This is a genomic window from Dokdonia pacifica, assembly GCF_900188275.1.
GTDB lineage: Bacteria > Bacteroidota > Bacteroidia > Flavobacteriales > Flavobacteriaceae > Dokdonia > Dokdonia pacifica.
On the sequence record NZ_FZNY01000004.1, the window covers coordinates 327,598 to 384,709 of the forward strand.

The following is a 57,112-nucleotide window of genomic DNA, read 5'->3' on the forward strand; positions in this document are numbered from 1 at the left end:
GGTCTACTAGCAGGAGGCTTGCCATTTGCATAGTTATTGGTACTCCATAATCGAACTTCGTAGTCACCACTTTTCTTATAATTATGTTGCGGACTTTTTTCATTGCTGTAATTCCCATCACCAAATTCCCAGTAATACGTATAGTATGCTTTTGGCGCACCTGCGATTTGATTAAGTTCGGGCATTGTTGCTCCATAGGTGACTTTATTACCAAGCACATCATAAAATATAGGAGCACTTCGAGTAAGTGTATCTTGTGTAGTTGTTTGCGAATGACTAACCCATGCGAACGCACTTATAAGGAATATCGTTATAAAATATCTTTTTGACATGACTTATAGTGAGTTAATTAATGTTATGAGTTGATCTTCGGTAGTTTCACTTGTGTTGGTGGTTGCTCCAATAACACTTTGTGTTACACTTATTTCAGAGGTGTCTATTATGTAGATTCCGTCTTGTCTTGAAACAAAAATAAGCTCTCCTTGGGTGTCTACTGGAATCTCATTATAAACTTCACTAAATACACCCAGATTTGTATCGTATTGTTCAAATAGACTCACCGTAATTTTATTATTAGTATAGCTAAGAAATACATTGCTATTAGTGTTATTAAATCCTGCGGGAGGGACATTGTATACTGTAGTCCTTTGATTATTGTCTGGGTTAAATTGTGCAATATTATACCAACCCGTTTGTGAGGTAATACCGCTATATCCTGAGGTAGTATTGCCAATAGGATCTATTATTTCACTAGGGAAAGCAATACCTGTGTTTTCCCAAGTAACCATACATTCTATAGTTGCGCAAGAAGGAGAACTAAAAAATAATTGCTCTTGTGCATTGTTTTCTTCAGGAATAAAAACTTGTATTTCTCCTTGTATAACTACAGGATCATTATTAAAACGGATGTCAAAAAACAGTAGCCCTTCACTTAATGTAGGTTCTATGCTTCCTGAAGAATTACGTGTATTGGTAGATAGTTGACAGGCAACTACATCGCCTGAAGTAAACATTTCTAATAAACTTACTTCTACTTGACCGTCTATAGGTGTTCCGTCTTGATTAAATAATGATTGAGCAGGAATAGAAATAGTTCCTCCTTGATCTCCTGTGATTTGCCCTCCTTCAAACCCTTGTATACTGAATGTTTGAACTTTAGGTAATCTACAATCTAAAAGGCTTGTGTTATAATCTGTTCCGTCTATTGGAGTGATGGCATTTGGAGTTTCAATGATGCCTTCTTCACAATCATGGTCTTCAGAACAACTTATAGCTAGGTACCCCACCAAAACTAGCGTGAGTAAGAATTGGGCATATTTCATAATATGGATCGTTAGTTAGATGCAAAAGGGGGGATAATGCATCTTAAATATAGGTAAAAACTATGAATGTTAATAAAAGAGACAGACCTCAAAGTCAATAAGGCTTTGAGGCTAGTCTTCGTTTTATATATTATTTTTAAGGTAATGCATTGATTAATGCTGTTAAACCAGCTTCTGTTGTTGTTTGTGTAGTAGTGATAATTTCAATATGATCTGTTCCAATTGTTGCACTTTGAATAGCATATACATAATCACCATCTTGTACAGATACAAATATAAAATGTACTTCTAGTCCTATAGGCATTTGTCCATAATGTTCTGTAAACATATCTAAATCGGTATCGTACGTATCAAAAAAGGCTAATGCATTTGGCTCTCCGTCATAAGAAACATATACCGCACTATTGGTTTCATTAAACCCTTCTGGAACATCTACATATACTAATGTTTTAGGATCTTCATAAGCCCACCATCTATCTAAATTTGTCCATCCAAAGTTGGTAAGTGGAGCAAAGTATGCTGAAGTCCATGTTCCATCTGCGTTTTGAATTTCGCCTCCTTGTATGTTAGCATTTTCATCTTCTTCCCATACAACATCACAGTCTAGTCTATCACAATCTTCTGGTAAGAAAACAGTCATCTCAGGATCAAAATCGGCTGTAGGAGCAGTTAAGCCAAATGGAGTTTCAGCAACAAGTTGATTCCCATCTTGCGTTGCATTGATATAAAATTCGCCCCCAGAGATAATAGAAACAATATCGCCGTTATCTCTTTTTCCATTTGTAGGTAAATTTTGAGTAAGCATATCTGCTCTACTGTAAATTTCAATAAATTCAATAGCTACATCTCCAGATACTAATTCTCCTCCTAGGAATGTAAGTGCATTAGGAGGGAAGTGTAGTTGGGTTCCATTGTTTCCTATAATAGTTCCTCCCGTAGTTGCATCTATTGTAAAGTGTTGAATAGCATTTTCACGTGCTTCTATAATACTGTTTGCATATTCTAATCCTCCAAATATTTGTACAGTATCATCTGGTAATTCGGTTATTATATCTGCGTCATCATTCGTTTCACAGCTTATCATTCCTATAAGTGATAATAAACATAAAGCAATTAGTTTAGTTACGGAGTACACATTCATACTATTTTTCTGATTTGTGTCATTAAAGTTTGTTGTTTTCATAATGATATTAATTTGATGTTTTGTTTTTTGTTTTACACCCTTATATCATCAGTGGTTTTATATTGTTACCCTTTTTCTAGAACTTTTTTTTATATTTACTCGCAAATGCAGTAAATATGGGAGATTACGAAGTGCATACTGATCAGAAATATGTGCAGGCATTACTTGAAAATGACAATAGACTCATCGCCGAAATATATACTCGTTTTGCTCCTAAGGTTGTTGGATATATTCAAAAAAATAATGGGAATGAATCTGCTGCAAGAGATATTATTCAAGAAGCTCTTATTACTATTTATGATCAAGCAAAAACAAAAGGATTAACACTTAGTTGTCCTTTTGATGCCTACTTTTTTTTGATATGTAAACGAAAGTGGCTTAATTTTTTGAAAAAAAATAAACCCACAGGGGTAACAATTAATGAAGAGGTTACATCTATAGATACAAATGTACAACAGCAAGCAGATGAAACCGCCTTGTATGAAGGCAGAGCAAGTTTATTTAATCAAATGCTAGAGCAAATGGGTGACGCCTGTAAGAAACTGTTAAAGCTTAGTTTTTCTATTAAATCTATGGAAGAAGTGGCAAAAAAACTAACAGTTTCTTATGCATATGCTCGGAAGAAAAAATCACTTTGTATAGGTAAACTTACTAAAATGGTGCAAGAATCTGCGCAGTACCAAACCCTTAAAAATCTATAGTCATGGACGAGAAAACCATACTACTGTTTGACGATTATCTCCAAGGAGCACTCTCTCCAGAGGAAAAAGATCGATTAGAATTAAGACTAAAAACAGAACCAGAACTCAAAGATGCATTTACAATTTTTAAAGATTTAAATGGTCATTTAAGTCATCAGTTTTCTGATGAAAGAACAAGCTTTAAAGATACGCTGGAGACCCTAGCAGATAAGCATTTAAAAACTACCGAAGCGCCTAAGAAGGACGTAAAGGTTATTTCTTTTAGACCCTTACGCTATCTCGTTGCTGCTTCTGTTATCGTATTGTTTGGTGTGACTTTTTGGTTTCAAATGCAAGATGTGGGCTATGACGATTACTCTTTTAAAGGGAGTATAGACTTGGTAGAAAGGGGAGGTGATGAGTCCGCTTTCGCGAAAGCGGAAAAAGCTTTTAACGAAGGTTTATATACAGATGCTATCTCATACTTTGATGACATTATAGGAAATGATCCCGACAATACTCAAGTGCTATTTTATAAAGGAATTGCGCTGGTAGAAACAGAAGACTATGTAAATGCCACATCGATTTTTACAAAACTAAGTAATGGAAATTCTGTTTTTAAATACAAGGCACAATGGTATAATGCTCTTAATTTTTTAAAGCAAGAAAATATAGAGCAGTGTAAACAAATCCTATTGAAGCTACCTCCAGAAGCAGAAAATTATAATGAAGCACAAGAACTTCTTAAAAAACTATAAGTATTAGGTTAGGTTGTGTGCTGTGCTATTTCTATTTTTGAGCCATGCAATTTACAGATACCCATACCCATTTATATAGCGAGGCTTTTGATGAAGATCAAGATGCAATGATTCAACGTGCTATTGAAACTGGCGTAACCCGTTTTTTTATCCCTGCTATAGATTCTGAATATACAGAACGTATGTATAGGCTGGAAGCTACGTATCCAAATCAAGTGTTTTTAATGATGGGCTTACATCCTACGCATGTCAAAGAAAATTACGAAGAAGAACTAGCACATGTGGAGGCTCAATTTGCAAAACGATCATTTTATGCAGTAGGTGAGATCGGAATAGATTTGTATTGGGATAAGAGTACTTTGGAGATTCAGAAAGATGCATTCAAGAGGCAAATTCAACTTGCTAAGAAATATAGACTTCCTATAGTTATACATTGTCGAGAAGCTTTTGATGAGGTTTTTGAAGTTTTAGAAAGTGAAAAAGGAGACGACTTGTTTGGGATCTTTCATTGTTTTACGGGTACCAAAGAACAAGCATTGCAAGCTATAGGGTATAATATGAAGTTAGGAATAGGAGGAGTGGTAACATTTAAAAATGGAAAGATTGATCAGTTTTTATCTGAAATACCTATATCTCATATTGTTTTAGAAACTGATGCTCCATATTTAAGTCCAGTGCCTTATAGAGGAAAACGTAATGAGAGTAGTTATGTAAAGTTAGTTGCTGAAAAATTAGCGACTATTTATCAAAAACCACTAGATGAAATTGCTAAAATAACTTCGGAAAATGCGGATGCTGTTTTTATGAATGTAAAAACAACTTAAACTTAGTCTATATATAATAGAGTAAACTGAAATAATTTTGTTTCTTTTGTGGCTAGTAACCTAAATGTACTATTATCTCCATATTTGATCACATACGACCCTATCATGATAGTGAAGTAAATGAAGCTTTACAACAAGCTTCTAGGCATCCTATGTTTAAAGTGTTATTACAGTTTACATTTCCAGATGCATCTAAAAAAGAAATTCAGGAGGTATTATTGCAATGCCATTCTATTCATGATTTTCAAACAAAGGTCATTTATAAATCTGTACAGAATTTATTAGCAAAAAGTTCTGAAGGTTTTTCGACAGCAGGTTTTGATAAGTTAACACCCAATAAGCCCTATTTTTATATATCAAATCATCGTGATATTGTATTAGATACTTCATTGATTAATGTAGGCTTAATAGATAATGGATTGATCACAACAGCATCGGCCATAGGAGATAACTTGGTTCAGAAAGATTTCTTAATGGCATTATCTAGGCTAAATAGAAATTTTTTGGTATTGCGTAATCAATCTCCTCGAGAATTACTGAAAAGTTCAAAGCTCTTATCTGATTACATGAAGTTTTTATTATCAGAAGGTAGATCTGTTTGGATGGCGCAAAGGGAAGGGCGAACAAAAGATGGAAATGATTTAACACAGCAAGGTGTTCTTAAGATGATTACAATGGCTAGGGGTAAAACTCCCTTATTACAATATATAAAGGAGTTAGATATTGTTCCTATTGCTATTTCTTATGAATATGATCCTACAGATATTTTAAAAGTTCCTGAAATTGTCGCAAAACAGGAGAATGTCCCTTATATAAAAACAAATAATGAAGATTTTAATAGCATCTTAAAAGGTGCTTTAGGATTTAAAAAACGTATTCATATAGAAGCGGCTCCTTTAGATCCGTCTATTTATGATCAAATAGATAAAGAAGAGCAAAGTGATAATGAAAAATTAAAACGATTAGCTTCAGAAATAGATAAGAGTATACATAGTCATTATAAACTATGGCCTACTAATTATATAGCCTACGATTTATATCATAATACGACACAGTATGCTTCTCATTATGATGAGAAAGAGTTACGTCACTTTGAAAGACGTTTAGAACGTAGAGTTAATAAAGAGAATCAATTAGAAATTGATAGTTTCTTATTAATGTATGCAAACCCTGTAATTAATACATCTAAGTTATGAGTGTAAAGCCTAGTATACTTTTAATATATACGGGAGGTACTATAGGAATGATCAAAGATTATGACACAGGTGCTTTAAAGGCTTTTGACTTTGATCAATTATTACAAAACATTCCTGAACTTCGATTATTAGATTGTGATATTAGTACGTCGTCATTTAAGACTCCTATTGATTCTTCAAATATGAATTCTGAGTATTGGAATGAACTATGTGCTATCATACAATCTAATTATGATGCCTATCAAGGTTTTGTAGTTTTGCATGGAAGCGATACTATGAGTTATACTGCTTCTGCTATAAGCTTTATGTTAGAAAATTTAAAGAAGCCTGTGATTTTTACGGGATCTCAATTGCCTATAGGAGATTTAAGAACAGATGCAAAGGAAAATTTAATTACGGCTATCCAGATAGCTGCATTGCAAAAGAGAAACAGGCCAGTTGTTCAGGAAGTGTGTCTTTATTTTGAGTACAAGTTGTATAGAGCAAATCGTACTTCAAAAGTAAGTGCGGAGCATTTTGAAGCATTCGATTCTCCTAATTACCCTCCATTAATTACTTCAGGGGTTCACCTTTCTATTAATCAAGATTTGCTTTTTAAACCTGCTAAAAAACCTTTTAAAGTACATTTAAACTTAGTTAGAGAGATATTATTGCTAAAGATGTATCCTGGCATTCCTAAGAGTTTAGTTATGGCAATGCTATCAATGACAGAAATAAAAGGAGTTGTGTTAGAAACATATGGATCTGGAAATACTACTACAGAAGTATGGTTTATAGATGCTTTAAAAGCAATAATTAAAAAAGGAATCCCTATAGTAAATGTTACTCAATGTATAGCAGGAAGTGTGCAAATGGGTAATTACGAAACAAGTGTTGCGCTTAAGAAAGCAGGAGTTATAAGTGGAAGTGATATTACTACGGAAGCAGCAATTACAAAAATGATGTATTTATTAGGACAAGAATTAGGGCCAAAAGTCTTTAAATCAGTCTATGAAACCCCTTTAAGAGGAGAGCTTACATAATTTTAAGATATATCTTTTTAGCAGGTCAGTTTTTTTTTGTTATTTGGCACTCCTTTTGATGAAGGTAATTATGTTATGTGATATCTTAAATTAAAGTAAAGATACTGGATGATGTAATTTTTTAGAGAGGTGGCCGAGCGGTCGAAGGCGCACGCCTGGAAAGCGTGTATACGTCAAAAGCGTATCGAGGGTTCGAATCCCTCTTTCTCCGCAAATTAAATCGCTACTAATCAATATGTTAATAGCGATTTTATCTTGTTGGTGAGTGGATATGGTGAGTGAAAGTTGTTTTTTTGATAATAATTTAACCTGCAAAGTAAGCTCATTTCTTTTAGCTATAGCTCTTAGGTTGAATTGATATAATTTTTATAATTGGCTCTTTTTGGTGTAATCTTGAAATTGAAAGCTCCTCATTGTCTATGCTAAAAACTTTTTCTTTCCTACTCAAATACATTAAATAATGATCTAGCAACATTGACTTAGCTTTATGTATATCACTTGATTGTATTTTGACGGTGGTAAAGAAATTATTTTTATTACGATAATATCGGTGTTCAATGAATCCTGGAATATCAACTATATTTAGATTTGTCACTGTTATTTTTTGATATTCTTCAGTTGAACTAGTAATAAATAATTCAATTATAGTATCAAATTCATCATGTTTTAAACTGTTGTTTTGTTTAACCCTTTGCATTTTGTTCTTGACAAGTTTGAAATCTCTAAACTCATATCTAATTGGGCTTGAAAAATTAGTGTAAGATTCTAGTTTAATAAAATCAAGGTATTCAATTAACGCAGAATCTTTAGTATCTCCTATTTTTTGTTCTATAAATGATTTATATCCCTCAAAAGAACCAAATACTTGAGAGGCAAAATTTGACGTTTTAAAGTTTTTGATAGTGAAAGCTTTGTTTTCCGTTAATTGGGCACATAAAATTGTAATATTATTTTTTCTCCAAAAATCTATCATTAAAGGATTTAATGTTTTTAAAACATGAAATTTCCTTGTATTTTGATAGGAGTGATAAAAAGAATAATCATGAATGTCCCACAGAGTACTATCTTTTTCTTTTAATAATTTTTCAAAAAGTTCTAGAGAAATCTCCTTTAAAGATTCTTCTGAAGCACCCCAATCATCAAAACTCATCCTTATTCTATTCTCACTTAAAAACGCAAGAAATTCTAATTTCTCTTCAATTTTATATTGATTCTTTTCTAGATATTTTTTTTTAATAGTTTTCCAAATCTCTTTTGAATTTGGGTTTTCAATATTTTTTTTATTTCTAATAACGAAACTAGAAAGAATTTGTAGAACTGTAGAAGGATAGATATTGTTTTCTTTGGAGCTATTAAAAATGAATAATAACACCAGAATCACTGGATTTAAGCATTCAATGGTATCTACATTATAAAAGCTTATTCGATCTAAAATATTTTGAGTTTGGCTTGATCGAATTGCATTTTTAAGATTTTGAAAATTACCTTCAACACTAAAAATATCTTTGAATTCAGAGTATGATAATTCATTTTCTAATATTTTCTGTTGAAGAAGCTTTCTAAGGTTATTTCCAAATTTTATGGATGTATCTCCTTTTGCCTTATTATCTTCTCCAAATAGGATAATCAATGTCTTTGCTAATAATAAATTTTGTTGCTGACTTAAATGATTTATTTCACTTAGCTCTTTTTGTTCAGAAAGTGATGATGAAATTTTGTATTTACTATAGTCTGGAGTATATTTTCCAATACCAAGGAAAATAGCCGAAGCATTGTTACTACTAAAAATATCTCTTTTATTTTCTTCCTCAGGAACAGTTTCTAATTCGCACAATTTTGTATTTCTATTGTACGGAATAACATTAGTCCAATTACTGTTTAAAAATTTTATAGCCGACGGAAAAGTCATTTTTAAATATGTGAAATTTAGAAGGTCATTTGTGTTGAGCTGATCAGGTAAAGAGTTAAAATCAAAAACTAGTTGATTTACTAATCTCTTTACACCTCTATGATTTGAGATATAATCATCAAATAGATTATCTTTTCTGTTAATAGCTCTTTCAACTTCTATTATAAATGATTCTTCACTTCTAAGACCTGAAGCTTTTAAAAAGTCAATAAAATCATTTTTCAATTGACTTTTTTCTATTTCAGGTAAATAAACCTCTAATTGAAAAAATTTATCTACAAAAGCATGATCAGAAACATCATTTTTTATCATTAAAGTATTTAAAACATAGTCTTTATCTAGGGCTATAACAAAAATGAAGTTTTTGAAATTAGCAGTATTCCTAACTAATTTTAGAACTTGTAATACCTCCTTGTTAGAAAGCCTATCTAGGTCATCAATAAAAATTATGAATTTTTTATTTAATCCTTCAAGTGTTTTATTAATTGCTACATAGGTCTCGTAAGACGATGTTTTAGAGTATGAGACGTTATTAATAGTCAAAAACTCTTTTATACTTTTATTCTTATATAATTTTAAAAGTTTCTCAGAATAGTCTAAAACTTGATTAGATAACCTTCCACTATATTTATTGATTTCTGAACTAAGTTGTTTAAAGAATTCTGATATTATATCATTTTCACTATGATTTAGAAAAGGTAAAAATTTAAGATGAAGAGTCTGTTTTTTTGGGTTTTCATAAAGTTCTTTTTCAATTAATGAGATTAGGCTAGATTTTCCATTTCCCCACGGACCAACGATACCAATAGTAAAGGATCTTTTAAAATTAGATTTATCGAGGTATTGGATTAAACTTTTAGCTCTTTTGTCATATTGTAATTTATCTTCAGATTCTGATTCAATAGGATCGTCTGCTACAAATGGATTTGATGCATTATTATATATTGTCTTATTAATATTACTTTTAAATACTAAATTGATTAGAAAAATGATAGATGCTATTACTGATGGTAACAATAATAAGTCTACATAGAAAAGTTGACTACCATCCAACTCTATAAACTTCCATTTTGAACAGTAATCTGTGAATCGAAGCACTCCCAAAAAGAGGGTTGATAGAAGAATTGTATGAAATAAATTAAAAGATGGCTGATACTTTTTAAGTATAAGCTTGTATATTATATATAACAGGCAAGTTAATACTGGTAATACAATCCAAAAGATATTTATTTCTTTTAAAGATTCTTCTTCAATTGTTAGATATTTTGAAATAATTGAATTTATTCTGTATTTGAATATTAATACTAAAAGAATAAATAATATATAGAAGAAAATTGATCTAGTTATTTTGGAGTCGAAAAATTGATCTAATAATTTGGTCATCTAGTTGTGAAATTAAAGACTGCATAAACTAGAATTAAAATTTTTTAGTTTATGTGAAAATATATATCTTTTTTAGTAGTCTTAAATATAGTTAATTAGATGTTAGTTTTATTGTGAGTTTTCTCAATTATTTAATTTGATTACCCTCCAAACTCATCCCCAAACATTTCTGACACTGCATGAGATTTCTCAAAGTAATGCTTGCGGGTAGTTTCCATATTGGTGTGCTTTTGAATAAGTTGCCACTTGTCTCCTGTAGCGGATAGACTAGCTAATGTGATAAATGTAGATCTGAGGGATTTAAACTTTACATTAGGATTTAAGCCAGCTACATCTTTCCAGTACCAATGAAAAGAAGTACTTAATATCGTTTTTAATCGTTCTCTATTTTCAAAATCAGGTGCTATCACAAAATCATCGCTTCCCCATTTTTCATTTAAGCCTAATTCTAAAAGAATATTATAGGTTTGTTTATACATTGGGACATAATTAAAGCGCTTTACGTCATGTTGTTTATAGTACTTATTATCAAATAGTTCAATCCAATAATCTTCAGAACCATTGTCATTTGTTTTTTTATTCACCTCTGACCATCTAAAATGAGAAATATCGTCGCCTCTTCCTCCTAAGAGTAATGTTAACCAAAAACCATCTTTAAGCCACGTTTTATAATGTCTTCTTGTTTTCTTTTTAAGTTGTCCTGTCTTGTTATCTTTCCAAGTATACTCTTCTATTGACCTTTCGGGACTAATAAGGGTTATCATGTACTTAAAATCATCTAATGATGCTATGGTAGTGTCTCCTGTGGTTTTACCTCTTTTGACGTGTTCTAATGCGTTAGAAATAGTTCCTGCCCCGCGCGAGGAACACCATTTTAAAAAAGTGTTGACATTATTTAGATAATGGTTTTGTGTTTTATTAGCATTATATCTTTTTTTTACCTCTCTTACCCAAAGATGTAAATGTGTTTTATTTATTTCATTTAATGAAATGAGTTCTGGTTGATATCCATTGTTAGTTAAGCACTCATGGAAACGTTCTAACGCTCTTTTATAGCTTGTAATGGTAGATCGAATGCTTGGTCTTTTTTCCCAATCTTCCCCTCGTTTACCATCTAAAAATTCTGAATAGATGACCATTGCTGATTCAAGATAGGTCTCTGGGGTAATGTGTATGGCTCTTGCATCGATTTGCAATTCTTCTTGTATTTTTTGTTTTTTCTGTTTTGTTGAATTTTTAAAGCCATCTACGATTGCTTTGGCTTGTGCTATTTCTCCAGTTCTGTAGAAATATTTTAATTCTTGTTCTACATTTAGTAATTCATTGTGTCTTTTTCTAAACACCCAAAAATCTCTCGTTTGATGTCTTATGATAATATCTGATTTTTGAGTAAATGGATTGTATAGCGTAGACACAAAGCGGTGTGATGCAGGATTAGCACAAGTGCTTAGACGTTTGCCTGTGTTTTTACATATCCATTTAGTTTTACCTTCTTTGGTTTTAGTAGTACAATATCCTTTTGATTTACATCTGTTACAAATAATGGTTTGCCCTTTGAGTCTCGATCGATGTGGAATATGTAATACTTTCATAAAGCTACTATTATCTTAATTTAAAAGGTTCTGTTCTTCTACTACCGATTGGGATAGATTTCTTTTTCACCTTGGTCATTGCTGAAAATAGTTCGTGAGTATTGACCATATCAAAGGCTAGTATTTCAATTCCTTTTGATTTAAGACGCTTTAAGACGGTTTTATAACTTTTAGCACCTACAAGTCTATCCTCCATAATAAGCTTTATGGGGATTAGAGGAGGGTATTCTTTAATTCTTATTGCTTTTTTTGCTTGCTCCATGATAACTCAATTACTATATCAATACTGATGGAGTACCTTAGCTATTAGATTTAAAAACAATACAGAAATAAAATTGTATGCTAGAGTAAAGTAGTCTTATGTTGCTTTTAAAAAGTATGTTGTAAAGTACTCATCAAAGCTAAGAATCATACGCATACACAGCGACTACGATTTGACTACACGTAGACTCTATGAAAACTTTATAAACTGCTTATTAAATGTTGTAAAAAGGATATTTATAGTGCAAGTATTATTTAATTTTTGAAACAGATTGATTTTCAATGGTGAGTTCTAATTTCTCCATAACTTTTGCTAACTTCTCATAAAGACTCATAGCTAATGCTAAGGCATTATGCTCATTTTTATTAATCGTCTTTAGTTGTTCTAGTGAGACTGTTGTGTCTATGGTCTTTTTATTATCAGAGTTCATCACGATCTCAGGGAAATAATTCATATCAAATCCTTCAAAGAAGATATAGTTCATATCTACTTTAAAATAGGTTGCTAAATTGACAAGGGCATCTAGTGGGATTTTTTTACGCACGCCTTTTTTTAATTTTGTAAAAATAGTTCTATCGGATGGATAAATAATTCCAGCAATTGCTGAATATGTTTTAGGATTTGCGTCTAAAAGCCTATTTGTATTCTTTATTTCATCAATTACCTCTAAAAATTTAGAAGTTTCAGGATTAATTTTTTTTTGTTGTGTCTGCATGGGTTGTAGGATTATATGTATTAGGTTGGTAATGTGAATATAAGGCTTTTTAATTAGTTAGTAAGTAGTCATGAAAACGATACTAAAACGATATGAAAACGACACTACTTACACACTACTGATACATTAGAGCGTCATGAAAACTTCACAACTAAGTCAATTTAGCGATACCTTAGTTTTTTTGAAAATAGTTTTGTTACTTTGACCTCATATTTCTGTTAATAGTTACAAAAGTAGTCAAATACGACAATTTTGGCAAACTATTTGAGTTGTATAAATTGAAGCGCCACTATGAATTATTACAAGAAAAAAACCTTTTGCTATGAATCAAGAACGTATTCCTTTTATCATCGAAACGATGTATGAACTTTATGGCGATCCTATTAAAGCTGTCCGTGCTGAAACAGGCTCTGCTCGATCCACTATTTCTAAGTTTTTTAATAAAAATAAAACACTTAGAAGCATAACTAAAGCTTCGATTTATGAAACCTGCGTTTCATTAATTGAGAAAAAACTCAAAGAGCGTGAAGCGTTAGATCAGCGTTTAGATCAGCTTTTTGAACGATTGAAAGGTCGTAAGTAATCTTGGCACTTGCACCACACCGCCGAGATTATAGTTAACGAATTACCTCTACCACAACTTTTTTATTCTATTAAACAAGGTCTATGCGCTTATTTAGCACTTATGCTAAAATGATGTTTAGATCGGGTATTTTAAAGAGAATTATTGAAGTACAATCGAGGAAAAACCATAATTAAAGCTTTTTAGAGAATGTAAAAAAAGTGACTTCTTTCACTCTTAAGTCATTACAGTGATTTTGAGTACTGATTAAATGTATGTGTTAATTTAGATATCAAAAAAAACAGAATAAGATGAGTTTAAAAAATAAAATCATGCAGGTTTTTGATGAGACTTTTGACCAAGAGAAAAAGATTAGGAGCCGGTTTGTATCTCATTCAAGATTATTAGCAAAAGACCATCTAGCGGTTAAAGGTATTTTGTCTCTTCAAATTTTAGAAATGGATGATAAATTTTTAGCTTCATTATTCAAAGGACATACTTTCATAGAAAGTATTAGTTTAGATAGTATCGCTCAATTTTTCACCGATAGGATGAGTGCTCGTTTAATTTCCAGTTCACATATTGAAGAGAAATTGAAAAAATATTTTAAAAATTTTCAGAGGGATTCAGCTGTTAAATCTATTGGAATACGTATTGTAATTCTTAAAGATGAAACGGTAAGAATATATACTCTGGGAACACAAGAGACTGAGGAAGTATTACTTACAGATTTTATTGCCTTTTTTAAATCATAACATATAATAAAGTCAGGATAAAAAATTATAAACATAGGTATCTATTTTGAGTTGGCCTTATGATTTTTGCTTAGCAATATCAAAACTTTCTACTCGTTAGATTGCATAACAATCACTTCCCCACAAAAGATCGTTAGTTCGTCTTATAAATCTTGAATTATAAGATAATTGATTATGCTCAAATATTTACGAAGTCAAGTTATATGATTTTGTTGATAGTTAATTGATGGATCATTTTTAAGAAAATAAATTTAATACAATACTTCCTTTGATTTAATTATATGCCTATGCAGACTATTACTCATTTTTATGAGCATTTAAAAAATGTAAAACCTTTTCTTGAAAAGTATGTGAATTATGACCCCTACGATGGTAAAGTTCATGTTCTTTATATAAGCCCTAGATTATGCTCTAAGGAATACTACAGGGCTATATTGCCTTGTTTAGAATTGAATAATACTTCAACCCATAGTGCTATTATGACAAGTATAGAGATATATGATCAAAATATGGATTACTTTGGAACTATAAAAAGGATAGATGTTCGTTTACTTAAATGGGCTAATTACATTGTATTTCCTACGATATTATCTGATATGAAGTATATGACTTATGTACTTCGACTATTATACCCTCACTTACAGATTGTGATGAATTTAGATGATAATTATCATAAAATTCCTAGTTGGCATAATAGCTACAAGGATATCACTTCTGCTGTTCAAGATCAACTATTGTTAAATTTAAGTACGTTTGACCTTTGTATTTGCCAAAATGAGCGATTAAAAGATCAATACCGATCTGCGCTTAACTTTTTTCATAAGGATTCTAGTTGCTTAGTAGTAAATTTTCCTACATTGATTTCGCGAAAAAGTTTTGAAAATTTAAGTGCTATTATGCCTCAAATCGATTCAATAATTCGGATTGGTGTTTTCTCTCCTTCAGAGAAATTTTTAAACTTTTTACCTAGTCTTTTAGAAAAGTTACGTCAAAAAAAGCTTGAGTTATGCTTTGTCATTTTTGATTACAAAGGAGCTAAAACAAAACATAAAAGAGATCAGTCTGTTGAATTTTTTGATGATAGTAATTATATGAACTATTTTGAAGACCTGCACAAGATGCAATTAAAGGTGGCATTATTTTCTGTTTCTGAATATTTGGAGTATCAATCCATCGATAATTATCTTGAAATGGCAGTCCTAGGAGTGCCTACGATTGTATGTGAAAATCACCCTGCATCATTTATTATAAAAAAAAGAGAAAGTGGATTACTTGTCTCAAAAGAAAATGATTGGGAATTAAATATATGCAAGGTTTTAGAAGAATCAAATTTCAGGAAGATATTAATTAGTCATTCGGCGAAAATGGTATGGAAGCATCATAGTTTTACTCAAAAAACTCTAAAGAAAATAACATCTGTTTTAGTTTAATATCTTAGGTAGTTTTACATCTTATAACCTTCATTACTATAAATTAACTCCCCCTAATTTCTTATAGATTGATATAATTTTTATCTAGTTAAAACAAAGGCAGACCAGTAATAAGGGTCATATTTTTTACTCATAATGTTTTTAGTCTCATTAAATGCTAACTCAATCAGTTCACCTTGAAATAACAGTTTGTAAAAAGTAGTCATAAACTCTTTGGATTCGTTATCAGGGACTTTCCATAAACTGACAATCACGTATTTTACTCCAGCGATTTTGAAAGATCGTTGCAACCCATAAACCCCATCACTACCCTTAATTTCACCTAAAGCAGTTTCACAAGCTGATAAAACAAGTAAGTCTACTTCATCTAGATTCATATTACTTATTTCCATTGCGGTTAAAATATTAGACTTATTAGGAGTTTTTGCAAAAACAAGTCCAGAGCGAAGCGATGGATGATTTGTATTAGAAAATTTTGTTTCACCGCGAGAATTATCAAAATTTTTCTCGCCATACTCTATCTCTAAATCTTCGCTATCTTTTTCAAAAAAGCCATGGGTTGCGATATGTAAGATTTGACTATTAAACCCTTTTAAAACATTACTTTTTTTGCATTTAAACCTGTGAAAGATTCAACAGTTATATTATTTTGATTAAGAATTTTTGAAATCTCCTTTATTTCGGTCTTAGTAGCTTCTAAATAACTCCATTCTGAGTTCTTTCCATAGTCTATTCCGCCGAAAAGAGTAGCCTTTTTGAAGCTTTTACTAATATCTGTTTTTTCAATTATTTTAGCCGTTGAAGTCAGTTGGACGAGGTTCATTGAATTTGATAGAAAATCATTTCCTTTAGATAATGAAGAGAAAGAAACGTAGTTCAATAAACCCGAAGGAGCAAAATATATAATATTAGAATCTTGAGTGAATGTTTCAATGGGTTTCCAAATTAAATTATAGAGTTCATTGTTTTTTTTATCTAATGTCCCGTAAATAGATTCTATACCATCTCTAAGATTAGTCTTATTTCTATTAAGAATGTTTAACAATTCGCTTTCTTCAAATAAATAGACCATTTTAGGATTTTCACTTTCATGGTCAATTATTAATGCACAATAAAACTTTTTATCAATCCACTTTTGAAAATAATGTTCAAAATCTATAAACTCAATAGCAAGCTCTCCTGGTTTTAATTTCTCTTGAATACTCTTCCATGAAGGGTTAGAGATATCATTGAACTTTTTAAATTTTTCAGATTGATTAACTAAATTTTTCTCAAGAAAATTAGCTTTTGATTCTAATGCAAAGATGTTAGTATTATCATTAGAGTTTTCGCTAAGATATGCTTTGGATAATTTCTTTTTAACCTCTAGCCATTCATTAAATTCTGTTTTTAATTGTAGATTATTTGAACTGAGAATCGCATCTTTTAATCTTATAGAAGAATTTAATAACTGATTTTTTTGAAAAAGTGTTGCGTTGTAAAGTTCGTTAACAATTGTTATGTCATTAGAGTTTGATCTCAATGCAAAAGAACTTAATGAAGTGAAGTAAGTTCCGATTCTAATATTAAGAAATAAAAATTTTTCTTCTTCACTAAGGCCATAATAGATGTTTCTGTAATTTACACTAGCTTTTTTTAAAGAAGATAAATAATATGGTTTTGCAGAATTTTGCTTTCCTTGATTATCTAAGGTATTAGCTAGATTTAGCTCTAAATTTGCAATAGCCAGACTATTAGAGTCAAAGACATCTTTATAATTTTCTAGCGAAAGGTTATAGTAATTAGCTGATTTATCATAGTTCTTGATCTTATAGTAAGTATATCCAAGATTTTGATAAGCACTCCCTAGAAATCTTTTTTTATATGAAGGATGGATATCTTTATTTTTATTTAAAGAGCGTATTACAAGTAATAAATCTTTTTCTGATTTATTAAAATTTTCAAGACTAATGTTAATGCTTGCTCTAACAGTGAGTAAATGGGAAGCTAACGGTCCTAAAACATCTAGGTCTAGATCAAGAAAAATTGAAAACGCTTTTTCGATGTAAACTAATGCTTCATCATATTTAAATAATCCATCTAATGCCACTGCGGTATTCGATAGTTCTTTAATATGTCCAACGGTATTTTCTCCATTTATAACCTTAGATAGTTCTAGAGTTTTCAAGGTATAGTCAAGATGATGGTTAACATTTCCTGTCTTTCCATACAGTTGAGAAAATGCCTTGTAAAGAGGGTATTTATCTGAATCTCCCAAATTATATTCTCTAACTAGTGAGTTACATTCTAGTAATTTTTTTTCTGTTTCTTTGTAATTATCTGCTAAGAACATCTCAAAAGATGACATTAATAATGCGTTATAATACCCTCTTACTAATCGTTTGAGTTTAAAATCCTTTTTTAGCGAAGGGTATTTCTTATAAATCTTAAGAGCTTCAGAATAGTACTGAAGTGATTCATTAGTTCGTTGCGCTTTACTGAATGATTCTGCCGTTAGAAATACAGTTGCCAGATACCCTTTATTCTTTTCCCCAACGTCTCTTTTTAAGAGAGGTATCTCTGCCTTAAAACTGTATGCTGCTTTTAAATATTCACCTTTTTTATAATATTGAGCCCCCAGACTTATTTGCTGACTAATAGCTAAAGGGCTCGCAAGAAGAAGTAGAAGTAAGATTTTATTCATCACAAGTCGTTTAGAAGTTTATTAATATCATTCTCAGAAAACTTCATTTCGGAGTATTCAGTTTTTAAATATTCTTTGAGTAATATCATTTTATTTTTTAGGGATAGATTTGATTTTGTATCCATACAACAATTTTTAATTTTTTTTAGCAAAACAGTTCTATCAAAAAAATGGATATTAAGATTAGTTACTATTGGTGTACTTTCCCTTTTATTAGCATTGTAATGAAATAATGAAATAGTATTGTTGTCGGGAATGATTTTCCCTTCATTTTCGACAGAATAGATACTATTTGTAAAAATTAGATGGTTTTTAAAATAGTCCAGTTTCTTATTAATCTCTTTCTTTTTAAATGTATATGAAACATAATAGAAATTGGTACGGTCTGATGTGAGGTTGAATTCTTTACTATTTAATTTTAGAGTGTCAATAATAGCAATCTGATGTTCTGAAATAACTTTTAGGTCTACATTTTTAATGAAATCTTTATCTCCTCTTGTAGTTAGGGATTTATAATATTTTGTATAGTCAGATATTGTTTTAATATGGTTCTTTTTAAAAAAATAATTAGAAAATATTCTCAGCTTTTTACATTTCGAATAGCATACTTTTATGAGTCCTTTTTCTTCTATAAAGTTTAAACTATCAGAGTCTTTAATTTTATCACCAATAGAAATTAATGTATTATTAGCGTAGACATCCCCATTCATGTATAGTACTTTGTAAGATTCTTGTGAAGATGCTAAGAATACTTGAGAAAAAAAATAAATCAAAATAAAAGCTTTAGATGTCATTCTTCTTTATAAGTTTAAAGTTGGTGTATAAGTTTCTTATTACTATCAATGTTGCGAAGATGCTGGATGTTCCTAAGATCTCAATATGTACGCCATAGATTAAAAAATATAAAACACTAAGGGATGTAAAAAGCAAGCCAATTTTTAAATAATCACTGATTATAGTAAAAAACATATTTTTCAATGAAATTTTTTCAAAAAATGATTTGATACGGCGAATATTGGCTGACTTGATAAGTACTCTTTTTAAAGCTAGAATACATTTTTTATCGAAATTTAAAAAGTAGAATAATATCAATAATAAATATATAATGTATAATGATATCCATATAGACTCAACTACAATATGTTGCCCATTTTCTAATGCTAAAAAAGCATTGTATATGATTAAAGCACCTGGAATTTCTCCATAAATTGTGGGATGAAGATCTCTATCATCAAAATCTCCAATAATAATGATTTTATTTTCTACGAAATTCTCTATTTGAGAATTTGGCATTACTTGGAGTATGTCAACACCCAAATCAAAATAATTAAATTCACCTATACTATTGTATTTTAGTAATGGTTTTATAGGATGATCTAGTATTATAGAATTCCAAGCTAAACGATCATTATCATAGTAGAACATCCCTTTTTTTTCCAGTTGTGTTCCCAAGAGTTGATTACCCATTTTTAATGCTATACTTGGTAATGAGTCATTTTCTAAATAAGAATACTTTATAAAACGATTAGTGAAAATACTGTTTTGATAAGAAGCGAAACCTATATTATCACTGAATTTAGGAATAATGTAGCTATCCTTATCTTTTATTATTGGTAGAACAATATTTTTAGTATTGTTAATGGCTTGATATAGCTTTTCATCATTAAAAGGAGATTCATGGTTTGGGTTGAATGCAATATCAAGAAGAATATAGCGATGTTTGTTATTGGTTTTGTTTAAAAAATCAGCTAATTTTCCTCTATTAGTGATGTCTAGATTCCCTTTATCTATCCCTTGATAGTCTTTAACATTAATAAGTTCCTTATCGTTGGATACATTAATCAATAAAATCTTATCAGCATATTTCTGGAATTGATTTGAACTCATGGGAGCATTCTTCAGAAATAATCCTAATTTAGTTACTAACCTTTCTTCTTCTTGATTAGTTATGGATTCGTTAGACCAAGTATAATTTAATATCAATAAAATCATTGGAAAAAATAGTGAAATCAAGATGATTAGCACGTGTTTAATATGTACTTGTGGTTTATTGCCAAATATTTTAAAGTTGATCATTAATGATTTCTATCTTGTTCTTCTATTGATGTGAATCTGGCTCGATATCTAATTGATCAATAAACATTTAAAAGTGATAAATTAAAAATAGTAACTAGATTTTACTTGAAGCAAAATAATATATTATTTATACATATAATAATATATACTAGTTAACTTTTTCTATAGCAGGTTGTTATTGGATTGAATCTAATGAATTTCACTCTTTGAATTTGAAGTTTAAAAACCTATTTGAGTATTCTATAGTTTATCTTATTCAATACTAAGTATACTTGATACCAATCGCTTAACAATACCCATGACTAACACTAAAGGTGACTCGTGACTAATGTTATAGGTGAACTATGACTGACACTAAGGGTAATCTATGACTTATATTTAGCATTACCCATGACTAATGCTAAGGGTAACCTACTACTACTATTAAGAGAAATTCCATTACCTATACTAAGTACAGTCAAGACCTAGCTTAGCGATACCCATTATCTTAAGAATAGTCACTTTTTAATAGTAATACACATACTATTTACTTGCACGTCCTTTAGTAATTACCTTAATTATGACTTTTTTGGGTAGACCTTGTTTTTTGTAAGCATCATATTTATAGACTTCTAACTAAAATATACGCTCTTTTTTTGTCAGGGTATACAAACTCGCGACGCGGAATATTGGGAGTACGAGCCTACTTTGGCTTAAAAGTTATAGCTCTTGAAACTCACAGTTGTACATACGAAAGAAATAGACGGTATCGAATTGAGATTCGATACTGAACTACCTATGGCATTAGCTACTCACTTAAAGCAAATGGGTTTTACAACTTATACTAATGCACCTTTAAAATGGTACACAAAATATCATCCTGCATACTTGAGATATGCAGAAGATTTAAGCAAATCCTTTACTAATGAAAAGCCTTGGCAAGAGGTTTTAGTATATCCATCATTTAAAGCAAATAAAATAAACATCACTTGTAATAAATCCAGCAAAGTCATTTTTACACTAGAGAGTATCAAAGAATCTTATGTTGTCTTTGAGTCCTATAAAAAAATAGCCTACACCATTGCAAAACAATTTGCCGAAAGGCAGTTCGATACGGCTGTATCAAAAATTGAAATTTATCCTCGTAAGTTTAAAACAGAATGTAAAGCACTTTTTGATAAAGGACGCATTATTGTTCTAGCTAAAACCACAGAGACCTCTTCCAGTGTAGATACTGTTTCATCTGAAATAGTATCTAAAGTTCCTTTAATTATACCTAATGAAAATGAATTGGTAATCCCTTTTATATCCCAAGAAATCGAAAGCAAAACCCTAAGTAAAGGTGATGCTAAGGATGCTCTTTTAAATAACAATCAGTCAGATACTTGCGAAGTGTCTTTTTTAACTCCTACAATTAAAAGTGACGAGCAAAAAACAGTAATAACTAGAGTAACTACTCATTTAGAGAACCAAGATGTGGCACAAAAAACTTCCCATGATGAGGCTGGTATATCTTCTATTTCTGAGTATGAAAAAAAACAAGGAAAACTTAGCGAGTTATTAGCAAGCGTCCTTGAAAATTTAAAACAAGAATTTGAATCTTTAAAAGATGAGACTATTAAAGATGCAGTAAAGAAAATGACAGGTATTTTAATCGGAGCTGAGGGTGCAACTTCGTATGATTTACAAAAAGAACTTTCCTTAGAGGCTGTAGGATATTATAGAAAAATAGATGAATCATCTATTCCTACTATTTCAATTCAAATCAAAAGGCTTATTGCCTTTTTTAAACTACCATCATTAGATCATGTTAAGAGTAAGGATGTCTCTTTAAAAACACATGAAGAGCAAACTTTAGATAATATGATCATTCCAGATAAAGTCGGAAAGCATTTCGCTTATGGTAGTATTCGACTTTCTAATCGTTCGCTTTATAAAAAAGAGTATCCGTATTTACAGTCTATTTCAGATACTGCTTTAGAGAACATTAAAGCTACTTCCTTGTTTGAACTTATGCAATTCCCACATCCAATGGATTATGGCATTGCTGTAAGTCGTCAGGCTTTACTTCGTGTATTTGAAAAACAGGGGGAAGCTATTTTCAAAGCATTGGGGTTGCCTACAGCGCTTAACTATCCATATATCAATCTTCATACCCATCACAGAGCGGTACGTCCTCTAGGTGAAGTTATTTCAAATAATACGAATAAAAAACAGTGGTGGCACGCCATTGAAAATTACCGCCCTATAAAAGATGCCCATTTAGGGATTGCTCTTATTGAAGAGCAGATAGCCTATGAAGAAGAAGTTCAAGAAACCTTAATAAATCCCAATACAGCAAAACCTAAAGGTGCATTAAAAGAAGAATATCAAAGTATAGAGTGGACAATCACGCTTTTAAAGCAATCAAGAAACAATATTGTTCAGTATATAGAGAGTTTATCAAGTTCTGATCTATCACAAAAAGAGAACACAAAACAAGGCACTACCTATTTAGATGAAGTAGTTGCCATTATGCACACCCATTATCATAAAGGGGAACGACTCTCTAAAAAGAAAGTAGAAGCACTTTTAGAGACTACGGGAGCGCCAACTTTAGGAATGTTATGGGAAGCGGTAGAACTCTCTTGGCTTTTGTGGTATCGTCAGCTATACCTTCAAATTTCGCCTTTTGAAGCGAGTTTAAAAGCGATGATCCGATTTTGGACGAATGTACAACCGACCTACGCCTATTCGGATAGTAGCAAGGAGAAATATAAGCAGTATTCCACTCCTTGTCTTATAGGTGCTATGCTTGCTCAGTATACGAATATGAGGCAGGCGGAAGCTGTTTTTGAACCTAGTGCAGGCAATGGACTGTTGCTTGTGGGGGCAAAACCGCACAAGACGGTAACCAACGAGATTGATACTTCACGTTTGGCTTCACTTAAATTTCAGCGATTTTCAGAAGTACACGCTTTAAATGCTTCCGAGCCTTTTCCAGAAAAATGGAAACATCACTTTGATGTGATGGTCACTAATCCGCCCTTTGCGAGATGGGAAGAAGATCGTTTTGATAAAAACCGAATCGTAGCTAAATATTTCAATAAGCATTATGAATTAGCAAGCTTTATGCGCTTAGAGCATTTAATGGCAGGATTAGCCCTTGATACCCTTAAGGATACAGGCAAATCAGGGATTATCATTATGGGACATTTCGTTTACGGCAAAGATGGTCATATTATGAGATACGCCCCTTTTTATAAGTGGTTATATCGTCACTACATCGTTGATGATGTTATCAATCTTAATGGGTTTACCCTTTATAATAAACAAGGAGCAACTCCTCGAATGATGCTCATTTTAGTAGGGGGTCGTAAAAAGACACCAAGTATGACCATCCCCACAAGACAAACCCACCCTCAATTAGAAGCCATTATAGATAGCTATCAGGCTTTATGGCTACGGATCAAATCCCATATAGACCCTTTAAAAAAATTAATAGAACAATTAAAAATTGCAAACAGATGATATTTTATAATCCACAACTCATAACTGATACCGATAGCGCAACACTATTTTGTGTTCAAAACGGCACAGCTTTTAATCAGTACGACGATCATTACTCAGGTATTTACCTCCACCTTTTTAATCTCATTGAAAAAGCTATAGAGCAAAAAGAAAACGTTTCTGGACTGATTGAAGACTATTTAGAACTTCCTTATTCAGGTAGCGAAAATACAGATGATTTAACAGCTTTTATTTTTTACAGTGACCGTATGAATAATGCACTGGCAACCCTTCGCGGTCGTTGGGGTACTTATGATCCTAGCGTTGAAGAGAATACTCTTACCACCGCCTCGGACGTTAGCAAACAAGAAGCGATACAGCGCTATAGCTACACCACTTTGCGTAGTTTTTTAGAAGCATTAACCACTATTGAACTTGACTGATATGCAAGAGATCGCTTTAAAGGAAGTGATAGATACTTCCGTAGATACAGAGGCGCTTGTAAGTTCTAAAAGCGCACTAACGCCCTATGTAGTAAAATCAGATGCTTCCTATGTGATGGATACCTTAGTGCCTCGCAACTTAGCTTTTGAAACCCAAGTAGCCCTTACGAGAATCGTAAGAGAGTACGGAAATATTGATCACTTGGTACGCGATAGATTACGCTATAACTCCTTGGAGGATCTTTGGAAAGCCTTTAGCGCGGAACAAGTAGATGCTATCGGACTGTATTTAAAACAGTTTGATATGGGTAAGAGTCTGATTATTGCAGATGCAACGGGTATAGGAAAAGGTCGTGAAGCAGCAGGCGTGATCCGTCACAGCGTAATGGAAGGATATTTGCCCATATTCTTTACACAAAAGGTAAAACTATTTTCAGATATCTACAGAGATTTAAAGGCAATTGATCTAACAGGGATTGATCCCTTTATCTTAAATACGGATAGTCAGGCAAAGATTAAAGATAGTGATGGAAGTGTTGTTTTCACTTCTTTATCATCGTCAGAACAAAAGGAATTACTTACTCACTTAGAAACGGTACCTACTGATAGTGATAGAGCTATTGCCTATTACAAATCTATTGGCAGAGATCTGCCTGATCCTGATACCTACCCTGAACTTACCATTACTCATGTGATTGATCATGTGCCGAGTGAATATGATATGATCTTTTCTACCTACTCTCAATTACAATCGGCAGCACCTTATAAATATCTATGGTTAAAATCTATTTGTGAGCAAATTCAACTAGGAAATTCTCGATTTAAAGGAGTGGTATTTGTACTAGATGAATGCCATACCATCGGATCACATGAAACCCTTATTGGTAAATCCATGTTATCCCTTTTATCACTATCGCATTCGTGTTGTTTTTTAAGTGCCACCTTTGCTAAATACCCAGAGGTGATGCCGATTTACGCGGGATATACAGCGATAGCTGAAGCCAAATTAAGTAATGACGCTTTTGTACGCTCCATGAAATCAGGCGGACTTGCCCTGCAAGAGATTATCTCGCCCAATTTAGCTGAGATGGGACAGCTTATTAGCCGTCAACGCTCTAGTGAGGGGATAGAAACATTTTATGAGGTACTAGATCAAGAACCAGAGCGCAGTTTGCACAGAAAGCAAGTGGATCGGATTATAAAGATCATGCGCCGTATTGCTTCTTTTGAGAGTCAATACTTAAATAGTCGTTTTGCTGTCATTCACTCTAAGGCAAAAAATTCAGGCGATAAAACCAGACAAAAACCAAGGAATTTAGGAGTGAAACAAAGTCCTTATTTCTCTCGAGTTTTTGGAATTGTAGATCAAATGTTATTTGCGCTCAAAGCGGAGTCCGTGGCTAAAAAGACCATCGCATTACTTGAGCAAGATAAAAAAGTAGTGATCGCTTTTAAAAGCACAATGGGCGCATTTTTAAATGATTTGCAATTAGGATCAGGAGATACCATCCCTAAAGCAGATTTAGATTTTGTCCATGTTTTACAAAAAGGGCTTGACAGTATTTTTAGCTATAGCTATACTACCATAGATAATATCAAAACACGAGAGCGTATCCCTTTAGAGGATTTACCCTTAGATGCACAAAAGGCTTATCAGACTTTAAAGGAGGACATTCGTAAAGAGCGATCAGGTCTTATCATATCCCCGATTGATATTTTAATTGATCTTATTACAAAGACCAAGAAACCGAAAACCTTGGGAGGACACAAGGAGTCTTATTTTAGGGTTGGCGAAGTAACAGGACGTAAACAGCGCCTTGTTTTTGATGGGGATCAGGCGATTGTACAGTCCTTTCGATCCAATTCAGAAAAAGCCTTTCGTTTGTTTAATTCAGGAGAATATGATGTCTTATTAATCAATCAAAGCGGAAGTACAGGTGCTTCGGCCCACGCATCCAAGGATTTTAAAGATCAGCGTAAACGGGCGTTACTGATGCATCAATTTGAACTTGATATTAATACCGTGGTTCAAATCTTAGGAAGGGTCAACCGTACAGGGCAAGTGGTCTTACCAGAGTACTATTACATCACTTCGGATATTCCTATGGAAGCTCGGCTTATGACGATGCTTAAAGCCAAACTAAAAACTTTAGATGCGAATACCACAGGATCACAGAAAACACGTGATGATACCTTAAAGAGCCCTGATTTTTTAAATAAATATGGAGACACGGTTGCACACGCATGGATCAAAGAACATCCGGAACTCATGCCTGATTTGGGCTATCCAAATCATAGTAAAGTAAAAGATGATAACGGGTATTCTCGCTATGTATTAAATCCTGAAAAGCATGGGGCTATTCGCCAATTAACAGGGCGTGCGGGATTACTACTAGTCAAAGATCAACAAAGCTTATATGATGAATTACTCTCACGTTATAAAGATCAAATCCAATTAGAAAAACAGCAAGGGACTTATGATTTAGAGGTGGAGTTTTTACAACTTGACGCAGAGGTACAAAAACGTTTTTTATTTCATAAAGGTGTAGGTGGTCTAAGTGCTTTTGGTCGTGATACCGTTCGAGAGCAGACGATTGTAAATAACCTAAACCGTCCTTTTACACTACAACAAGTAGAGATGCGAATCTTAAAAACATTGGGAGGCAAACCCCCTGAGACCGTTCAGGCGCAACTACTTGCTGAGATCGCTTTGGAATATCCTAAAATGGTTGCCCAAAGAGAGCTTGCTAAAAAAGAAAGTATTGAGAAGCTCAGTACTCAAATGCTGGAGTATCAATTAAAAAAAGAGCTTAGTAAGCAGGATGAACAAGAGGTAACACTACTGAAAGAAATCATAGATGAAAAACAGCAGGGTTTACAGAAATATATAGAGCAATTAGAAACTACACGCAAACGTATTGAATCCCATATTGGATTTTGGCACATTGGCGATGCGGTCAAAGTCCCATCAAGCTATAGCGCTTCTATAGCGCCTTCTTGGGGCGTATTCTTAGGAGTAAGTATGGGTAAGAGCGCCAAAAACCCCTATACCCTTGGCAATGTTCGATTAAATTTTGCTGTAACCGATAGCCGTAAAGCATTGAGTGTTTCATTACAGCATGGAGGAGACGCTGATTTATTGAATGGTATTTTTAAAGAAAGTAAATCCACTGCAATTACAGAAAGAGAACAAGAAGAGGTGCTTACCCTATGGAATGAGCGTATTAAAGAGGCATCGGTAAAGCGAGAACAGCGCCAAATTCTAACAGAGAACATTCTAGCCTCGGCAAGTCATATTGATGGTAAAAACAGACTCATTAAATACAATACTAAAGAGGGGGCAATCCAAAGCGGTATTCTCTTATCAAGGGATACAGATGCTTCTTCTTATAGTCAAAGTAGCTATCCCATTAGTGAGGGGTTACATAAGATTACTGCTCTTAACATTGGAGGCTATTTCAAGGCGAATGACAATAAGGTGCGCTTTGTAAAAACAAGTGCTACCACCTTTGATGTGTTTCTAGAAAAGAAAGCATTTTATAAAGCGATTATTGATCCTGAACTTCAGAAACTATTGACCCTAAGAATGGGAGCCGATTCTAATGAATTACCCGATTTCGTGCAAAATGGAAATGAAATGACAGGAGGTGTATCGTTATCTAATCTCCCTTTATTTTTAAACAAACTCAATGACTACGGAGTGTATTACTTGGATAGTACAAAACAGGTTAAGGAGCTAAAAGAAGAAAACGAAAAAGACTGGGAGTCGCGGACTCAGCGGTCAGACAAACGCTATGTCTATGAATTGGGGACGGCGTACGGCAAATCAAGTCATCCAAGTGCAGGCTTTGAAAACTTCTTTGAAGGCGATGCTAGCTACCCGTTAGGACGTGTGGTGTATAACAGACGTCTTTCAGATAAAGAGCGGTATAATTTCACTTTGATTCCGGTATTTAAAAACGCTACGGAGTCCTACACTTTATGGAAAAATGCTAGTAGTGATACAAAGGTACTAACAGACTATTTAGCCCTTATAGATACCCTTGCGGATGTGCCACTTTTTAAAGCCATAGAAACATTAGGATATTTCATTTTGAACCATCCCCATGAGAGTGGTAATAGAGAATTTGTTTTTGGTAGGTACACTGCTTTAGAACTTGGAAAGGCATCTTACAACGAAGAAATTGGAGAATTAACACCACTTACAGAGTTTGTAGCCAAATTACAATTAAACAAAGAATTAGAAGAAATAGTATGATGACAACTAAGCGATATAAACAGTTAAAATTGGATATTCCAGAGATCGATCAAATCCCAAATTTTATGAAGATTTTGGATGATTTGATTTGGGGTAATAACGTCTTTTTAGTCGGATCGGCAGGAACAGGAAAAACCACCTTAGCCGAGAAGGTAAGTTATTCGCTGTTTGGTCGGCACGAACGTGATAAAAAGGAGCTTCCCTATATCACGATTAATTGCAGTCAATGGACTTCCCCTACGGAGATTAAAGGTGGGCAAACCATGACGGGTTATAAAGAAGGCGCGCTTATAGAGGCATGGCGTGATGGTAAAATCCTGATTTTAGATGAAATGCCCAAGCTTGATCCTAATACGGCAAGTCTGCTTAATGATGCCCTAGCCAAAAGCGCGAGTGAAGAGGCGGTTATTTTTAATGGTCTGAACGAGCCGATTACAAAACATCCCCATTTCGGATGTATCGCCACAGGAAATACCACAGGGAAAGGATTTAGTAAACACTATGTGGGAAATAGTAAGCAAGATGCTTCTCTTATTGATCGCTTTAGTGGTTGTATTTACCATGTTGGTTTTAATGAGAAACTAGAAAAAGCACTTATATATCCTACCCTTGTAACGCATTGCCAAGCCATTCGTTCCGCTATTTTACGGTATGAAGCGAAAGATGCTTCGGATGATAGCACAGAGGATATTATGACCCTTCGTACCATGCTCAATTTACAACGCTCTTACGTGCTAGAGATGTTTCGTGAAATGGGAATTGAAGATTCGAGTCATACTCGGTTTACCAATTATCAAAATGGGAAGACATTGCGCGATTCACTAGATAGTTATTTCTGGATCATGAATAGCGAAAAAGCAAAAAAGATAAAGGCAGAAGTAAGTTATGATGGTTTTGTCAATACCTACAAATCTGCACAGGCTAAAACGGAGTTTTCAAAAGAATATAAAAGACGTGGATAAAGACCCAATCATACATACCCATTCGTATCAAAAAACGCGCTTTCAGTATGTTCGTTTTGCAAGTCCTGGAGGCTATCACAGTTTTGTCCAAAAACAATCTCAAAAGCTATTTATAGGCAATCAGCAAAGTTTAGAGAATATTGTTAAAAACGCTAAAGATCGTATTCGTACATCAAGTGATTGGTATGGAAATCCTTCGCCAAATTCCATAAGGGATTTAGAGGAGCATCACTACTTTGGAAAAATGGAACTTTTAGAGGTCATCGCGCCAAAAATAAAAAAGGAGCTTACTCGCTACACAGACCTTGTGCAAGAGAGTCTGTTAAAACGCCCACAGCTTAGCGCTAACAGCAAGGGATTAGGGGTATTCTCCTTTGATCGGGCGATGATGGGACTCTATAAAATACCACTTTCAAAAAATGCATCGCCACTAGAGAAATATACTCACGGACTTAAAATTGAATTAGGAAAAGACAAGGCAACCACAGTTAAAAACACGCATCTTTATTTTGAAAATAAGTCAGCTTCCAAACCAACGCTCACCCTAACGGTATTAGCAGGGGCGAATGCCAATACCAAAGGGGATGCTCTTTATTACGTTGGCATTGCGGTAGCACTTCTTACCGAGTATTTGGAAAGCTGTCATATTGCGGTGGCTATTGATGTGCTAATCGGTACTTCTTTTGGAGTCCATACCCTTGTATCTGCTATTAGAGTGAAACGTTTTGAAGACCCATTAGATACCAATCAATTGTTGGTATTAGCAAGTGATCCAAGATACTTTCGATTCAATGGCTTTAAAGGGCTTATTGCACTGTCCGATTATTGCGGAGTCAATATTCCTGATACCCTTGGAAAAATCGATGATAGGATTACGAGTGCCTACATGGAATACACGGCAAACACCCTATTATTTAATCAAAGTTATTCTATAGATCGAGCCGTGAAAGAAGTCTCACGAATCTTATTAGAATACACTAAAAAAGTAAAAACAAGATGAACCTATCAAAAGAAAGCATACAAAAGCTAATGGGTTATGGGATAACTATTCAAAAGAATTGTAAGGAGTCATGTTTTGAATTTCAGATTATGACCTCACCCTTGTTTAAAGATACACTGATCCTTCGTTGGCTGGAAATTGATATTAGCGATATAGAGCGTCCTATTCAGTGTTATCGGTATCGCTGTTTTGATCTGGACGGAACTTCGCAAAACTGTTCGATCCATTATACAAATGCGCAAGAAGCTAACGCCTTTTTTAAGAGCCTAGAGGCTCATTACAAACTAGATTTTGCCACAGAGTAGTTTGGCGAATCACTAAATGAAATAACTATGTATAGACTACAAGAGATAAAACCGAGTGTCCTTCGAGGGATACCTATTACAAATGAACAAGAGATCATTCATCAAACAGGAAGTCCATTGAGACTAGAAGATGGATATGCCCTTATAAAAAAGCAAACGGAGCATTTTACCATTGATGATCCACTTGCTAAAGAGGCAGATCGATTGCTGTTTGAATTGGTAGAGAAACATCGTAAAAATACGGCTAAAGAGCCAATCAAAAGATCAAAGAGTAAAGTGACACCATTACTTAGCAAAGAAGCGATTCAGATTCGAGAGAATGAACGCCTGCGTGCTATACGGCTTTTGAAACTCAAATTAACCCTAACCCCTAAAAGCGCATAAGATGACGGATATAGCAAAAATACAAGCATTGGATTTGACTAAAATAGGTAATGAGGATGTGAAGTCAGAAATTGAGAAACTCATTAAAGATTATGAAAGTGCAGAGGATAAAGAAGATTTTATAGCGGTGACTAAAGAGAGTTCAAATCTCATCTTGGAACTCATAGAAGAAGTATATCCTGATGCAATTACCGAGCAAGAAAAACCATGTATCGAAGTGGTGGTTTCCTCTGAAAAAGTACCTCTGAAAACACCAATAACACCTACCCCTAAAAAACAAACAACATCTACGCCTAAAAAAGAGAAAAAAAAGACAGATGCAAAAAAAGTTAAAGCTCCAAAAAAGCCTATCAAGAAAAAATCTGCAACACCTACTTTAAGTAAACTAGAAGCATTACAGGCAGAAGTCGAGGAATGTAGAAAAAGAGGGGCGACTCGAAAAACTACCAAAAAGAAAACACCTGCGATTCCAAAGACGGTATATGATAAGGTGTATAGTCATATTAATGCTATTGCCAATTTACTCCCTGATCGCTTTAGGAATGATTCTCAAAAAATAAACGATCTCAAAAGAATGAGTTTAGGGATTCATAAAAAAGTAGTGGGAGTATTTGAACTTAATGAAAACTTAGCTGAAAAAAGCAAGGTCGCACTGAAACAAAAATTTAAAGATATCACTAAAAGAATTAAAACAAATGACAGCAAATAAGAAACTATTAATTATTACAGGAGCGGGATTAGCTGTTGGACTTGCCGAGGCACTCCTATATTATAATCTAGGAACAAATTCAGATACCAACGAAGATTTTAAGTTTGGTATTCCTAGAGGTGCAGAACTTGGAAAAACACTTGGTATTGTTTTAGCCATGTCAGTAGCAACGGCTTTGTTATCTAATGGTGTTGAGTACCTAGTAAATAAACAAGAATTACAAATCGCATAATAATCCTTAAAAACTATGAAAAAGATCACACATGAGTCGTATATAAATAAGCACGCACTAGACATCGCATTACTGCCAAGTGATGTTCAACAGAAAATTGGTGTATTTGAAAAGATGCTTGCTTTAGAAGAAACTATAGAGAAGCACGATGAGCAAGAATTAGAAAACAGACTCTTTGCCTTGGACAAAGAAATTACTGATGAGCTAAAAGAATTAAAGCCTCTTTATAAAACGTATCAATCAGATCATAACATCACAAAACAGGACAATCCGAAACAGGAAAAATTAAAAATTAGCGATGACCAGACGATTTTAGCCCAGTTAGTTGCTAGCAAAAAAAATAAGAGCGTCATGTTAAGCTCTTTGCGAGCATTAGGGTTCAAAGGGGAGTTAGGTAAAGTCACAATCTTCGGGAAGTACCGTATTACAAGGGTTTCTTTTTGTTTTTATTGTTACACTATTACAGAGATTGTTAAATAGATGACTATTTAATGACTGTTTTGTGACCATTTAGTGAAGTTTAGATAGACGATAATTGACCAAACATTGATTGCGCTAAAAATTCGTTTTCCCCTTTGAATTAGATAGCTTGAAACTGTAAAAATAGACGATGCTGTCATGGAAGAAAAACAATTATTAACAAAGGAATTAGACGCTGAAATATTACAGCTAATTGCAAAGTTCGGTTTTGAAAGAGCCATAAAGGTAATGCAAAGCATGACCTGTAGTGATCGGATCATTACCAATACTCATAAAGTAGATTTAGTTGTTCATTTTCTCAAAATAAAAGCAACTGAGGTTTTTGATGTACCTATATCTACTTTATTAACCGCTACAGATGAAAGTTCAAAACAGGCACGAATGTGTAGCTACTATTTGCTCATTACTTATTTGGACATGAGTTATCGCAGTGTTGGGAAGTATTATAAAAAATCGAATCGAAGCACGCGTTACAACTATAAAAAACTAGAGGAGATTCTCTCGATTAAATCGTATTACAAAGAATTATATGAGCGATTTGTCGTATTAGAGCGTCTATTTATTAATTATTTGATACAATTAAACATGAAATAATGGAAGATGAATTAGAAAAAGAAATTCAAGATGTGTTGTCTACTGATACATCGAGTAATGCATTACAGACACCTATTTCAGAGAATCAAAGTCCACTTACCCAATCAGTGAAAAATGGAGATATCGCTAAGATAAAAAGTGATGATGCTAAGCAGAGGGTTTCAGGGGGCGGATTTCGCGAAACAGCAGAACGTGAATATGCTCGTGAACAGGCTTATGTAGCCAGAGAAGACGCACCCGAACAACAGATAGAACAATCTGAAGTACACGAGGGTGAAAAAGAGACAGCCAAAGCTATAATTTCCGATAAACAAGCTACGCAAACAGCAGAAGCGCTCCTTGGTATGGCGGATAATTTTTTAGCCGTTGGTGGTGGTTTCTTTGTGAAAATTAGAAAGCATGAAGAGTTTTTTGAGTTTGAAGAACTTGTAGAAGTCATTGATTCCCAAAACGAGAAGAATATAAGACGTATCAGGCTTGATGCAGACGATAAAGCGCTTTTAACGCCACTTCTTGCTCAGGTAATAAAAAACAAAACCAAACAGCTTTCGCCTGAACAGCAACTCTTGGGAGCCGTTATTTCAGTGATTGTCAAAAAAGCGCAAACGGTCATGGAAGTACGCGCTGAAAACAAATCTCTTGAAGGACGTATTCTTCAAATTGTAAGAGAAGCGAAACTCCCAGATACAAAAGACAAAGAGGAACAAGAGGGAAAACAAACCCCTGAAGAGCCAGATCAACAAGCTCCTTTAGAGAATGATACACTAAAAGAAGAGGTTATTGTTGACAGCGATGATGATTTTGAGTTTGATCCTGTGATCTATGATGTAGAAAACACGCAGACTAGAAATGTTTCCAAAACATCGAATGAGGCTACGGGTATGAACCTCGTCTATGAAGAGGCAAAACCCACACAATCCCTTGACAAAAAGCACGCAAAAGGTGAAGGTTCTGCTCCAAAAAATAGGCAGAGAGTAATGCAGACTACTGAAGAAATACTAGAAGTTTCTGATGATACTTCCTAGTGTGAACTAGCAATTTTACATATAGTCACTAATAGTGATTTCTAACACTGAGGATAGCTATTGCTGACAGTTAGGCATTAGATAGTTAAGCGCTGATGCTTTATGACATGACACACTTTTTTGTGTTGTGCTGGAAATTGTATTGCCTTTTGTAAGGCAAATAACCTAAAATATTTTAAACAGATCATACATAATGAAAGTGACAAAGGATCGTCAACCCATGATCATGCTTGTTTGTGGTGAGACAGGGGTAGGTAAGACCTATCGTAATAAACTTGAAATTAAAGAGTATTTGAATCAGCATTTAGCTATAGGTAAAAAAGGGCGTAAAGTATTAGCCTTTGATACCAACGATGATGATTATCCAGAATTTAGAACGGTTGATCCAAACCATATAAAATCACTCTCTAAAATTCATGCGCGTCGCATACGCCCTTTTAATCCCGATGGTTCTCCGATGGACACTGCCCAAAAACGTGAGGTTATTGAAAAGATTATGAAGCATTATAAAAATGGGATGGTGGTTTTGGATGATATCGATCATTATATGGCAGGGGCAAAAGGTCAGAATATGATTGGTGCTTTGTGTACGGTTCGTCATAAGGGGATTGATGTATTACTTACCCATCAATCGGTAGCTAAGATTACCACCTCAGAGTGGCAGAACTGTACGTGGCTTAGACTACATCATCAAGTAGATGATGTGACTCGCTATCGAGATCGTATCCCTAAATACAATCTGGTGCGGATCGCTCAACTCATTGTTGATGCTCATTATGAATTGGCTTCTACGGCTTTCTCTTTAGGCAAGATATCTGAAAAGAAGTATCAGGTACTAAAGAGTTTTTTTGTGTATGTCAATATGCGTGAACAACGCATTGTAGGATGCTCACGGGCTTCTTACATAAAAGCAGTGAAGCGCTATATCGATCAAGAGGAAACCAAGAAGATACGAATGCTCTTACAGGAGCGTGATTTTAATGGAAACACCATCTATAAAGATCGAAATAGGGTGGTTTTAAAGCTCATTAAAGAGTACTTACGCTATCATTCTGCATAGGCTTTAGGTTATTTTGGGTAGGCTTTTGGTCAGTTGAAAGTAATCCAAAAAGGATTTATATGTCTGATTATATGGAAATTACTCTTTTTTGTAAAAAAATAAAATTGTCACCCCTACCAAACTGGTGACGCGGAATCTCGAATCTTTCCACCCAACTTGCACCCTAGTTAGAAATACAAGATCACTTGAGGAATTAAAACAAGAATTAACTTTTTAAAAAACAAATTGATGGCACAAGAATCAAACATTGATATTAAAGCAATTGCTTTTATCGCATCAGCTGGTATTGCAGGCATTTTACTAGGCACTTTTTTAATAGCGCCTATGGTGGCGAAAGCCAAGGCTAAAAAACTAGAAAAAGAAACAACCAAAGCGGTTACCGCTAAGAAGTAAAATGGCTTGTAAGTTTTAAATAGAAGCTAACAAAAAAAGATTTTAAACTTTAAAAAAAGACACTATGAATCCATATAATGATGAATTAATGCAATATGAAGAAGAAGCAGAAGGACACTATGATGATTTCTATGAGGGAGAGTATGAAGAAGACTATGAAACAGGCTTAGAAGGATATGATGATGAGGAAGAAGAATACGACGGATATGATGATGAGTATGACGATCCCTACCCTTATGAGGATGATGGGTATATTGGTGCTGTAGGGGACTATGATGATTTTACCAAACAGAGTATTGGGCGAATCAACCCTAATGACCGTACACTTACCATTGCTGTTACTAATACCTCTACGGAATCGGCAATTGCCATTCTTTTCGGCGCGAATGCAGAAGAGGCACAACCCAATGGGGTTATTGTTGATGTGGAGGAATCTTCTCATAAAGAAGTACGTGAAGAGAGTAAGGCGCACCCTTTTAAAATTGCAGGGATGAAATACTCTGTTAGCGCCCCGATACAGTTTGATAATGTACTTCGCATTCAAAGACGTACTGCTTCAGGAACGCAGACCAATCGGGTGTATCAACCTCGTAATGCCACATCCCCACAAAATTTCAATAATACCCTTATTGATGATGATAATTTTGAAATGGACGTAACAGGACAGGATGCCCTTCGCTTTACAATCAATGCGAACAGCAAGGCGGTATTTACCTTTACTGTGAAGGCGCGCGCCAATCTTGGAAACCTACTTCGTGGTCAAAATGTAGCGGAACTCTCCAACGCTCCTAGAACAACAGGGCTTCCTCAATTAGATTTAGTAAGACGTAAACGTCCTACGGCGCTTGGACTTCCATCACGTCGTCGTCCAGCACGTCGTCGTCCAAGACCTACGCGCTCTAAAAGAAAGCGTTTGGCTAGAAGAAGAAGACGTCCTAACACTCAACTTGTTCGCAGAAGACGTTAATCCCCCTTTGACGTCAACTGTAACCTTAGTCAGTATAGCGCTAAGAGTGCGCTATACTGACTTTACTTAAACTGTAGAATTTTATGAACACAACCCGATATATTGGATTGGGACAAAATCGGATCGATTATATTGTGTATCACAATATAGCAGAGGCTCAAAAGCTTTTGTATGATGCGGGTTTTGAATCCCCTGAATCCCCTGATGATCTTGTAGAGGCTATCAAAGAACTTGTTCGCAAACAAGGGCGTACTGTTATTGAAGCCCTTTTAAAAATACACCCTGATAAAAAAGCAATTCTTTCTATTGAAGGCGTTTCAAAAGTATGTGAGAATTGCAAAACAAAGCTTTCGGACACTAAAAAAAGTGGATGTGGTTCTTGCAAGAAAGCAGCCACTTTAAAAGAAGATGATTTTATAAGTGATCCTGACAGCTTAGAACCCAGCGCACGATTACAAGTATTAATCGGAAAACACAAAGGCACTTCCAATAAAGGCGAACTCGAAAAAGAAATAGAACAGCTATGGAACTCGCTTCGCACCACGAGTCCAAAACAACCTTTAGCAGAAGAAACCATCCCCACAAATTATAACCTACTTACTAAAAAGGAGCTATGTGTATATGCTAGCATCTTTGGTATTGGTGTGCTTATGGGATGGGGTTTTTCCTATTCTAAAAACAGCTAGATATGACACAAGAACAATATAATGAAGCTATCAATCTAATAGGTCATTTGATCCTTACCGCTAGTGACGCTCTTAGAGAGTTATTAGGATATTATGGAGTAGGTTTTGAATCCGCTCCCACCAAAAGACAACTCATTGATGCCACTATAGAACTACTGACATCGGACACGGATGGTTTTACCGATGCGCTTTCCAAGTTAGTAGATCGCCATATAGATACCCAGGTGGAATCTATGATTTGGCTACGCAAGGTCGGATTTGATTTGCCAGATGCAGAAGATGCTTTTTTCGGTGGTCTTATTAAAGGGGCTATCGGCGCTATCGGTGGTCTTCTAAAGAAAAAGAAACGAAGAAATAGCAATAATAATAGTGGTAATAGTGGTGCTTCTTCCTCCCAAGCTTTACAAGCAAAACGCGACTTGGAATTGCAAATTCAACGAATGCAAGAACAGCAACGTCGTAGAGATGAAGAGCGCCGAAGAGAACAGGCAGAACGCCTTAGAAGAGAACAAGAAGAAAAGGCTAAAAGGCGTACCCAAACCATGCTTATGGTGGGAGGTGGTGTCGTCTTGTTGGCTCTAATAGGGGTTGCTGTATTTATGTCTCGCCCTAAAACACCGATGTATAACCCTGTCAAACAATAGAAACCATGATCGCTATGTATAGAGAAGATGAATTAGAACAGGATGAAGGATATGATGATTTTAATCCGTATGGTTTGCCCATAAGACCAAGAATTCATCGCGGAATAGCTCGTCCCTATTATCCAAAGATTAGAAAAAGGAAAATCAACAGGGTTGGTACTCGCCCAATGTCAAGACCCAAAAGAAGAAGACCTGTAAAAGGGGCAATGAGCATTCTTTTACCAAGAAAAAAAGCCATGCAATTTGGCAGGCCAAGGCGTATTGCTTTAAAAAAATCACCCATACTAAAGGTATCGCCTCCTGAAAAGCTTGCAAAAAGTAAAAAGGAAACCACGAGTGTCCAAAGAGTACCCCCAGGCAGAAAAATTAAAGCCAGAGAAAAAGCGAAAGCCCTTAAAAAAGAGACTGCTCAAAAAGAGGTAGCCTCTGAAAAGCCGAAGCGTGTGATGAGCAGAAAGAAAAAGATCCTCATTATCGGACTTACCATTATTAGCGTAAGTATCACAGGCTATCTGATTTATAATGCACAAAAAAAAGACACACTATGAATACACAAGCAAATCCTATAGAGTTTGAAACTGATGCAGGGGGAGAGCTAGATGCAGGCTTTTTATTTGCATCTTTTAAAAACACAGGTACTACTGATGCTCTAGTGAATGAGGTAGTTCTCAAAGCTGGAGAGGCTAAGGGATACCCTTTTGTGGGCAAAGCGTATCAAAGTCTATCCTATGACGCTCAACAAAGCACTTTACGAATCTTACACATTTTATAATCAAGAGATATGCAGGATCGTATAGAAACACAAAAGGGCATCTATCTGGATGATGATAGCTTTTTTGGAAGTAAGAAAAAACGAAAAAGACGTCGTGCGCGCCGTAAGAAACGTAGAACCACTCGTAAGGCACGTCAAAAACTTTTTGCAAAAAAGGTAGGCAATGTATATCGAGAGATAGGTGGAGCGACAGCGATAGGACAAGCAGTTGATACTCTTTTAAACCCCGTACAAACCGATACATCAAATACACCTAGTGATTTTGAAATAGGACTTCCATCAAATGATGGGCAGACGGATATAGCTTCCGAAAGTAAAGGCATTCCAACGGCATTTTTTATCATAGGGGGTGTGCTAGTCGTGGGAGTCATTGGGGTGATTATTTATAAAAAAAAGACAATCAAATTAAAGAGGTATGATTATTCCCATTCCAACAAATAAACAGCGTTTTGTGATCCATATTGGGATAAAGGCGCATCGTCCTATGGAATTAGGGATTCAAGCCTATGATCCTAGATACTCCCATACTTTTTATCTGCGTCGTAAAGCGCGGTTTTTAAAAGCAGGCGAAACGCGTGAATTTACCCTGAGATTCCCCGTGTCCTCTAAGGAAATGGAGCTGTTTATTTTTGACAAAAATGCAAGGCATGACCGACATTTTTCAGTGGTTTCATTTGAAGTAGCCCCTATGGAGGCTGTCTCGCTTTGGGCATCGGAATCTCAGCATCGCTTTTTAAAGTTTGCCATAGCATTTGCTCAAAAAGCAGGACAAACCCCTACAGGCTTTTATGATAGTCCGGGTGGGGAGTTTCTGTTTCACTATCTAGCTTCCATTACAGACGGATCAGGTAAAGAACTGATTACCCCAGCGAGAACCCACCGATTAATGCCGAGGGTTCAAATATCAAAGCGTCTTTTTTTAGGGTTTACCATTCCGATCAGGGTAGCCATTTTAGCCCATGAAGGATGCCATTGGTTTTTAAACACCCGAAGTCAAACTACGGCTGATTTGTGTGGGATCAAACAGTATTTAGACTATGGCTTTCCAAAAATTGAGGCGGTCTATGCCATGACTCAAATATTTGGAAGCTATCCAGAGCTTGTTGGAGAGGCGCAATTAAAAAGAACCCGTGATGTAGTGCGCTTTATAGAGGCTCACACCCAAGAGAAAGAAACCATTAGTTACACCTAAATAAATGAGCCATGATACACCCTTTAGATTCGCACTATAATTACAGAAGGTTTTATAAAAACCTGACCAAAGAATTTCAATCGCTACAGTTTATAGTAACTAATTCAACTGATACCGCGCAGCGTGTTCGTCTTTGGGGGGCGAATAGCGATTTATCAGTGAGTACGACCGATACCTTCGATAATCGGTTTAATGAGAATCGATCCATTGTAGTGGGTAGTTATCCGCAAGGGATGGTTTACAATCCAGCCAATGATCTGTTTTATGTGGTGAATCAACTCTCAGATGATGTGAGTGTTTTTAATAGTCAGGGAGAGGTCTTGCACACCATTGCCCTTGCTAGTATTCCCTTTACCGTTTCTTATTCCCCTATTGCTATAACGGTACACACCAAAGCGGATAGTCCGAATTATGGAGAGGTGTATGTGCTGAGTTCTATTAGAGATAGTATTAGTGTGATTGCGCTAGATTTTACCATTAGTGAGGAATTGTCGGTCATTAAACGCCCCACGAGTTTTGTGTATAATCCTATAGATGACGCTTTGTATGTCACAGGGATTACAGAGGCAAATATATTTGTCATTGACACCCCCACCAGAGCGGTAGCACAACGATCCATTGAAGGTATTCCCTCAAGCATGGGACTTGATAGCGATACAGGGAATGTATTTATCCATATCCCTGTTTTGCAAGAGGTATTTATCTATGATACTGCCCATAATCGTGTAGGACTCATAGATCAGGTGACAAAGGATATTATCGCATGGGCATATCATCCACTAGCAAGGCATATCTATGGTATTCTAGCAAACGATGCCAGTTTACTCGCTATTGATACCACATCATTTGTAGCAAGTGAAATTCCCTTAGAAGGTGTTGGCGGTAGTATTGCCTATAGCGTATCTGAAGGACTTTTATATATCGGAGAGACTACCAATAATCAGGTATTACGGTTAAATGCGGATAATGATTTTATCGATCCCTATCCTATAGTCGATTTTGAAACGGGTATTGCTATCCACCCTACAAGTGGTTTAGTTGCTGTTTCAAAAGCAACCACTAATAGCGTCACTCTTGGACTTGTCGTAAAACAAGGGGTAAGTATTAAAGAAGATTATGATGAGTACCGTCAGGAGTTTCAATTTAATCCTGCGCTAGTGAAACATTTAAAAATTATTAGTAGTGACCGTCTTATAAGCACCCTAGAACTTGAAGATGTTTCGATCAGTGGGAAAAGGGATCGTCGTTTTTTAAGCATAAGCAATTACAGTAGCCCTCAAAACTTTTTAAGCGTTGCAGAAGTCTTTGATATTGATGGATGCGTGATTGACGGTCTTCACAGATGGTACTTCACGATTCCAGCCCAGACCACCATCACACTACTTATCTACTACAAGAAACTAGATTGGTTCGGTGTCTTAGAAAATGAGTTAGATCGTCAATAGTGACCTCGCTAGTTACCATATAATTTAATAAAAAAAGAACATGAAAACACTTATAAATATAGCTCTTAGTCAGTACGGCACTACCGAGAAGGTAGCAAGTATGCACAACCCTGTTATTGTCAATTATTTTAAAGAAATCGGCTATGATTGGGTAAAAGATGATGAAATGGCTTGGTGCAGTGCTTTTGCCAATTGGGTAGCCCTCAAAGCCAATAAAAAAGGAAGTGGAAAACTCAATGCACGCTCTTGGCTTCGAGTTGGGAAAAAGGTAATAAGACCAGTGGTAGGAGATGTGGTGGTTTTTTGGCGGGAGTCTAAAAACTCTTGGAAAGGACACGTTGGTTTTTTTATCGGCTATTCTGAAGATAGAAAACAAATCTACTGTTTAGGTGGTAATCAAAGCAATCAGGTAAATATCAAAGCCTACCCTGCCTACAGGCTTCTTGGCTTTAGAAGATTAGCCCTTTAAAGGGGAGTAGTTCAACTAACTGTATAGCAAACAAAAAATAGATACAATGGAAACACTTAATTATTTGGTCATACAATCCACCAATACCTCAGAGGCGAAGAACCTGAATAAAGATGCTATTATTAACCATCATACACGCCCTATTTCAAATGGTGGTTTAGGCTTTAATAGACCAGGATTTGATTATCTCATTTTACAAGATGGAACACTTGAAACCTTAGTCAGTGAAAACAGCCCGACAAATGTGGATTTATGGGGTGTCTCAGGAGGGAAACGTCCCATTTTAGGAAAGGTCAAGCATATCGGTTATGTGGGGGGGCGTACCCTAAAAGAAGCCTTTTGGAAAGATACGCGCACCGAAGAGCAAACCAAAACCCTAGAAGCGATTGTGAAATTTTACACCCTTCGATTCCCTAAAATCATCGTTGTAGGATTTGATGATCCTACTTACGTTGAGGAATCTAAAAACCCTGCCTTTGATGTGCAGGCATGGCTAGAATCCATTGGAATACCAACGCGTAATCAATACCAAAGAACACCCATTATAAGAACTGTTTAATAGTTACCTAATCCCTAGAAAATGTCTAAAGCTCTCACTGTAAACACCTACTCATTTGTGATCCCTGAAAAGGATGATCCCTGCGATCTATGGATCGGTTATTTTGATGCGCTCAAAAAAGCCGTGGGAAGCGCTCATGCTAAAACCTTATGGCTGATCACTTGGAAAAAAACAGGAGCAGTAAGCTGTACTAGCCGTCCAGCTTTTAATACGTGGATGGATGCTAAGGGACTTGATGTATCTAATATCGCGACACGAACGCTATCGGATCTTTCTGAAATTCAAGCAAACTTCTTTGGACTTGGAAAGAATCTCACCAAAACCATTGCTATAGGGATTCCTGTGCTTTTAATCGCTCTTATCATTGGCATCCTTGTCATTGGTAAAAAGGCGGTAGATAGTACTGAAATAGAAGATATAAAAATGCTAACCCCTGTAGGGAGAGCAAGTAAATTACTATCCAAATGAGACTTACCAAAGTACATAAAGTAGGGATAGCAAGCGTCTTTGGGGTGTTGGTGGTAGCCATAGGGTATGCAAGTGTAAGAGCCAAGAAAAGAGACAAACGATACACCTTATTCTTACAAGCTATTTCAAACGCTATAGCCGATATAGGAGGCGGACTTGACAGTACAAAAGCTTTTGATCTGCAATACAAAGCACGGGTATTACAGAGTGTATCTCAAACGGTAATTACCCTTAAAAAGCAGACCGCTATCGGATATGCCTATCAAATTAATAGCGCTTTAACACCTTGGTATCTAAATGACGATGAAGAAAAAATCTACGGTGTTTTTAGAAGTCTTAAAGACAAGGTGCAGGTATCGCAGCTTGCTAGTGCTTATCAAGAAGAGTATGGAAACAACCTGATCGATGTATTAAAGGATCGTTTAAGCACTTCGGAAATAAAAATAGTGATGGGGATTGTAGCAAAGCTACCTCCTTATAGAACCTTATAAAAAAGTAATACAGATGAAATTATCAAAAACAACATGGTGGATGATTGGAGGCAGTGTTTTAGCCGTTTCTGGTATTGGATTGTATCTAGTACTCTCTAAAAAGAAAAAAGCGTCTAGCAAAGGAGCAATAGCTACAGCTAATGGCATATTTCCAAAAGAAGGTACACCACAATCCGTCACTCAAAAAGCGAGGGTAAAACAAGAGCCTAATTGGAACAAACCGTTTAATTACGGATATATCGATGATGTAAAAGCGTGGCTCGCTCCTAAGAAGATTAAAGAATTACCAAAAGTAAAAGCAATCGCACTAGCCAAAGTGCTAAAGCAGGCAAAAGGCACTTTTAATGATGATGAAAAAGCAGTGGGAAATGTCTTTGGGAAACAGCTTAGAGACAAGACACAAGTATGTAGCGTATCTCGCGCTTTTTACGATGTGTATAAAAAAGATTTATGGCAACATCTTGATAGTTTTTTAAGTGCAAAAGAAATGCAAATAAATGTAACGATCCCCGTGAGAAAGCTTGTTAACTATTAATTTTAAAACGATGAAACAGCACATAAAAACAACAGATAAAGCTCCTAATAGTTCAAAAGAATTGGTAGTGGTCGGTGGTATTATTCTAGTATTAGCCATAGGTGGATTTACTTGGTATTACTTTCATAAGAAGAAAAAGAATACGACCCCAAGTATAGATAATGATCCATTAGATACGGACGTATTTAATACCCCGCCATTTAGACCTATTTCAAATAATAGCACATCTTCACCTTCAATTTCGAGTTCAAATTCAACTTCAAGTTCGTCGTCTTCTATGTATATCAAAAGAGGTAGTAGGCATCCAGATGTGAAGATTCTACAACGCTATTTAAAATACTACAAAGAACCACTCGGACGTAGTGGACCAAAACGAGATGGTGTGGATGGTATTTACGGCAAACTAACGGCTAAAGGCGCTCAAAAACGATTAGGTAAAACAAGCTTTACAAGGTCTGATATTCAGTCCATGAAAAACACTTTAAAACTCTTAGGAACATGAAAATTACAGTAAAAGAAATAGGAATCAGTGGCGCTTTAATACTAGGAAGTGGACTGCTCATTGGATGTATCTCGGCATTGTGTCAAAAAAAGGAGTCTGATGCGCAAAAGGTAACAGGCAGCCCCAAAACAAAAGGCGATACAACTCCTGTAGTTCAGATGAAAATAGTTCCTAACAATGAGCCTATAAAAGAGCCTGTAAAGGACACAAAGATGGAAGCGTCTAAACAAATCATTTCTAACGAAGTCACTCCCAAAGAGGTTATTAAATCAGAAGTGGTTCCTACTGAAGTAGAAGAAGCACCAGCGGTAAAACAAACAGAAATAAAAACTGAAATAGCTCTTATAGAAACCCCTGAAGCTTTAGAAGAAGTTACACCAGTAACAGAGATGATCTCTGATGATTTTCCGCTCCAATTAGGCAGTAAAGGAGAGAGAGTATTTGCCCTTCAAAAATACCTTTTAAAACATCACGGTTGGGGCGGTGAAGTAACCGATGAGTTCGATCAGAACCTAGCTAATAGAGTTTTGCATCTTTTAAAGGTTGATCAGATTGATCAGGCGTTATTTAAGAGACTCATGCGTAAAAATAAAAGAAGAAGGTAATGTCCGAAAACAAAAAAAGAAACGGCGGTCTTTTAAATGCACTGATTGACAAAGATGGAATTAAAACCGAAGTAACCCTTACCATTACCAATACTACAGCTACTAAGGTAGCTCTTACCCTACTTATCTCAGGAATCAGTCTCATTGTAATGGCAAGATTACTTAAAGAGGTATTTCCAAGTAAAGAACTTACTGCCATTAAATCGGACGTGTCTGAGATTAAAAGCATATTAAATAAATAAAAAAAACGAAAACTATGATCACAAGTATCGAATATCTATTTGATTATTTAACAAGCCTTGATTGGGGGTATATCATCACATTTATACTCATTTCACATTTAGTAAATCAAACCAAAATAACAGCATGGGTTTTTAAAGTTTCCAATGTTAAAATACCTACTCGATATAGAGTATTACTCACAGGTATCGGATATGGCGTTTTAGTATATCTACTAAGAGGCTATGATGCATCTAAAATAGAATGCTTATTTCAATCTTTTGTATTTGCTATGGTCTTTCACAAGCTTGTTGTAGACAAACTTTTTGCTGTATTAAAATTAAACCCAGTAGAACCAAATTATGATGACTATAGTGAAGAATAATTGGAAACTACTCACAGGGATTGTTCTTGTCATTGTATTAGTTAGCACTTATTTGTTTTCAGATGATAACTTGCAAACCACAACATTCCCTGACTTATTAGAACAAGAGAATAAAGAACTGTTTGTTTTGAATACAGCACTCGACACCAAGGTGCAAGATTTAAAAATACAAGCAGAAAACTTACAAGAAATCATTAACGAGAAAGATCAGCAGATCTATCACTTAAAACAAACGTTAGATGAAAACATTAATCGTATTAATAACTATTCTGTCCTTGAGTTGGAGCGGTTTTTCGCAAGGCTTAAAACCGATAGTATACCCCATTGATGGGGAGTCCTATTTTTGTTTTACACAGTGGCAATCCAAATATATCGCCAAGACTTTTGAAAAAGAAAAACTCCAAAAAGGAATTATAGGTCTATTAGAATCTCAAAAAAAAGAGTTACTCCTATTACAAGAAGTAAAAGATTCCACCATTCTATTTTTAGAAAATAAAAATGCCAATCAATCCCTAGTGATTGATAACAAGAACTTAGCCTATAAAGCTCTTGTAATCGATAACAAAGCCCTTACAAAAAAAGTAAAAAGGCAAGGATTTAAAAACACCGTCTTTGGTGGAGCAATTCTTGTCTTAGTAGGAGTATTAATCATTAAATAAAAGCCTATGTCAATTTCAGGATATCAAAGTGATGCTTCTCAGAATGGAGGCTCTCAAACATCACAAAATAGTGTTACAATACACGAAATTCTACCCGAGCATTTAAGCACAAGTCTTACCCACTCTGCTTCTTATAATACCTATAGTCTTATTAATGAGAATTTGATCATTGCAAAGGATATTAGACTAAGCCCTAGAACCCCTGAACTAGAAATTGGAGATTGGCTTGTAAGCTTGCCTGCTCCACTAATAGATGAGGGGAATCATACAGGAACCTTGTTTAGTATAGGATGGAGTCAGTTTTTCTATTCTATAGATATAGATGGAAGAGTCACGATAAGCGGAACATTCGTAAATGATCAGGATGAACTCATTTTAAATATAAACCCATATATCGTAGAACTCCCACTTCGGTTTAAAACCTTTGGAAGTCCTTTTTAGATCAGGTAAGGAATAGATACTCTAAAAAAGAATTTTAAAAATATACAGTATGGATATTGCAAAAATTATAATTGTCATATTTAGCGCTACGGGGTTTTGGAAACTCATAGAGCTATTAATACAATTTAAAAGTCAAAATCGCTTAAAGAATGCAGAAATACACAACTTACAAGTACACGATAACAGTGTGATCATTGAAAACTATAAGGTGTGGGCTGAGGGTATGGAGAAGCGATTAAAAGAGCTTGAAGAGAAGAACGAAGAAAATACTAAGATCATTATAGAACAGCGAGAAAAAATTGAAAAATTAGAAAAATATGTAGATCAGTTAGAAGAAGAAATCAAACCTTATAGAACCTCCTCAGATGAATGATAATAATGGAAATACCCTACTGAATGTTGTCTTTGGAATTTTTATGATTGCTAGTATCATAAAGGTAGGGATCGAATTAAAGGATCGTTATAGAAAGGGAAATGACGACCATAAGAAAGAATAAAGATGATCTCTAATTATAAACACATTTATGTAGGTATTGGAACAGTAGTACTCCTAGTGGGTGGTGCTGTTTTAATAGGTTATTTAACCCAATCAAAAGTAAAAAAAGTGGCGAGTAACGTTGACTTTTCTGTTTTTGACAGTAAGGATATAGCGGGTTCTGGACGGTGTATAAATAGATCACTTTTAAAACGATTGCTAGTACTCGAAAAAAGAACAGGCTATCCAGTGCTTAAAAATATCAACTCGGCAGTACGGAGCCGTTATTGGAATAAAAAAGTGGGCGGAGTGAGTAATTCCGCCCACTTGATTACGAAATGTAAAGCTGTTGATATTCACGCCCCCACGCGAGCTGTTCGTAATCTGTTGGTGGTTCAAGCATATAATCTTGGTTTTACTCGTATTGGGGTTGGTAAAACATTTGTGCATCTGGATGTAGATATGTCTAAACCGCAATACGTGGCTTGGGGATATCCTTCGGGAACTCAACCTGAAATTAACCCGTTTGTTTAATTTTGTACATGAAGCTCTTTTCTAATAAGAAGCTTAATGGTAATGCCTAGTTGTCCTAAATGATACATAGTATGATGGATCACACCTTCTATAGCAAACTCAAAAGGATAGACACTTTTATGATTATCTTCTCTGTAGGTCTTTTCTAACAGAGAATCATCCTTATCTCCAATAAGAACAATGATAGATAGAATACTTTTTTCATAATCTTCTTTTAATTGTTTCCATCCAATTGTTTTAAGTTCTTCGTTAGAGCGCCAATATTCAGGTTGATAGACTTGCTGTGACTTAAAATGTATTTTTAGTTTATTAATTATGTCTATGTTTGAAGCCGTCATGTGTCCTATAATTTCTGCAACACTATGAAGTTCTAGAATAGGACGTGTAAAGGCGGTATACTCTGAAATGCCCTCTATTTTCTCCATCATATTCTGACCTACCCACAATGCTTTGTAATTGACGGCTTCTAATTGTTGTGCGTAATACTGTATTGTCATGTGTATTTTTTACTTTTATGATGATAGAACTACACCCAAAACCCCAAACGAAAATATGGTGCAATGACTTTGGAAGACATGGGTGGATAGTTCTACTTTTCGGGGTGAAAAACCGATGAGAAACTATACCCAATAAGTGCTTTTTCTTCCCCTAAAAAGACAGACTTAAAGGATATAGTATCAACTACTTAATTGAGTGTTTATTATTCAAAAATATAATTGTATAGTTTCTTTAAAATTCATAGGACTATAACCCAAAATATTTGAGTGTGGTGCAATTTACATCAAACACTAAGGGCTTAATTATAGTCCTACTTTTGTAAAGGGTGAAAAGCGTACATGAGTGTTTAAAGTTCTATTAATTATGAAGCTAAATTATTGATATAGTGAAGTGTAAGAACAATCTAAAAGTATAAAAAAAATATACTTTTAGATTGTATATATTTAAGAAAAAAAACTTATAAGAACCCCTGTTCTTTAGCCTTTATAATAAGTTCTCTGTTACTATTGTCTGACACATTGAAAATATCCATAAGCCTGCCTTTACGTTTTTGGACTGTGCTTTTAGAAAGTGATAGTAACTCTTGAAGTTCTACATTACTAGCTCCTTGAGATATTTCATAGAGTAGTTGTCTATCAATAAGGTCTATTGAGAAGTCACTTGAGATTAATTTTTGTGAATATGCAGTTATTGACTCTGAATAATAGGTTGTAGATGTAGGTTCAAAAATCTTCTTCAATGCTATTAGTAATGCTTCAGGAGTAATGTCTCCTTTTACGAAGAAGCCATCAGGATTAACCGTTTTAATTATATTTTGGATTCTAAAATTATCTTTTATTAAGGTTATTACAATAATTTTGGAAGAGAGGCATAATGTTTTTTTTACCCAAAGTCCAATATCTTCTCCAGAAAATAGCTTTTGAGATGGATATGCTGGAAGTTGTATATCTAAAAGAATTAGTTCGTAAAAATTATTTCTTAAAGAAATCTTGTCATAAGCTTCTTTACAATTAGATGCTATATCAATAACAAACTTATATTGTTGTTGACTATTACTAAGCTTTGAGAATACCTGTTTTATAGCAAATCTCATTAAAGAATGATCTTCTATAATAAGGACTTTAAGTTGTTTTAAATCATTTCTTTCGTCTATATACTCTATGTTGTTTTTGTTAGGTATATCATCTTTCTTTTTCATAAATCGTGTCGCACCACAAAATTATTATAAGGCAATTGTTTTAGCTTCTTCTAAATCTTTTAATTGTTTATCTAGTTGTCCATAAATCATCATGGCTCTTCTATGCGCTAGTTTTGACCATGTTTCCATATTATCAGTTTCTTTAATAAATAAAGGTAAACACTCTAAGGCTTCTATCTTCTTTGTTATAAATATATTAGTATCTTGAATGGAATCAACTTTTGACTGTATTTGCAACATTTTTAAATCTTTTTCTTTTAAAGCATCTATCCTTCTTTCAACTTCATATTTAAGTCGTAATATTTCTTTTTTCCGATTATTAACAACTCTATTTAATTTTAGTAATAGAAGAAGTAAAGAAGCAATAAAGATTGTTAAAATCAGAAAAGTGATTATAAAATGCCCGTCGCCAAAACCATTAACATAATCATGTATCGCAGCAATCGCTAGATATGAATTAAACACAATACTAGTTAAGAAAACTATTATCAAAAGCTTTTTTAAAAAAGTTTCTTTCACTTTTTCAAAAGGGAAAATCAATAAAATACCAATAGCAAAAAATACAAGGTTTAGCTTTTGTGCAATAGTCCACATTATGTCATGAGAATTAAAACCTTCTATAATTTTAAAACTTTTCCCAAATATTACAAATTCAGTAAAATTTGGGAATAATTGGTCTAAATAGTTTAATAGAAATGTACTTAAAATAAAAAATATCCCTATATAAGTTTTAATCTTCATTTTTAGTGTCGGTAGAATCTTTTTCAGATTCTGACTTTTCTATGTCTTCTATGATTTTTTTTACTTCTGGATCTTCCTCGGAAGCTCTACCATTATCAGGTCTCTTTGCCATAATTGATGTTTAATAGTTTTACATATCTAATATATAGTAAAGAATTCAAAAATAACAATCAATAACCCTCCATAATATTACGGTAAAACCATAAAAAACAACTTATTATATATAATTAAAGTGTAAGTAGTACACTCTAAAAGTATATTTTTTTTACTCTTTTAGAGTGTTTACACACAAAACATCCTCTCTAGTTTTGTTTTCTAAAGTATAAAAAACGGTTTTTCAATTAGATCAGTCACTTCATTCACTTACATGGTGTTAGAGTTGTTGTGGAATTGTACTTGAACTTTTCTTAATTTTTGAAAAATCCTTTATGCTTTTATGTATTAATTTAAAACCATAAATGAAAATGAGTAAGAATGTAGGATTTTGGAGGACAAGAATATTTCTAGTCCTCACAGTAATGACACTTTTTGTGTGTTGTCAAAAAGATGATGCCTCTTTTACCTCCCTAGAAGGACATCTACACGAACATTTACAAACAACCACTACCACTGTTTCTTTAGATGAGATTCCAGAAGTGGCAGATTACCTCTCAACACTAGGAGATCATAAAGGAAGTTTTATCATTGAGAAGTCTATTGATTCAAACAATAGGTCAAGCGAATCTGATTTAGTAATAGGAACGCTACAAACAAGAGAAATTATTGAGGTAACTGATCAATATGATCGTAAGAATCATACGTTTTTACTTACCTCTATTGAGAATACTAATACAACTGTTACATCAACATTTAACCTTGTTGTTCAAGAATCTTCTACAGGTTTATTCTCATACATTGTAGAATATCGTCCTGATGAAGGGTGGATTCCAAATTATAGAGATACTCAAGATTTTTCAACTTTTAGTGGAGAGATCATACATTACAGCATCACAGGAAGGTATATAGCAAAACTAAACTTGATAGACGGTGTAGCTATTAATGGGGAAACGAGAAGCCCGTGTTCTGATGATGGTAATCCAAATGGAGGTGGAGGTAATGATGGTGGTAATGATGGAAGCCCAGGACCAGGAGATGGTGACGGAGGTGGAAATGGAGACAACCCTCCACCTGATCCTGATGTGTCAGCTGATCTTAAATGGCTCTGTGTTTGGAGACAATTTTTACATAATGAACCAAGTGAATGTAATAACCCTAGTATGGGTGGTTCATGGGTTATTGTAATTACTTATGGCGATAAGAGTGTAGAAGATACCGTACGATGTCCTGATGATCTACCTGAACTTCCTGAAGTATGCTATGATGATTATGGTGATCCTTGTCCCAACCAATGTGATCCAAGTGGAAATGGATGTGCCGAAGCACCACCAGAAGATCAACCTGATAATACGAATACGACAATAGGTATCTTATTTGATGATGATTTAATTTTCGCTATATCTGAATACTTAGAATCTCCATTAACTAATGAACAAGAAAATTATTTAATTCAAAATAGTGATATAGCCGAAGAGTTTTTAGAATATTTACAGAATAATTTCTCCGATTCTGAAAAAGCTAATTACGCTAGGGTTCTACTTACTATTACAACTAATGTTGAAGAAAGTCCAACTTGGATACCTAATAGTGGAGTTTTTAAAAATCGACAAGCTTTAAGTTATACACATACCTATAATCCCCCAGATACTGATGGTACAATGTTCTTGCTTGAAAACGGGAGTGTATTATATGAATCTGTACATTACAGAGCAATTAATCCAGAAGATTTATCAACAATTGCACCGACTGACGGCCCTCTTCAAGACAACTATCATTATGTATATGACTATAATTCCAATGATTGGTATGAATACTTATTGCCAACACAAAATTTTGACTGCCTCTCTTGTGACATAGAAGCCTTTTTTCAGGCTGTTATTGAAAATGGTGGGGTTGTATTAGGTAGATACATTTTACCCATAGAAGATATTCTTATTGTAATAACGGGGGAAGATTTTGATGGTGTAGAACAAAGTAGAGCCGTAGCTGGAATATTAATTTTAGTTGACATAGTTCCTGGTAGTGATCTTGTAAAATTAATAAGGCTTACAAAATATGGAGATGAAGTTATAGAAGCAACACAAGCAGTTATAAGGTATCTTGATGAAATCGCAAGTACTCAAAAAAGAGTTGTTGAGAACGTTTTAGAAGGAGTGATTGACTTAAATGCAAATGGTAATACAAGAAGAAAAGGTAATTTTGGAGAAATGGTCACTGATGTGGATTTTGCTTCTAATGGCTATGAACCTCTTCATGTCAGAATAACAAATATTGATCAACCCTTGGGGCCAGGGATAGATGGGATTTTTAAAAATCCACAAACAGGAGAATTCTTAATTGTAGAGAGTAAATATAACACCTCTACTCTAGGTAATACTATAGATGGAAAGCAGATGAGTGATTCTTGGATTTTGGGTTTAAATAGCGGAAATAATAGATTGATCCAAGAAGTAGGACAAGAATTGGGTGAAGAAATAATGGATGCTGGATACACTAGGGTTATTTCAAGGGTACTTCCAGATGGAAGTCAAGTTTACTCTGAATTAAATGAACTTGGAAATATTATAGGAGTCTGGATACCCTAAATTTATTTATTTAAAAACTGACTATTAATTCGGGAAATCTTTTCTAATTTAGTGATTTCCCGAATTTAAAAATAAAATTATATACTATAAATGAGAGATAAAATTAAGGATATTAGCTACTTTAATGAACGTGTAGAAGCGCTTGAGAATAGTATTGATAGACGTATCAATAAACTTGAAAATAATTTAATAAAAGAAGAAAGAATTAGTATTGTTAAATTAAGTATGTCTACAACTTATAGGAATTTAATAATTGCTAAATATTCTAGGGGGGACAATATAAAATCTAATAACATTATAGATTTATATACACAATCAGTATCTTTAATGTATGAAAATTGGACAGAAGGGTCAGGTAAATTTGTCCACTCAAAAGGAAATACAACCACTATTTTAGACCAATATACGTTCTCTAATTACCTTGGGATTTTAGAGGTAATATCTTTAGGGGTTCTGCTTAGTATCTCTGACACTGTATTTAATAAATTAATTATATATGTAGAAAGAGATCGAGTTAAAGATTTTTTACTTGACTTTCTATTCTGTTATAAAGACAAGGCTAAAACTCCTGTTGTAGAAGAAAGTTACCAAGTTTTTTTTCATATTAATGAGCGCTACGGAAGGTTAAAGAATATTATACAAGAACCCAACAATAAAATAGCAGAACAAGAATTAAAATATTTTTTAGAAAAGGAATGGTATGCAAGTTTTAAAGGAACTCCAATGTATGGTCTTCATAAAAATGTACATGACCTTTATGTTGGATATTGGTGTTTTATAGCTGCAGCCATAGTTAAAATAAAAGACTTGGATGATAGTACATTTAGGGATAATAAATATTACCCAAAGGATTTAATAACTTGATATTATGAAAATTATATGTATCGCTTTTTTCTTCTTATTTGTAAGCATATCTGATGCCCAAGTAAAAAGTATCGAATTACCAGAAGGAGAACAAGAAGTTAAAATTACAAGAGTGACGCCTGTATTAAGTTTTTATATTGATAAACTTGAGAATATTTACCTAGAAAAAGAACCTATTAATTTAAATGACATTGGCTTAAAATTAGATCAGGCAATAAAAACCATTCCTGAACAAAATAGGTTACGTACTGTAATCTTTCTCTATATAGATAAACAAACACCTTATAGTACCGTTGATAAATTAAAAACAGAAATTGCTTCTTTAAATATTCGAAAAATAGTTTACAAGACGGGGTCAATTGAAGATAAAGATTTTTTTAAGGGTGTTTACCGGAAAAATTATCCTCAATATAATGCTATGACAATGAGTGAAGAGCCTACTGTTGAGATTCCTACATTTGTTCCCATATCTAAATCAGGCTCTACAAAAAATATACCGCCTCCGCCACTACCTCCATTACATTGGACATATCTTTTAGAAAAAGAAATTTATTCCAATCAAAAGCAGATAATAGAAAAGACTCTTTCAGATCGAGAAATTAGTTGTATTACAGCCACAAATAAGGGAATTATTTATAATTCAGAACTGATACAATCACAAGATAACGAAGCTTTATTAGAGCTATTTAAGTCTTTAAATGTACTGTTTTTAGATTTTGACAAAGACTTGTCTTATAACTCATACATAGAAACCTTAAAGTCTTTTAAAGGAATATATAAACTCTTAGAAAGAAGTAAAAAGAAAGCCTTCTTAGTTGAGTTATCATCACAAATTAAAGCTATCCATAATGGAAGTGAAATTGATTTTTGTAAAAATTTGGATTAGACCTTTTATCTCTTTATGAAAAAAATAGATATTATTTTTTATTCCCTTCTAGTTTTATGTATTGTCATACGTTTTATTCCTGCTGAATATATGGTAGCAGTATATACACCAAGCTTATTAGGTTGGGTTTTTATTGCTTTTTTTGTACCTGTGACATTAATACTGTTTGCTTATCTCTTAATTTATGACCTTAGAAATAAGAGGCTAAAAATGTTATTCATGAGAGTATTATATTTTACTTTGACTGTTAGTTTTTTTGTTATTTATCACTCTTATCTCAAAGATGCACATTCATAAATATTATATAGCTACTGATTTTACTTAGGCTATTTTATACTCCAAATAAGTAAATCTATTAATTTAGATTTTGCTATATCTTTATCAGTTTTATTTCCCGTATTTTGAAATATATCAACAATTTTTAATTGAGATTTTGACTTAGTAATCTGTATTTGCATCTTACTAATAGTCTTTTCGTTATCTGTTAATAAATATTCATATTTAGAAAACAATTGGTCAATTAAAAACTTATCTTTAATATTAATTTTACTGTTTAGAATTGATTCATTCATAAGTATAGCATAACTGTCAGGATAGATACTGAGTGTTTCAAATATGAGTATTGTATTTAAGTTATTATATGCTAAAGTATTTTGGTATCTAATACGTTGGGTTTCCTGAAATTTATTCAAGTAATAAATACTTTTTTGGTTATAAGACTTTATTATTTTCTCAACCTTTATTTTATCTTCAGCTTTAATAGTATTATTAATTTTCTTTTTTAGATCAAAGTAATCAGGAAGTATTATTTTACTGAGGATATTGAAGTATTCAATTCTATTATTTACATCTAACTTATAAATAGTATCCTTTTTAATTTTCATTTCTAATTCAGGGGAGATAATTGATTTAGAATAATTCTGAGCAGAAATATTCAAAGTCAAAAAGCATATAAAGAATAAAGTATTTTTCATAAATGTAATTTTAAATCTTTTTAGCAATTACAATAATTTTTTTATTAAAGTATTCTATTTTTTTACGAAAGCTTTATCATATTTTGCTTTGTTCTGAGCTAATTTGTTTCACTTTCAACATTTTTATAACAAGCTTTTTTTAAACAAAATAAATAACATATCATTTTAATATATAATAAAATATTGATTAACATATAGTCCAGCCATTAGGTTATTTAATTTTCAGCGTCTTTTATACTCCACAAATTTCACTAAAATGATCTGTTTTTAATTCACAGAATTCATACACTGCCCACCATTCTTCCCGTGTTATAGGAACTGCCATTCTTAATTTATCAATCACTTCCTGTAAGCTAATCTCATCATATTCGAAATAGGTGTCATTACAAATAATATACGGAAGGTCTTTGCCTTTTATTTTAGAGTAGCTTTCAGTTTCTATTCTTTGTTGGGCAATACCTATGGCATTTCTTGAAGCACTACCTGTTGCAACCTTAGTTGTAAATAGATTGAAAAAGGTATTTTGCTCTAAGCTTAACTCTTTTGAAATATTGAGAATTTCATTATTTACATCTTTCTCTAACTGTTCGCTATTAGAAAGTCCAGAAGCTTCTAGCACATGGTCTATATTAAAGTTTTTTAGATTGTAAGCTCCGTATTCCTCTGCATAATTCATTAAAAGGCAAACAAATGCAAATCCACGATCTTTTAACTCTATTAACTTTACAGGCCTCTCTTGCCATTCTTTTACTTTAAAGGATTTGGGGATATTTAGTTTTTCAAAAGACTCATTAGTTAAATTAAGTGATAATGTTGCAAACCGTGAAGCTATCTCATACCCCCTAATAGGGTCTTTAATATTTAATATGTTTGTTGTAACGTGAACACCAACGGAGTATAAGGATAAATCTGAATTATATAGTTTTTTGAAAATTTCATCACTATATAATTTTAATTCAATTTTTAAGGACTCTTCATCCAAAGAATAAATGCTTACAAGTCGTGACGCCATTTCAGCAAAAGTAGCAGTTGTTTCTAATAATGATGCAGTAGAAAGGGGTACTCTAGCTACAGGAAGGTCATTATGTGAGTTGAATTTTGTAAAAAAAATAGGCTTACTATTATCTATGTGTCCTAAACTATCATAACGTAATCCCATAGAGAAGCTATACCTCCAAGGTTCTCTTGCGCTTCCTTGTATCTTATTATATATTTCAGAGTAATAAGTAGCAAATTTATCTCCTTTAAAACTATCGTGTAATTCTTTAACCTTGAACATTTCTGATTCATCTCCGTGAAAAATACTATCAAATGCCCTATAAGTCTTTGCTAGTTTCTGAACACCCCAAAGAGTTCCTATATGGTCTAACCAATGCTGTACTTCGTGAACAATAATACTCTGATGTCCTGAAAATTTGTCTGGACTTTTATACACTTCGTCAAACTGCTCTTCACTTAATTTATTAAATGTAATGAAATTTCCTAATGGATGATAATAAGCTAGAGTATCTACACTAGGGAAAATCTTCCAAAAATTATTATTTCCTAAATACATAC

At 34.0% G+C, this 57,112-nt stretch carries 64 protein-coding genes and 1 tRNA gene (1 of these 65 cut by a window edge); 48 read left to right on the forward strand and 17 right to left on the reverse strand.

Annotated elements, in window-relative coordinates:
• The 3 genes from CHB80_RS13780 to CHB80_RS13790 form a co-directional block, all read right to left on the reverse strand.
• Window positions 1-332 carry the beginning of a PKD domain-containing protein gene (locus CHB80_RS13780; RefSeq protein WP_089372074.1) on the reverse strand. 1,672 nt of this gene lie to the left of the window's left edge, so the window shows 332 of its 2,004 coding nt (coding positions 1-332); it begins with the start codon at window positions 330-332; the stop codon falls past the left edge of the window.
• Window positions 333-335: 3 nt separating this feature from the next.
• Window positions 336-1,322 carry a hypothetical protein gene (locus CHB80_RS13785; protein ID WP_089372075.1) on the reverse strand — a complete coding sequence of 329 codons (987 nt, stop codon included), beginning with the start codon at window positions 1,320-1,322 and terminating at the stop codon, window positions 336-338.
• Window positions 1,323-1,458: 136 nt separating this feature from the next.
• Window positions 1,459-2,505: a hypothetical protein gene (locus tag CHB80_RS13790; RefSeq protein WP_089372076.1), complete on the reverse strand. Its 1,047-nt coding sequence runs from the start codon at window positions 2,503-2,505 to the stop codon at window positions 1,459-1,461.
• Between the two features lie 116 nt (window positions 2,506-2,621).
• On the opposite strand from CHB80_RS13790, the gene CHB80_RS13795 reads away from it, so the two are divergent.
• The 6 genes from CHB80_RS13795 (at window position 2,622) to CHB80_RS13820 (ending at window position 7,196) form a co-directional block, all read left to right on the forward strand.
• Window positions 2,622-3,206 carry an RNA polymerase sigma factor gene (locus tag CHB80_RS13795; protein WP_089372077.1) on the forward strand — a complete coding sequence of 195 codons (585 nt, stop codon included), beginning with the start codon at window positions 2,622-2,624 and terminating at the stop codon, window positions 3,204-3,206.
• A gap of 2 nt (window positions 3,207-3,208) precedes the next feature.
• A complete protein-coding gene (locus CHB80_RS13800; protein WP_089372078.1) occupies window positions 3,209-3,943 on the forward strand; it encodes a tetratricopeptide repeat protein in 735 nt (244 codons plus the stop codon).
• Window positions 3,944-3,987: 44 nt separating this feature from the next.
• The gene (locus tag CHB80_RS13805) at window positions 3,988-4,767 is read left to right on the forward strand and encodes a TatD family hydrolase (protein WP_089372079.1); all 780 of its coding nucleotides are present in this window, start codon (window positions 3,988-3,990) and stop codon (window positions 4,765-4,767) included.
• Window positions 4,768-4,841: 74 nt separating this feature from the next.
• Window positions 4,842-5,963: a lysophospholipid acyltransferase family protein gene (locus tag CHB80_RS13810; RefSeq protein ID WP_089372080.1), complete on the forward strand. Its 1,122-nt coding sequence runs from the start codon at window positions 4,842-4,844 to the stop codon at window positions 5,961-5,963.
• Window positions 5,960-6,985 (forward strand): asparaginase, encoded by a 1,026-nt coding sequence (locus CHB80_RS13815; RefSeq protein ID WP_089372081.1) that lies wholly within the window; start codon window positions 5,960-5,962, stop codon window positions 6,983-6,985. The genes CHB80_RS13810 and CHB80_RS13815 overlap by 4 nt, the downstream gene beginning before the upstream one ends.
• A 124-nt stretch (window positions 6,986-7,109) precedes the next feature.
• Window positions 7,110-7,196: transfer RNA gene (locus CHB80_RS13820), tRNA-Ser, on the forward strand.
• Window positions 7,197-7,316: 120 nt separating this feature from the next.
• On the opposite strand, the gene CHB80_RS13825 is transcribed toward CHB80_RS13820, so the two are convergent.
• From CHB80_RS13825 to CHB80_RS13840, 4 genes are all read right to left on the reverse strand, one after another.
• Window positions 7,317-10,277: a KAP family P-loop NTPase fold protein gene (locus CHB80_RS13825; RefSeq protein WP_089372082.1), complete on the reverse strand. Its 2,961-nt coding sequence runs from the start codon at window positions 10,275-10,277 to the stop codon at window positions 7,317-7,319.
• Between the two features lie 140 nt (window positions 10,278-10,417).
• Window positions 10,418-11,869, reverse strand: a complete 1,452-nt coding sequence (locus tag CHB80_RS13830; protein ID WP_089372083.1) for a tyrosine-type recombinase/integrase — start codon at window positions 11,867-11,869, stop codon at window positions 10,418-10,420.
• A gap of 10 nt (window positions 11,870-11,879) precedes the next feature.
• Entirely contained in the window at window positions 11,880-12,131 is a 252-nt protein-coding gene (locus CHB80_RS13835; protein WP_089372084.1) for a hypothetical protein, read from the reverse strand.
• Between the two features lie 250 nt (window positions 12,132-12,381).
• Complete coding sequence (locus CHB80_RS13840) at window positions 12,382-12,846, reverse strand: hypothetical protein (protein WP_089372085.1); 465 nt, start codon at window positions 12,844-12,846, stop codon at window positions 12,382-12,384.
• Window positions 12,847-13,168: 322 nt separating this feature from the next.
• Between CHB80_RS13840 and CHB80_RS13845 the strand changes: the two genes are divergently transcribed.
• The 3 genes from CHB80_RS13845 to CHB80_RS13855 all read left to right on the forward strand — a co-directional run bounded on the left by CHB80_RS13845 (window position 13,169) and on the right by CHB80_RS13855 (window position 15,593).
• Window positions 13,169-13,429 (forward strand): hypothetical protein, encoded by a 261-nt coding sequence (locus tag CHB80_RS13845; RefSeq protein WP_089372086.1) that lies wholly within the window; start codon window positions 13,169-13,171, stop codon window positions 13,427-13,429.
• 290 nt (window positions 13,430-13,719) lie between these two features.
• The gene (locus CHB80_RS13850) at window positions 13,720-14,163 is read left to right on the forward strand and encodes a hypothetical protein (protein WP_089372087.1); all 444 of its coding nucleotides are present in this window, start codon (window positions 13,720-13,722) and stop codon (window positions 14,161-14,163) included.
• A 287-nt stretch (window positions 14,164-14,450) separates the two neighbouring features.
• A complete protein-coding gene (locus CHB80_RS13855) occupies window positions 14,451-15,593 on the forward strand; it encodes a glycosyltransferase (RefSeq protein ID WP_143337136.1) in 1,143 nt (380 codons plus the stop codon).
• Between the two features lie 80 nt (window positions 15,594-15,673).
• On the opposite strand, the gene CHB80_RS25030 is transcribed toward CHB80_RS13855, so the two are convergent.
• From CHB80_RS25030 to CHB80_RS13875, 4 genes are read right to left on the reverse strand one after another with little or no spacing between them, the layout of a single operon-like run.
• Window positions 15,674-16,225: a CHAT domain-containing protein gene (locus tag CHB80_RS25030; RefSeq protein ID WP_089372089.1), complete on the reverse strand. Its 552-nt coding sequence runs from the start codon at window positions 16,223-16,225 to the stop codon at window positions 15,674-15,676.
• Window positions 16,186-18,276 carry a tetratricopeptide repeat protein gene (locus tag CHB80_RS13865; RefSeq protein ID WP_089372090.1) on the reverse strand — a complete coding sequence of 697 codons (2,091 nt, stop codon included), beginning with the start codon at window positions 18,274-18,276 and terminating at the stop codon, window positions 16,186-16,188. The genes CHB80_RS25030 and CHB80_RS13865 overlap by 40 nt, the downstream gene beginning before the upstream one ends.
• Window positions 18,276-19,049 carry a hypothetical protein gene (locus tag CHB80_RS13870; RefSeq protein ID WP_188476222.1) on the reverse strand — a complete coding sequence of 258 codons (774 nt, stop codon included), beginning with the start codon at window positions 19,047-19,049 and terminating at the stop codon, window positions 18,276-18,278. Before CHB80_RS13870 ends, CHB80_RS13865 begins: the two co-directional genes overlap by 1 nt.
• A 10-nt stretch (window positions 19,050-19,059) precedes the next feature.
• Window positions 19,060-20,289: a CHASE2 domain-containing protein gene (locus tag CHB80_RS13875; RefSeq protein ID WP_179218169.1), complete on the reverse strand. Its 1,230-nt coding sequence runs from the start codon at window positions 20,287-20,289 to the stop codon at window positions 19,060-19,062.
• A gap of 771 nt (window positions 20,290-21,060) precedes the next feature.
• On the opposite strand from CHB80_RS13875, the gene CHB80_RS13880 reads away from it, so the two are divergent.
• The 36 genes from CHB80_RS13880 (at window position 21,061) to CHB80_RS14050 (ending at window position 47,713) form a co-directional block, all read left to right on the forward strand.
• The gene (locus tag CHB80_RS13880; protein ID WP_089372093.1) at window positions 21,061-23,841 is read left to right on the forward strand and encodes an Eco57I restriction-modification methylase domain-containing protein; all 2,781 of its coding nucleotides are present in this window, start codon (window positions 21,061-21,063) and stop codon (window positions 23,839-23,841) included.
• Window positions 23,838-24,263, forward strand: coding sequence for a hypothetical protein (locus CHB80_RS13885; RefSeq protein ID WP_089372094.1), 426 nt, complete (start codon window positions 23,838-23,840; stop codon window positions 24,261-24,263). The genes CHB80_RS13880 and CHB80_RS13885 overlap by 4 nt, the downstream gene beginning before the upstream one ends.
• A gap of 1 nt (window position 24,264) precedes the next feature.
• Entirely contained in the window at window positions 24,265-28,521 is a 4,257-nt protein-coding gene (locus CHB80_RS13890) for a strawberry notch C-terminal domain-containing protein (protein ID WP_089372095.1), read from the forward strand.
• Window positions 28,518-29,483 carry an AAA family ATPase gene (locus CHB80_RS13895; protein ID WP_229746954.1) on the forward strand — a complete coding sequence of 322 codons (966 nt, stop codon included), beginning with the start codon at window positions 28,518-28,520 and terminating at the stop codon, window positions 29,481-29,483. The genes CHB80_RS13890 and CHB80_RS13895 overlap by 4 nt, the downstream gene beginning before the upstream one ends.
• The gene (locus CHB80_RS13900; protein WP_089372096.1) at window positions 29,476-30,483 is read left to right on the forward strand and encodes a hypothetical protein; all 1,008 of its coding nucleotides are present in this window, start codon (window positions 29,476-29,478) and stop codon (window positions 30,481-30,483) included. The genes CHB80_RS13895 and CHB80_RS13900 overlap by 8 nt, the downstream gene beginning before the upstream one ends.
• 332 nt (window positions 30,484-30,815) lie before the next feature.
• Window positions 30,816-31,172: a hypothetical protein gene (locus tag CHB80_RS13910; protein WP_089372098.1), complete on the forward strand. Its 357-nt coding sequence runs from the start codon at window positions 30,816-30,818 to the stop codon at window positions 31,170-31,172.
• A gap of 1 nt (window position 31,173) precedes the next feature.
• Window positions 31,174-31,881 carry a hypothetical protein gene (locus CHB80_RS13915; protein ID WP_089372099.1) on the forward strand — a complete coding sequence of 236 codons (708 nt, stop codon included), beginning with the start codon at window positions 31,174-31,176 and terminating at the stop codon, window positions 31,879-31,881.
• Window positions 31,868-32,113 carry a hypothetical protein gene (locus CHB80_RS13920; protein WP_089372100.1) on the forward strand — a complete coding sequence of 82 codons (246 nt, stop codon included), beginning with the start codon at window positions 31,868-31,870 and terminating at the stop codon, window positions 32,111-32,113. The genes CHB80_RS13915 and CHB80_RS13920 overlap by 14 nt, the downstream gene beginning before the upstream one ends.
• A gap of 15 nt (window positions 32,114-32,128) precedes the next feature.
• Window positions 32,129-32,593: a hypothetical protein gene (locus tag CHB80_RS13925; RefSeq protein ID WP_089372101.1), complete on the forward strand. Its 465-nt coding sequence runs from the start codon at window positions 32,129-32,131 to the stop codon at window positions 32,591-32,593.
• 138 nt (window positions 32,594-32,731) lie between these two features.
• Window positions 32,732-33,187, forward strand: a complete 456-nt coding sequence (locus CHB80_RS13930) for a hypothetical protein (protein ID WP_089372102.1) — start codon at window positions 32,732-32,734, stop codon at window positions 33,185-33,187.
• Window positions 33,187-34,212 carry a hypothetical protein gene (locus tag CHB80_RS13935; RefSeq protein WP_089372103.1) on the forward strand — a complete coding sequence of 342 codons (1,026 nt, stop codon included), beginning with the start codon at window positions 33,187-33,189 and terminating at the stop codon, window positions 34,210-34,212. The genes CHB80_RS13930 and CHB80_RS13935 overlap by 1 nt, the downstream gene beginning before the upstream one ends.
• Before the next feature lie 193 nt (window positions 34,213-34,405).
• Entirely contained in the window at window positions 34,406-35,272 is an 867-nt protein-coding gene (locus CHB80_RS13940; protein WP_089372104.1) for a zonular occludens toxin domain-containing protein, read from the forward strand.
• A gap of 228 nt (window positions 35,273-35,500) precedes the next feature.
• Window positions 35,501-35,665, forward strand: a complete 165-nt coding sequence (locus CHB80_RS24675) for a hypothetical protein (protein ID WP_179218170.1) — start codon at window positions 35,501-35,503, stop codon at window positions 35,663-35,665.
• Between the two features lie 64 nt (window positions 35,666-35,729).
• Window positions 35,730-36,632, forward strand: a complete 903-nt coding sequence (locus tag CHB80_RS13945) for a hypothetical protein (protein ID WP_089372105.1) — start codon at window positions 35,730-35,732, stop codon at window positions 36,630-36,632.
• A gap of 83 nt (window positions 36,633-36,715) precedes the next feature.
• Window positions 36,716-37,318, forward strand: a complete 603-nt coding sequence (locus CHB80_RS13950; RefSeq protein WP_089372106.1) for a hypothetical protein — start codon at window positions 36,716-36,718, stop codon at window positions 37,316-37,318.
• 2 nt (window positions 37,319-37,320) lie between these two features.
• Window positions 37,321-37,962, forward strand: coding sequence for a hypothetical protein (locus CHB80_RS13955; RefSeq protein WP_089372107.1), 642 nt, complete (start codon window positions 37,321-37,323; stop codon window positions 37,960-37,962).
• A 14-nt stretch (window positions 37,963-37,976) separates the two neighbouring features.
• A complete protein-coding gene (locus tag CHB80_RS13960; RefSeq protein ID WP_143337138.1) occupies window positions 37,977-38,510 on the forward strand; it encodes a hypothetical protein in 534 nt (177 codons plus the stop codon).
• Window positions 38,507-38,734, forward strand: a complete 228-nt coding sequence (locus tag CHB80_RS13965; RefSeq protein ID WP_089372109.1) for a hypothetical protein — start codon at window positions 38,507-38,509, stop codon at window positions 38,732-38,734. The genes CHB80_RS13960 and CHB80_RS13965 overlap by 4 nt, the downstream gene beginning before the upstream one ends.
• Window positions 38,735-38,743: 9 nt before the next feature.
• Complete coding sequence (locus CHB80_RS13970; RefSeq protein WP_089372110.1) at window positions 38,744-39,175, forward strand: hypothetical protein; 432 nt, start codon at window positions 38,744-38,746, stop codon at window positions 39,173-39,175.
• Window positions 39,150-39,926: a hypothetical protein gene (locus tag CHB80_RS13975; protein ID WP_089372111.1), complete on the forward strand. Its 777-nt coding sequence runs from the start codon at window positions 39,150-39,152 to the stop codon at window positions 39,924-39,926. The genes CHB80_RS13970 and CHB80_RS13975 overlap by 26 nt, the downstream gene beginning before the upstream one ends.
• 158 nt (window positions 39,927-40,084) lie before the next feature.
• A complete protein-coding gene (locus CHB80_RS13980) occupies window positions 40,085-41,371 on the forward strand; it encodes a YncE family protein (protein WP_143337139.1) in 1,287 nt (428 codons plus the stop codon).
• A gap of 40 nt (window positions 41,372-41,411) precedes the next feature.
• Window positions 41,412-41,840, forward strand: coding sequence for a TIGR02594 family protein (locus CHB80_RS13985; protein WP_089372113.1), 429 nt, complete (start codon window positions 41,412-41,414; stop codon window positions 41,838-41,840).
• 64 nt (window positions 41,841-41,904) lie between these two features.
• Window positions 41,905-42,399 (forward strand): N-acetylmuramoyl-L-alanine amidase, encoded by a 495-nt coding sequence (locus CHB80_RS13990; protein ID WP_244905571.1) that lies wholly within the window; start codon window positions 41,905-41,907, stop codon window positions 42,397-42,399.
• Between the two features lie 21 nt (window positions 42,400-42,420).
• Complete coding sequence (locus CHB80_RS13995) at window positions 42,421-42,867, forward strand: hypothetical protein (RefSeq protein WP_089372115.1); 447 nt, start codon at window positions 42,421-42,423, stop codon at window positions 42,865-42,867.
• On the forward strand, window positions 42,864-43,358 hold the full coding sequence (locus tag CHB80_RS14000; RefSeq protein WP_089372116.1) for a hypothetical protein: 495 nt from the start codon (window positions 42,864-42,866) through the stop codon (window positions 43,356-43,358). The genes CHB80_RS13995 and CHB80_RS14000 overlap by 4 nt, the downstream gene beginning before the upstream one ends.
• A 13-nt stretch (window positions 43,359-43,371) precedes the next feature.
• The gene (locus tag CHB80_RS14005; RefSeq protein ID WP_089372117.1) at window positions 43,372-43,893 is read left to right on the forward strand and encodes a hypothetical protein; all 522 of its coding nucleotides are present in this window, start codon (window positions 43,372-43,374) and stop codon (window positions 43,891-43,893) included.
• A gap of 10 nt (window positions 43,894-43,903) precedes the next feature.
• The gene (locus CHB80_RS14010) at window positions 43,904-44,395 is read left to right on the forward strand and encodes a peptidoglycan-binding domain-containing protein (RefSeq protein ID WP_089372253.1); all 492 of its coding nucleotides are present in this window, start codon (window positions 43,904-43,906) and stop codon (window positions 44,393-44,395) included.
• A complete protein-coding gene (locus CHB80_RS14015; protein WP_089372118.1) occupies window positions 44,392-45,000 on the forward strand; it encodes a hypothetical protein in 609 nt (202 codons plus the stop codon). The genes CHB80_RS14010 and CHB80_RS14015 overlap by 4 nt, the downstream gene beginning before the upstream one ends.
• A complete protein-coding gene (locus CHB80_RS14020; RefSeq protein WP_089372119.1) occupies window positions 45,000-45,242 on the forward strand; it encodes a hypothetical protein in 243 nt (80 codons plus the stop codon). Before CHB80_RS14015 ends, CHB80_RS14020 begins: the two co-directional genes overlap by 1 nt.
• Before the next feature lie 14 nt (window positions 45,243-45,256).
• Window positions 45,257-45,604, forward strand: coding sequence for a hypothetical protein (locus CHB80_RS14025; protein WP_089372120.1), 348 nt, complete (start codon window positions 45,257-45,259; stop codon window positions 45,602-45,604).
• On the forward strand, window positions 45,582-45,932 hold the full coding sequence (locus CHB80_RS14030; protein WP_143337140.1) for a hypothetical protein: 351 nt from the start codon (window positions 45,582-45,584) through the stop codon (window positions 45,930-45,932). The genes CHB80_RS14025 and CHB80_RS14030 overlap by 23 nt, the downstream gene beginning before the upstream one ends.
• On the forward strand, window positions 45,844-46,263 hold the full coding sequence (locus CHB80_RS14035; RefSeq protein WP_143337141.1) for a hypothetical protein: 420 nt from the start codon (window positions 45,844-45,846) through the stop codon (window positions 46,261-46,263). The genes CHB80_RS14030 and CHB80_RS14035 overlap by 89 nt, the downstream gene beginning before the upstream one ends.
• A 6-nt stretch (window positions 46,264-46,269) precedes the next feature.
• Window positions 46,270-46,704 (forward strand): hypothetical protein, encoded by a 435-nt coding sequence (locus tag CHB80_RS14040; RefSeq protein ID WP_089372123.1) that lies wholly within the window; start codon window positions 46,270-46,272, stop codon window positions 46,702-46,704.
• Window positions 46,705-46,753: 49 nt separating this feature from the next.
• Entirely contained in the window at window positions 46,754-47,077 is a 324-nt protein-coding gene (locus CHB80_RS14045; RefSeq protein WP_089372124.1) for a hypothetical protein, read from the forward strand.
• A complete protein-coding gene (locus CHB80_RS25035; protein WP_262486181.1) occupies window positions 47,070-47,201 on the forward strand; it encodes a hypothetical protein in 132 nt (43 codons plus the stop codon). The genes CHB80_RS14045 and CHB80_RS25035 overlap by 8 nt, the downstream gene beginning before the upstream one ends.
• Before the next feature lie 2 nt (window positions 47,202-47,203).
• Window positions 47,204-47,713, forward strand: a complete 510-nt coding sequence (locus CHB80_RS14050; RefSeq protein WP_089372125.1) for a D-Ala-D-Ala carboxypeptidase family metallohydrolase — start codon at window positions 47,204-47,206, stop codon at window positions 47,711-47,713.
• Here CHB80_RS14050 and CHB80_RS14055 read toward each other — a convergent pair.
• From CHB80_RS14055 to CHB80_RS25040, 4 genes are all read right to left on the reverse strand, one after another.
• A complete protein-coding gene (locus CHB80_RS14055) occupies window positions 47,710-48,210 on the reverse strand; it encodes a DinB family protein (protein ID WP_089372126.1) in 501 nt (166 codons plus the stop codon). The two genes, CHB80_RS14050 and CHB80_RS14055, sit on opposite strands and share 4 nt — an antisense overlap.
• Window positions 48,211-48,668: 458 nt before the next feature.
• A complete protein-coding gene (locus tag CHB80_RS14060; RefSeq protein ID WP_089372127.1) occupies window positions 48,669-49,409 on the reverse strand; it encodes a helix-turn-helix domain-containing protein in 741 nt (246 codons plus the stop codon).
• Window positions 49,410-49,433: 24 nt separating this feature from the next.
• A complete protein-coding gene (locus CHB80_RS14065; protein WP_089372128.1) occupies window positions 49,434-50,150 on the reverse strand; it encodes a hypothetical protein in 717 nt (238 codons plus the stop codon).
• Window positions 50,140-50,262, reverse strand: coding sequence for a hypothetical protein (locus CHB80_RS25040; RefSeq protein ID WP_262486182.1), 123 nt, complete (start codon window positions 50,260-50,262; stop codon window positions 50,140-50,142). The genes CHB80_RS14065 and CHB80_RS25040 overlap by 11 nt, the downstream gene beginning before the upstream one ends.
• A gap of 352 nt (window positions 50,263-50,614) precedes the next feature.
• Here CHB80_RS25040 and CHB80_RS14070 point away from each other — a divergent pair, with 352 nt between their 5' ends.
• From CHB80_RS14070 to CHB80_RS14080, 3 genes are all read left to right on the forward strand, one after another.
• Window positions 50,615-52,831, forward strand: coding sequence for a hypothetical protein (locus CHB80_RS14070; RefSeq protein ID WP_143337142.1), 2,217 nt, complete (start codon window positions 50,615-50,617; stop codon window positions 52,829-52,831).
• A gap of 90 nt (window positions 52,832-52,921) precedes the next feature.
• Window positions 52,922-53,695 (forward strand): PoNe immunity protein domain-containing protein, encoded by a 774-nt coding sequence (locus CHB80_RS14075; protein ID WP_089372130.1) that lies wholly within the window; start codon window positions 52,922-52,924, stop codon window positions 53,693-53,695.
• Between the two features lie 4 nt (window positions 53,696-53,699).
• Entirely contained in the window at window positions 53,700-54,581 is an 882-nt protein-coding gene (locus CHB80_RS14080; protein WP_089372131.1) for an ExbD/TolR family protein, read from the forward strand.
• Between the two features lie 326 nt (window positions 54,582-54,907).
• Here the strand turns inward: CHB80_RS14080 and CHB80_RS14090 are convergent, their stop codons facing one another.
• Window positions 54,908-55,555: a hypothetical protein gene (locus tag CHB80_RS14090; protein ID WP_089372133.1), complete on the reverse strand. Its 648-nt coding sequence runs from the start codon at window positions 55,553-55,555 to the stop codon at window positions 54,908-54,910.
• A gap of 232 nt (window positions 55,556-55,787) precedes the next feature.
• The gene (locus CHB80_RS14095; RefSeq protein WP_143337143.1) at window positions 55,788-57,110 is read right to left on the reverse strand and encodes a hypothetical protein; all 1,323 of its coding nucleotides are present in this window, start codon (window positions 57,108-57,110) and stop codon (window positions 55,788-55,790) included.
• Window positions 57,111-57,112 lie beyond the last annotated feature (2 nt).

What these genes read in the sequence shown, in the direction of transcription:
- CHB80_RS13785 (WP_089372075.1), bottom strand. Translation starts at nt 1,322, where the DNA reads ATGAAATATGCCCAATTCTTACTCACGCTAGTTTTGGTGGGGTACCTA.
- CHB80_RS13790 (WP_089372076.1), bottom strand. Translation starts at nt 2,505, where the DNA reads ATGAAAACAACAAACTTTAATGACACAAATCAGAAAAATAGTATGAAT.
- CHB80_RS13795 (WP_089372077.1), top strand. Translation starts at nt 2,622, where the DNA reads ATGGGAGATTACGAAGTGCATACTGATCAGAAATATGTGCAGGCATTA.
- CHB80_RS13800 (WP_089372078.1), top strand. Translation starts at nt 3,209, where the DNA reads ATGGACGAGAAAACCATACTACTGTTTGACGATTATCTCCAAGGAGCA.
- CHB80_RS13805 (WP_089372079.1), top strand. Translation starts at nt 3,988, where the DNA reads ATGCAATTTACAGATACCCATACCCATTTATATAGCGAGGCTTTTGAT.
- CHB80_RS13815 (WP_089372081.1), top strand. Translation starts at nt 5,960, where the DNA reads ATGAGTGTAAAGCCTAGTATACTTTTAATATATACGGGAGGTACTATA.
- CHB80_RS13825 (WP_089372082.1), bottom strand. Translation starts at nt 10,277, where the DNA reads ATGACCAAATTATTAGATCAATTTTTCGACTCCAAAATAACTAGATCA.
- CHB80_RS13830 (WP_089372083.1), bottom strand. Translation starts at nt 11,869, where the DNA reads ATGAAAGTATTACATATTCCACATCGATCGAGACTCAAAGGGCAAACC.
- CHB80_RS13835 (WP_089372084.1), bottom strand. Translation starts at nt 12,131, where the DNA reads ATGGAGCAAGCAAAAAAAGCAATAAGAATTAAAGAATACCCTCCTCTA.
- CHB80_RS13840 (WP_089372085.1), bottom strand. Translation starts at nt 12,846, where the DNA reads ATGCAGACACAACAAAAAAAAATTAATCCTGAAACTTCTAAATTTTTA.
- CHB80_RS13845 (WP_089372086.1), top strand. Translation starts at nt 13,169, where the DNA reads ATGAATCAAGAACGTATTCCTTTTATCATCGAAACGATGTATGAACTT.
- CHB80_RS13850 (WP_089372087.1), top strand. Translation starts at nt 13,720, where the DNA reads ATGAGTTTAAAAAATAAAATCATGCAGGTTTTTGATGAGACTTTTGAC.
- CHB80_RS13855 (WP_143337136.1), top strand. Translation starts at nt 14,451, where the DNA reads ATGCAGACTATTACTCATTTTTATGAGCATTTAAAAAATGTAAAACCT.
- CHB80_RS13865 (WP_089372090.1), bottom strand. Translation starts at nt 18,276, where the DNA reads ATGAATAAAATCTTACTTCTACTTCTTCTTGCGAGCCCTTTAGCTATT.
- CHB80_RS13885 (WP_089372094.1), top strand. Translation starts at nt 23,838, where the DNA reads ATGATATTTTATAATCCACAACTCATAACTGATACCGATAGCGCAACA.
- CHB80_RS13890 (WP_089372095.1), top strand. Translation starts at nt 24,265, where the DNA reads ATGCAAGAGATCGCTTTAAAGGAAGTGATAGATACTTCCGTAGATACA.
- CHB80_RS13895 (WP_229746954.1), top strand. Translation starts at nt 28,518, where the DNA reads ATGATGACAACTAAGCGATATAAACAGTTAAAATTGGATATTCCAGAG.
- CHB80_RS13910 (WP_089372098.1), top strand. Translation starts at nt 30,816, where the DNA reads ATGTATAGACTACAAGAGATAAAACCGAGTGTCCTTCGAGGGATACCT.
- CHB80_RS13915 (WP_089372099.1), top strand. Translation starts at nt 31,174, where the DNA reads ATGACGGATATAGCAAAAATACAAGCATTGGATTTGACTAAAATAGGT.
- CHB80_RS13920 (WP_089372100.1), top strand. Translation starts at nt 31,868, where the DNA reads ATGACAGCAAATAAGAAACTATTAATTATTACAGGAGCGGGATTAGCT.
- CHB80_RS13925 (WP_089372101.1), top strand. Translation starts at nt 32,129, where the DNA reads ATGAAAAAGATCACACATGAGTCGTATATAAATAAGCACGCACTAGAC.
- CHB80_RS13930 (WP_089372102.1), top strand. Translation starts at nt 32,732, where the DNA reads ATGGAAGAAAAACAATTATTAACAAAGGAATTAGACGCTGAAATATTA.
- CHB80_RS13935 (WP_089372103.1), top strand. Translation starts at nt 33,187, where the DNA reads ATGGAAGATGAATTAGAAAAAGAAATTCAAGATGTGTTGTCTACTGAT.
- CHB80_RS13940 (WP_089372104.1), top strand. Translation starts at nt 34,406, where the DNA reads ATGAAAGTGACAAAGGATCGTCAACCCATGATCATGCTTGTTTGTGGT.
- CHB80_RS24675 (WP_179218170.1), top strand. Translation starts at nt 35,501, where the DNA reads ATGGCACAAGAATCAAACATTGATATTAAAGCAATTGCTTTTATCGCA.
- CHB80_RS13945 (WP_089372105.1), top strand. Translation starts at nt 35,730, where the DNA reads ATGAATCCATATAATGATGAATTAATGCAATATGAAGAAGAAGCAGAA.
- CHB80_RS13950 (WP_089372106.1), top strand. Translation starts at nt 36,716, where the DNA reads ATGAACACAACCCGATATATTGGATTGGGACAAAATCGGATCGATTAT.
- CHB80_RS13955 (WP_089372107.1), top strand. Translation starts at nt 37,321, where the DNA reads ATGACACAAGAACAATATAATGAAGCTATCAATCTAATAGGTCATTTG.
- CHB80_RS13960 (WP_143337138.1), top strand. Translation starts at nt 37,977, where the DNA reads ATGTATAGAGAAGATGAATTAGAACAGGATGAAGGATATGATGATTTT.
- CHB80_RS13965 (WP_089372109.1), top strand. Translation starts at nt 38,507, where the DNA reads ATGAATACACAAGCAAATCCTATAGAGTTTGAAACTGATGCAGGGGGA.
- CHB80_RS13970 (WP_089372110.1), top strand. Translation starts at nt 38,744, where the DNA reads ATGCAGGATCGTATAGAAACACAAAAGGGCATCTATCTGGATGATGAT.
- CHB80_RS13975 (WP_089372111.1), top strand. Translation starts at nt 39,150, where the DNA reads ATGATTATTCCCATTCCAACAAATAAACAGCGTTTTGTGATCCATATT.
- CHB80_RS13985 (WP_089372113.1), top strand. Translation starts at nt 41,412, where the DNA reads ATGAAAACACTTATAAATATAGCTCTTAGTCAGTACGGCACTACCGAG.
- CHB80_RS13995 (WP_089372115.1), top strand. Translation starts at nt 42,421, where the DNA reads ATGTCTAAAGCTCTCACTGTAAACACCTACTCATTTGTGATCCCTGAA.
- CHB80_RS14000 (WP_089372116.1), top strand. Translation starts at nt 42,864, where the DNA reads ATGAGACTTACCAAAGTACATAAAGTAGGGATAGCAAGCGTCTTTGGG.
- CHB80_RS14005 (WP_089372117.1), top strand. Translation starts at nt 43,372, where the DNA reads ATGAAATTATCAAAAACAACATGGTGGATGATTGGAGGCAGTGTTTTA.
- CHB80_RS14010 (WP_089372253.1), top strand. Translation starts at nt 43,904, where the DNA reads ATGAAACAGCACATAAAAACAACAGATAAAGCTCCTAATAGTTCAAAA.
- CHB80_RS14015 (WP_089372118.1), top strand. Translation starts at nt 44,392, where the DNA reads ATGAAAATTACAGTAAAAGAAATAGGAATCAGTGGCGCTTTAATACTA.
- CHB80_RS14020 (WP_089372119.1), top strand. Translation starts at nt 45,000, where the DNA reads ATGTCCGAAAACAAAAAAAGAAACGGCGGTCTTTTAAATGCACTGATT.
- CHB80_RS14025 (WP_089372120.1), top strand. Translation starts at nt 45,257, where the DNA reads ATGATCACAAGTATCGAATATCTATTTGATTATTTAACAAGCCTTGAT.
- CHB80_RS14030 (WP_143337140.1), top strand. Translation starts at nt 45,582, where the DNA reads ATGATGACTATAGTGAAGAATAATTGGAAACTACTCACAGGGATTGTT.
- CHB80_RS14035 (WP_143337141.1), top strand. Translation starts at nt 45,844, where the DNA reads ATGAAAACATTAATCGTATTAATAACTATTCTGTCCTTGAGTTGGAGC.
- CHB80_RS14040 (WP_089372123.1), top strand. Translation starts at nt 46,270, where the DNA reads ATGTCAATTTCAGGATATCAAAGTGATGCTTCTCAGAATGGAGGCTCT.
- CHB80_RS14045 (WP_089372124.1), top strand. Translation starts at nt 46,754, where the DNA reads ATGGATATTGCAAAAATTATAATTGTCATATTTAGCGCTACGGGGTTT.
- CHB80_RS25035 (WP_262486181.1), top strand. Translation starts at nt 47,070, where the DNA reads ATGAATGATAATAATGGAAATACCCTACTGAATGTTGTCTTTGGAATT.
- CHB80_RS14050 (WP_089372125.1), top strand. Translation starts at nt 47,204, where the DNA reads ATGATCTCTAATTATAAACACATTTATGTAGGTATTGGAACAGTAGTA.
- CHB80_RS14055 (WP_089372126.1), bottom strand. Translation starts at nt 48,210, where the DNA reads ATGACAATACAGTATTACGCACAACAATTAGAAGCCGTCAATTACAAA.
- CHB80_RS14060 (WP_089372127.1), bottom strand. Translation starts at nt 49,409, where the DNA reads ATGAAAAAGAAAGATGATATACCTAACAAAAACAACATAGAGTATATA.
- CHB80_RS14065 (WP_089372128.1), bottom strand. Translation starts at nt 50,150, where the DNA reads ATGAAGATTAAAACTTATATAGGGATATTTTTTATTTTAAGTACATTT.
- CHB80_RS25040 (WP_262486182.1), bottom strand. Translation starts at nt 50,262, where the DNA reads ATGGCAAAGAGACCTGATAATGGTAGAGCTTCCGAGGAAGATCCAGAA.
- CHB80_RS14070 (WP_143337142.1), top strand. Translation starts at nt 50,615, where the DNA reads ATGAGTAAGAATGTAGGATTTTGGAGGACAAGAATATTTCTAGTCCTC.
- CHB80_RS14075 (WP_089372130.1), top strand. Translation starts at nt 52,922, where the DNA reads ATGAGAGATAAAATTAAGGATATTAGCTACTTTAATGAACGTGTAGAA.
- CHB80_RS14080 (WP_089372131.1), top strand. Translation starts at nt 53,700, where the DNA reads ATGAAAATTATATGTATCGCTTTTTTCTTCTTATTTGTAAGCATATCT.
- CHB80_RS14090 (WP_089372133.1), bottom strand. Translation starts at nt 55,555, where the DNA reads ATGAAAAATACTTTATTCTTTATATGCTTTTTGACTTTGAATATTTCT.
- CHB80_RS14095 (WP_143337143.1), bottom strand. Translation starts at nt 57,110, where the DNA reads ATGTATTTAGGAAATAATAATTTTTGGAAGATTTTCCCTAGTGTAGAT.